We start from the raw sequence: 55,939 nt of genomic DNA, 5'->3' as shown, positions 1-55,939 counted from the left end.
TTGGTGGTGCTCACTGGTGATTCCTCCTGGGATGACCAGGAGAAGACGCGGCCCTGCCCGGCGCTCTGTGGGAGCGGACGCCGGGCAGGGCGCAACAGCTTGAGTGGTGACCGAACTTCCTACCCCGAATGACCGGGGCGAGGTTCAGAGGGTCTGCGGATGACGGATACCGCACTCTCAGCGCTGTGGCGCTCCCCTGTCGGAATATGAAATTGGTTCGGCCACAGGGTACCCCGTGGCCGAACATGATCGATCAGGACCGGAATCTAGCGCTCCGAGGCGGCGAGCTGGCCGCACGCGCCGTCGATCTCCTGGCCGCGGGTGTCCCGTACGGTCACCGGCACGCCGTGGCGGGCGATCGCGTCGACGAAGGCCCTCTCGTCCTCGGGCCGCGAGGCGGTCCACTTGGAGCCGGGCGTCGGGTTCAGCGGGATCAGGTTGACGTGGACGCGCTTGCCCTTGAGCAGGCGGCCCAGGAGGTCGCCGCGCCAGGCCTGGTCGTTGATGTCGCGGATCAGCGCGTACTCGATCGAGACGCGGCGGCCGGACTTCTCGGCGTACTCCCAGGCGGCGTCGAGGACCTCGCGGACCTTCCAGCGGGTGTTCACCGGGACCAGGGTGTCGCGCAGCTCGTCGTCGGGCGCGTGCAGCGAGACGGCGAGGCGGCACTTGAAGCCCTCGTCGGCGAAGCGCAGCATGGCCGGGACCAGGCCGACGGTGGAGACGGTGATCCCGCGCTGGGACAGGCCCAGACCGTCGGGCTCGGGGTCGGTGAGACGTCGGATGGCACCGACGACGCGGTTGTAGTTCGCGAGGGGCTCGCCCATGCCCATGAAGACGATGTTCGACAGCCGGGCCGGGCCGCCCGGGACCTCGCCGTCGCGCAGGGCGCGCATGCCGTCGACGATCTGGTGCACGATCTCGGCGGTGGACAGGTTGCGGTCCAGACCGGCCTGGCCGGTGGCGCAGAACGGGCAGTTCATGCCGCAGCCGGCCTGCGAGGAGATGCACATGGTGACCCGGTCGGGGTAGCGCATCAGCACGGACTCGACGAGCGTGCCGTCATGCAGCTTCCACAGGGTCTTGCGGGTGGTGTCGTCGTCGCAGGAGATGTGCCGGACGACGTTCATCAGCTCGGGCAGCAGCTCCTGCTGGAGCTTCTCGCGGGAGGCGGCCGGGATGTCGGTCCACTCGGCGGGGTCGTGCGCGTACCGGGCGAAGTAGTGCTGGGAGAGCTGCTTGGCCCGGAAGGGCTTCTCACCGATGGCGGCGACCGCCTCGCGGCGCTCGGCGGGGGTCATGTCGGCGAGGTGCCGCGGAGGCTTCTTGGCTCCACGGGGCGCGACGAAGGTGAGCTCTCCCGGAACGGGGCGGGCCATGATCGGATACTCCTCGATGGGGCGAGGTCCGGGCGCGCGACTCCGCCGGTGCGGAGCGGACCGCGGCTCGACAGGAGCCGGGAGACCTCTCACGGGCCGTCCCCGCAGACGCGGAACGGCAAAGGCGCGCCACTCGCGAGTGACGCGCCTTTTAGGATAACCCGCTCCGCGGGGGCCGACCGAGGTCGGCAGCGTCCGCGGTCGGCCGGAGACGGCCGAGGCCTTCGGTTGCGGCCCGGATTTCAGCCGGTGCCCACGAACGCCGCCAGCAGCAGCCACACCACCGGGGCCGTCGGCAGCAGGGAGTCGAGGCGGTCCATGATCCCGCCGTGCCCCGGGAGCAGGGTGCCCATGTCCTTGATGCCGAGGTCCCGCTTGATCATCGACTCGCCCAGGTCGCCCAGCGTGGCGCTGACCGCGACCGCGAGGCCCAGCAGCAGGCCCTGCCACCAGGCACCGCCGTCGATCAGGAACTCCATGCACAGGGCGCCCGCCGCCATGGCGAAGGCCACCGCGCCGAAGAGCCCCTCGCGGGTCTTGCCGGGGCTGATGCGCGGCGCGAGCTTCGTCTTGCCGAAGCGCCAGCCCACCGCGTAGGCCCCGGTGTCGCTGACCACGGTCAGTACGAGGAAGGTCACCACGCGCTGCGGTCCGTCGTCGGCGGTCAGCAGCATCGTGACGAAGGTGGCGAGGAACGGCACGTAGAACGCCGCGAAGACACCCGCGGTGACGTCCTTGAGGTAGTCCTCGGGCGGCTCGGTCATCCGCCATACGAGCACCGCGAGGGCGGTGAGGGCCATCGCGACCCAGGCCCCCTCGGCACCGCGGACGTATCCGGCGATGACCATGGCCGCGCCGCCCACCGCGAGCGGGACGAGAGGGGCCTTGATGCCCTTCTTCTCCTGCAGCCGGGAGGTGAGCTCCCACAGACCCACGACGACCGCGACGACGACGACGCCGACGAAGACCGCCTTGACGATGAACAGCGAAGCGAAGATCACCGCGCCGAGGCCGACGCCGACCCCTATGGCGGCGCGCAGGTCCCGCCCCGCGCGCTTCTTCTGCGGCGGGGGCGAGGGGTTCTGCGGTGCCTGCGAAGGCGGGGGCGGGGGGCTGGGCATGGGCTCCTGCGGCGGCGTCTCGTCGCGGAAGAGGGGGCCGCCGTCCGCGGCGGCCCCCCGATCGCGTGCTTCCCGGTCGTCGAAGTCACGGCCGGCGGCATCGGGCACGATGGGCATGGGCCGAGTGTGCGGGCCCACCTGCGCATCGTATGCGGGACCCGCCGGAACCGGCTCCGGCTGCCAGGAAGAGTCGTTCATCAGACTTCGAGGAGCTCGGCTTCCTTGTGCTTGAGGAGCTCGTCCACCTGCGCGACGTACTTCGCGGTGGTGTCGTCGAGCTCCTTCTCCGCGCGGCGCACCTCGTCCTCGCCGGCTTCCTTGTCCTTGACGAGCTTGTCGAGGGCGTCCTTCGCCTTGCGGCGCACGGAGCGGATCGAGACCTTGGAGTCCTCGGCCTTGTTCTTGGCGACCTTGATGTACTCCTTGCGGCGGTCCTGCGTCAGCTCGGGGAAGGTCACCCGGATGATGTTGCCGTCGTTGCTCGGGTTGACACCGAGGTCGGAGTCGCGGATGGCCTGCTCGATGTTGCGCAGCGCGCTCTTGTCGAACGGGGTCACGATCGCCATGCGCGGCTCGGGCACCGAGAAGGAGGCGAGCTGGTTGATGGGCGTGATGGCGCCGTAGTAGTCCGCCACGATCTTGTTGAACATCGCCGGGTGCGCACGGCCGGTGCGAATCGCGGCGAAGTCCTCCTTGGCGACGACGACGGCCTTCTCCATCTTCTCCTCGGCCTCGAGGAGGATTTCTTCGATCACCACGTGCTCCTGCATGTCTTGATTGGATGGTTCAGGCGGGCGGGACGGGCGGGACCCGGCAGGGCCCGGCCCGGCGGCGGACTGCTCAGGCCCGGGTTCCCTGGTCGCTGACAAGCGTGCCGATCTTCTCACCCTTGACGGCGCGCGCGATATTGCCCTCGGCGAGCAGTTCGAAGACGAGGATGGGCAGCTTGTTGTCGCGGCACAGCGTGATCGCCGTGGCGTCGGCGACCTTGAGGTCGCGGGAGAGGACCTCGCCGTACTCCAGTGCGTCGAACTTCACCGCGTCCGGGTTCTTCTTGGGGTCGGAGTCGTAGACCCCGTCGACGCCGTTCTTGCCCATGAGCAGGGCCTCGGCGTCGATCTCCAGGGCGCGCTGGGCGGCCGTGGTGTCGGTGGAGAAGTACGGCATGCCCATGCCGGCGCCGAAGATTACGACGCGACCCTTCTCCAGGTGGCGCACGGCGCGCAGCGGGATGTACGGCTCCGCGACCTGGCCCATGGTGATGGCGGTCTGTACGCGGGAGTCGATGCCCTCCTTCTCCAGGAAGTCCTGGAGGGCGAGGCAGTTCATGACCGTGCCGAGCATGCCCATGTAGTCGGACCGCGCCCGGTCCATGCCGCGCTGCTGGAGCTCGGCGCCGCGGAAGAAGTTGCCGCCGCCGATCACGACGGCGATCTCCGCGCCGTCGCGGACCACCGCGGCGATCTCACGCGCGATGGCGTGGACGACGTCGGGGTCGACGCCGAGTCCTCCGCCACCGGAGAAGGCTTCGCCGGACAGCTTCAGCATGAAGCGGCGACCCTTCTTCTCCTGGTCGCTCTTGTCGTCGGATGCGGTGTGGGGGTCCACGCCCTGATTCATGGAGATCTCCTCGTGCACATACGAAGAAGGCCATTGCCGGTGGGTCCTTGCGGTTCCCTCTACGGCAATGGCCTCCTCGTCAGATCTGCGGTCGTCCTGCGCGAACGCGGACGACTGCCTCAGACCCTACCGGGGTCCGGTGTCCGTCGCGTACGGACGGACTCAGATGCCGACCTTGATGCGGGTGAAGCGCTTCAGGGTGACACCGGCCTCGTCCAGAACCTTCTGCACGGACTTCTTGTTGTCCAGGGCGTAGGCCTGGCCGAGCAGCGTGGCGTCCTTGAAGAAGCCGTTGACGCGACCCTCGACGATCTTCGCGATGGCAGCCTCGGGCTTGCCCTCCGCGCGGGTGACCTCTTCGGCGATGCGGCGCTCGGACTCGACCTTGTCGGCCGGGACGTCCTCGGCGGACAGCCACTGCGGGGCGAACGCGGCGATGTGCTGCGCGACGCCGCGGGCGACCTCGGCGTTCTCCTTGTCGAGCTCGACCAGGACGCCGATCTGGAACGGCAGGTCGGGCATCGTGCGGTGCATGTACGCCGACACGTAACCGCCGGTGAACTGCGCGAAGCGGTCCAGGACGATCTTCTCGCCGAGGTTGGCGTTGGCCTCGTCGACGAAAGCGGTGACGGTCTTGCCGGGCTCGATCTCGGAGGCGAGCAGCGCCTCGATGTCGGCCGGGGAGGTGGCGGCGACGTGCGCGGCCAGCTGGTTGGCGACGGCCAGGAACTTCTCGCCCTTGGCGACGAAGTCGGTCTCGCACTTCAGCTCGACGATGACACCGGAGGTGTTGTCGTCGGCGATGAGGGAGACGACCGCACCGTTCTCGGCGGAACGGCCCTCGCGCTTGGCGACGCCCTTCTGACCCTTGATGCGGAGGGCTTCCTGGGCCTTGTCGACGTCACCGTCGGCGTCCACGAGCGCGTTCTTGCAGTCCAGCATGCCGGCGCCGGTGAGCTCGCGGAGCTTCTTGACGTCAGCGGCGGTGTAGTTCGCCATGAGTCTGTGATTCTCTCTCGAAGTCGTAGATCTACGGGTGAACGGCGGAGGCGCCGCGCTTTTGGCGCGGCTCCCCCGCCGTCATCGTCCGTGCTGCGAGTGCCCGGCGCGTGAACGCCGGGCGCTCTCAGAGGGTCAGGCCTGCTCGGCGTCGGCGGCCGGGGCCTCGACAGCGGCCTCGGCCGGAGCGGCCTCGGCGTCGTCGGCCTTCTTGTCGCCCTCGAGCAGGTCGCGCTCCCACTCGGCGAGCGGCTCGGCGGCGGCCTTCTCGCCCGGCTTCGAGTCACCGGTCGCAGCGCCGGAGCGGGCGATGAGGCCCTCGGCGACGGCGTCGGCGATCACGCGGGTGAGCAGGGTGACGGAGCGGATCGCGTCGTCGTTGCCCGGGATCTTGTAGTCGACCTCGTCGGGGTCGCAGTTGGTGTCGAGGATCGCGACGACCGGGATGTGGAGCTTGCGCGCCTCACCGACGGCGATGTGCTCCTTCTTGGTGTCGACGATCCAGACGGCGCTGGGGACCTTCGACATCTCGCGGATACCACCGAGGGTCTTCTCCAGCTTGGCCTTCTCGCGGGAGAGGACCAGGAGCTCCTTCTTGGTGAGACCCGAGGCGGCGACGTCCTCGAAGTCGATCGCCTCAAGCTCCTTCAGACGCTGGAGGCGCTTGTAGACGGTGGAGAAGTTGGTGAGCATGCCACCGAGCCAGCGCTGGTTGACGTACGGCATGCCAACGCGCGTCGCCTGCTCGGCGATGGCCTCCTGGGCCTGCTTCTTGGTACCGACGAACATGATGGAGCCACCGTGCGCGACGGTCTCCTTCACGAACTCGTAGGCGCGGTCGATGTACGACAGCGACTGCAGCAGGTCGATGATGTAGATGCCGTTGCGCTCCGTGAAGATGAAGCGCTTCATCTTCGGGTTCCAACGACGGGTCTGGTGACCGAAGTGGACGCCGCTTTCCAGCAGCTCCCGCATCGTGACGACGGCCATGGCCATCTCCTTGGTTTCTCGGTTTGGTTCCTGACGCCCCGCCGCGCCCTGCCCCGCTGAGGGACCGAGAGACGCTGTCACCTGGCCGTTTCAGGCCGGTGCTGGGGCGTGCGAAGTCGACCCGGTGACCCGGATCGCCACAAGAAGTGTACGGGACCCGGCGGTATGCCGGGTGACGCCGTTGTCCACACCGCCCGGACCGTCCACAGGCCGGCGCACGCCCTTCGGCGGCTGCGGGACCCTCCGGTCATGACGACACTGCTGATCAGCCTGCTCCTGGCCCTGGCGCAAGCCGCCGTTCCCGGGGTCCGCCCGCTGCCCGGACCGCTGTCGGTCGTCCGCTGGTGGGACCCGCCGCCGACGCCGTACGCGGCCGGGCACCGGGGCGTGGACCTGGCGGCCGACGCGGGCACGGAGGTCCGGGCGGTCGCCGCGGGCCGGGTGCACTTCGCCGGCCCGGTCGCGGGTCGGGGAGTCCTCTCCCTGACCCTCCCGAACGGCCTGCGCACGACCTACGAACCGGTCCGCGCGCTGGTCTCCGAAGGCGAGGCGGTCACTGCCGGCCAGGTGGTCGCGGTCCTCACGGAGGGTTCCCACTGCCCGGCCCCGTGCCTCCACTGGGGCCTGCTGAGGGGCGAGGAGTACCTCAACCCCCTCACCCTCCTCCCCCGCACCACACCCCGCCTGCTGCCGACATCCGAGGCACGGGGCGGCCCGTGAGCCGCACCGGCCCGCCTGCCGGAGCACCAGCCCCTCCGGCGTTTGAGGAGCGGGGTCCGGGGCGGAGCCCCGAGGGCCTCAGCCCCGGACGCCCCGCAGGGCCATGGCCACGGCCGTCTCCGTGACGACCGCGGGGTCCTCGGCGGCCCCGAGCTCGATCCTCCGCACGGCCGCGTCCACGACACCCTGCAACAGCATCGCCGCGAGTTTCGGCTCACGCTGCCCGAGGGCAGCCAGGGCCTCGACGATCATCGCGACGAGCCCTCCGTGGGCCGCGCGGATCTTCTCCCGCGCCCCGGCGTCCAGCTCGCTCGCGGAGATGGCCACCACGGCCCGGTGCCGCCGGTCCCCCACCAGCCCCAGCTGGCTCCGGACATAGGCCTCGATCTTCGCTTCCGGCGCCTGCGCGGCCTCCATCGCCGCCTCGATCTCGGCGGCCCACACGGGGAAGTCCACCGCGCACAGCTCTTCGACCACGGCCGCGCGGGAGCGGAAGTACTCGTACACGGACGACCGGGCGAGCCCGGTCCGTTCCGCGAGGGCGGGGAAGGTCAGCGCCTCCGTACCGCCTTCGGACAGCAGGGTTCGCGCGGCGTCCAGAAGGGCGCCGCGCTGCATCGACCGGTGCTCGGCCACGGAGGCCGCTCGAATCCTGGGCACACGTCCACTCTACGGAGGTACCGCAAGCTCACCGCCCCACGTCCGCCAACTTCGCCCGGAGTTGCAGCACCGACTTGGTGTGGATCTGGCTGACGCGGCTCTCGGTGACGCCCAGCACGTTGCCGATCTCGGCCAGCGTGAGCCCCTCGTAGTAGTAGAGGGTCACCACGGTCTTCTCGCGCTCGGGCAGCGTGTTGATGGCGCGCGCCAGCAAGCGCCTGAGTTCGCGGTCCTCCGCCACCTCCACCGGGTTGTCGGCGGCGGTGTCCTCCAGGGTGTCCATGAGCGAGAGCCGGTCGCCGCCCTCTCCGCCCACGTGCAGGAGTTCCTCCAGGGCGACCACGTTCGCCAGCGACAGCTGGCTGAACACGGCGTGGAGGTCATCCACCCCGATCCCCATCTCCCCCGCCACTTCGCTCTCGGTGGGAGTACGCCGCAACTGGGCTTCCAGCGTGGCGTAGGCGCGCTCCACGGCCCGCGCCTTCTGCCGCACCGAGCGCGGGATCCAGTCCAGCGCCCGCAACTCGTCGATCATCGCGCCGCGGATACGGGTGATCGCGTAGGTCTCGAACTTGATCGACCGGTCGACGTCGAACTTCTCGATGGCGTCGATCAGCCCGAAGACCCCGGAGGAGACGAAGTCGGCCTGTTCCACATTGGGCGGAAGACCCACGCTCACCCGGCCGGCGACGTACTTGACCAGCGGGGAGTAGTGCAGGATCAGCTGTTCCCGCAGCCGCTCGTCGCCCGAGGCCTTGTACGAGCGCCACAGCACCTCCAGGGACGAGGGCGCGGTGGACCGCTCGCTGCCGCGGGCAGCGGGGGGCACCGCAGCGCGGTCAGACCCTGAGGTGTGCTGGGGCATGCTTCGCCTTTGCCGGAGCGGGATTCCTTGGGAGCGTAGCGTGACGGAAGTGTCGCGGTGCGCGAAGAGTACGGGATCGCGCGGGGGCGCAGGCGCGATCCGACTCGCGCGGGCGGCCCGGGACCGGCGCCTGGCGCTCGGTCCCGACAGCCGGCATCGGGAAGACCGCGTCTCTCATCGCTTTCACTCTTTCACCGGAACGCCCCAGGTCAACCACCGCCTCGCCGGACATCCCCGGTTTGTGTGCCTCCCCCAGCCGTTTGTCTGCTCAACTGCCAGTCATCGCCCTGCCGTTCGACGAACCCCAGAGAGTGAAGTTCGTACAGTCTGCCGATGACTTCATCGGCGCCGGTGCCGGAGGCAAGTGCCAACTCCGCCACCCGCACGGGACGGCCGGCCGGGAGTGCTTCGAGCACCCTGGCGGTGTCGCGGTCGAGGAGGTCCCGGGCGAGCAGCGGCCCGCGCCTCTCGGGAGCCAACTCGCCCATGGCGCCGACCAGCTCGACCACCTCGGCCGCGTCTGTGACCAGCTCGGCCCCGCCCCGCAACAGCTCGTGCACCCCGGCGGAGAGCCCGCTGGTGGCGGGCCCGGGGACACCCATCGTGAACCGGCCGAGCTTCTGGGCCTGCCGGGCGGTGACCAGGGAGCCGCTGCGATGGGCCGCCTCCACCACGACCGTGCCCCGGGTGAGGGCGGCGATGACCCGGTTGCGCAGGACGAAGCGGCTGGGGGTGGGGTGGCTGCCCGGTGGCAGTTCCCCGAGGACCAGCCCCTGGCCGGCGATCCGGCCGAGCAACTCGGCGTGTCCGCGCGGATAGGCGACGTCCGCCCCGCAGGCGAGCACCGCCGCGGTGGCGCCGCCCGGGGCGAGGGCCCCGCGGTGGGCGGCGCCGTCGATCCCGTACGCGGCTCCGGAGACCACGACCCAGCCGCGCTCGGCGAGCCCGGCGGCCAACGTCTGGGCCATGTGCGCGCCGTACGGGGTGCACGCCCGGGCGCCGACCACGGCGACGGAGCGCAGCGCCCAGGTCCGCAGGTTCGGCCGGCCCCGCAGCCACAGCCCGACGGGGCGGGCGTCGCCGAGGTCGTCGAGCTGGCTGGGCCATTCCGCCGACCCGGGACACACGAACCGGCCCCCGGATGCGGCGGCCGCCGCCAGGTCCTTGCGGGGGTCGGCCAGCGCCGCCCGCCTGCGGTACCCGGCGAGCCGCTCGGCCCCCGCCCCGGCAGGCGCCCGGACCCCGCCTTCGCCCTCTCCCTCGCTCCCGGTGAGCATCCGCATCAGCCGCACGGCCCCGTACTGGCGCAGCCACCGCCCCGCGATCTCGTCCCCCGGCTCCACGACCCGCGTCAACGCGGCCCTGGCCAGCACCTCCGGTCCGGCCGCGTCGGCCGGGGCCCGGCTCCGGCCGACGCGACCACCCGGCCCGCCACCCGGCTCCGCGTCCCCCGTCCCGGTCATGACCCGGCTCCCACGGTCGCGGCGGCACCCCGGGCGATGCCGGTCCTCAGCTCCAGGGCGACCGTCACGTCCAGCGCGTCCGGTCGGTCACGCCCTCGCAGGTCGGCGACCGTCCAGGCGACCCGCAGCACCCGGTCCAGGCCGCGGGCGGTGAGCAGGCCGCGCTCCATGTCCCGCTCGGCCTGGGCCAGCGCCCCCGGGCCCGCCCGCCACCGGGTGCGCAGTTCCTGGCCGGGCACCTCGGAGTTGAGCCGCCACGGGGTGTCGGCGAGCCGGGCCGCCGCACGGTCCCTGGCCTCCCGCACCCGGTCGGTGACCTTGGCGGTGGATTCCCCCCGGCGGCCCTGCCCCAGCAGATCGGACCGGGTCACGGGCTCGACTTCCACCCGCAGGTCCACCCGGTCGAGCAGCGGCCCGGACAGCCTGCCCTGATAGCGCCTGATCACCGAGGGCGGGCACTCGCACCCCGTCCCCTGGAGGGTGTGGCGCCCGCACGGGCACGGATTCGCGGCGAGCACCATGAGGAAACGGGCCGGGAGCCGGACCACCCCGGCCGCGCGGGCGATGACCACATGGCCCGATTCGAGGGGCTGGCGCAGCGCGTCCAGTGCCCGGCCGTGGAACTCCGCGGCCTCGTCGAGGAAGAGCACGCCGCGGTGGGCCAGGGAGACCGCCCCCGGCCTCGGTACTCCGTTCCCGCCGCCGACCAGCGACTGCATGGTCGCCGAATGGTGGGGTGCGCAGTAGGGCGCCCTGGCGACCAGCGGTTCTCCGGGTGGCAGGATGCCCGCCACCGAGTGGACCGCCGTCACCTCCACCGACTCCTGACGGGTCAGCGGGGGCAGGATCCAGGGCAGCCGCTCGGCCAGCATCGTCTTGCCCGCTCCGGGCGGCCCGCTGAGGAAGAGGTGGTGGCCTCCGGTGGCCGCCACCTCCAGGGCGCGGCGGGCGGCGTGCTGACCGGCCACGTCCGCGAGGTCGGGGAAGTCCGGCGCGTCTCCCGCGCCGGAACGGCCCTGGCCGCCGAGTCCCGCCCCCAGCCCCGCCCCCGGCACCAGCAGACCCGCCAGCATCGGGTCGGGCCTGCCTGAGGCGGCCGTCGTGTCCGGGGCGTCCTCCTCGGGGACGGGCGCGTCCGTCAGGACCGCGATCAGCTGGCGCAGGCTGCGGACCCCGAGCACCGAGACCTCCGGTACGAGCGCGGCCTCGGCGGCGCACTGCTGCGGAACCACCACCTGCCGGTACCCGGCCTCCGACGCGGCCAGGACGGCCGGCAGGATCCCCCGGACCGGGCGCACCCGGCCGTCCAGCCCCAGCTCCCCGATGAGTACGAGATCGGCGATCGCGCCGGGGTCGACCACCTCGGCCGCCCCCAGGACCGCCGCGGCCACGGCCAGGTCGAAACCGGCGCCGCTCTTGGGCACGGAGGCCGGGCTGAGGCCCACCGTGAGCTTCTTCTGCGGCCAGGCCGCACCCGAATTGACCACGGCGGCACGCACCCGGTCCCGGCTCTCGACCAGGGTCTTGTCGGGCAGCCCCACCAGGGTGAAGGCCGCGACCCCGGGCTCCAGGCCGGCCTGGACCTCCACCACCACGCCGTCGACGCCGACCAGGGCCACCGAACAGGCTCGTGCGAATCCCATCAGGCCACCCCCCTGACGTGCTCCACCACGGGCGCGCCGCGCCGCGGCAGCAGGACTCCCACCAGGTCGATGCGCACCCCGCCCGGGGGCGGTCCCCCGTGGTCGGCGAGCCACCGGCCGGCGAGCCTGCGCAGCCGCTCGGCCTTGCCGGGCCGCAGGGCGGCCATGGGATGCTCGAAGTCGCCCTCCCGACGGGTCTTGACCTCGCACACGACGAAGGCGTCCCCGTCCCGCGCGACGATGTCGATCTCCCCGCTGCGGCACCGCCAGTTCCGTGCGATCACGGTCATCCCGGCCTCGATCAGCCGCCGTGCCGCCAGCTCCTCGCCGTACCGCCCCAATGCCTGCTGTGCCACGCCCTTCGCGTTCATCCGGCACCACCTCCGGCACCGACGGTCCCGCACCCCCGCCCACCTTGTGGATCTTGGTGGACAACCCGGCCGTTGTGGACAATCCCGTCACCCACACGAAGGACGAGCCCCGGTCGACACCGTGGGCCCGGCACGATCCGAAGGGGACCGACTAGCTGCCGGGCAGTTCGAGGTCGCTCTTGTTGAGCTCCTCGATGTTCACGTCCTTGAAGGTCAGCACGCGGACCTGCTTCACGAAGCGGGCCGGCCGGTACATGTCCCAGACCCAGGCATCCGCCATCGAAACCTCGAAGAAGACCTCCCCCTGCACCGAGTGCACCTGCATCTCGTAGTCGTTGGTGAGGTAGAAACGGCGCTCGGTCTCGATCACGTACTTGAACAGCCCGACGACGTCGCGGTACTCCCGATAGAGCTTCAGCTCCATCTCGGTCTCGTACTTTTCGAGGTCCTCGGCACTCATGGCATGTTCCCCTTCAGCCGTGCGTCCCCCTATTGTGCGCCAGACCCACGCGCCCCTAAACGATTTCCGGGGGCAGGACCACCGGCGCACCCGGAGGACCGTCGTCGAGCAGAGTCTTCAGCAGCTCGGCGAGTCTGGTCGGGTACACCGTCTCATGCGCCGCGATCAGTTCCTCGTAGGTCCACCACCTGGCTCCGGCGACGCTGCGCCGCTCCAGCTCGGTGAGCCCGCCCATCACGGTCTCCGTCTGGTCGGTACGGGCCAGGAAGTACCACTCGTCCTGTTCCCAGCGCCGCCCGTCGAAGGGGAAGGAGCAGTACCGGTGCCACAGCACCGGCCCGAGTTCGACCTCCGTGATCCCCGTCTCCTCCGCCAGTTCCCGCAGCGCGGCCTGCTCCCGGCTCTCGGCTCCCTCCAGCCCGCCACCCGGGGTGAACCACCAGGTGTCGCCGGGGTCGGCGGGCTCGAAGCCGTGCAGCAGCAGGATCCGGTCCGCCGGGTCCAGCAGGATCACCCGGGACACCTGCCGCGGGCCGGCGGTCCCGGCGGCCGGTTCAGCGGGCACCGGCCCGCTCCTGCCGTCGCCCGCGCCCCAGGATCCGGGCGACGGGCCCGTACGCGGCCCCCAGCACCACCAGGACGGCCCCGGCGGCCACCGCCGCCAGCTGGAGCAGCAGCGGCCCGTGCCCGGAGGTTCCGCCGGGCAGGGACTCGTACGTCTTCGGCCGCTCCAGCATCGACATGGCGGGCCAGGCCAGGGCGTCGACGCGGGCGCTGACGGCCTCCCGGGGCACGGTGCCCCGTCCGGCCTCCTGAAGGTGCGCCCGCGAGTCCAGCGAGGCGCCGCGGCGGTCGCCCATGAGGAAGAGGTTCCCCTCCGGGACCGTCACCTCGAAGGGGGTCCCCGTGGGGGCGCTCTGCCCGGGAGGCATCTCCAGGCCCGTGGAGGGTTTGGTGTCGTCGATGTACGGCTCGTCGAGAGGCGTGCCGTTCACGGTCAGCTCGCCGTGGGCGCCGCAGCACTTCACGGTGTCGCCGCCGATGCCGACGACCCGCTTGACCATGGGCGAATCGCTCCACGTGGAATCGGTGAAGATGACGACGTCGCCGCGGCGCACCTCGCCGTCGTCGATGCGCTGCGCCAGCACCCGGTCGCCGGGCTTCACGGTCGGCATCATCGAGTCGGTCGGCACCGTGTAGGGCCGGTAGACGACCGCACCCCAGACGAAACCGCCGAGGAAGAGCGCAAAGCCGATGGCCACGGCGATCCCCGACAACACATTGCCGAGGCCGCCGCGGCCATCCCTGCCGGCGCCTGTTGAACGGGTATCGCCCGAACGCGTACCGCTTGCCTGCGTGCCGCCCATTGCAGCGCCCCCACACTTCGGAGATCGTCGACCTGGGCGGAACCCTACCCGGCAGTACGCCCGCTGGTCAGCCTCCTGCGGCGCCACATGACGAGCGGCACGGCGCCGGTCAGCCCGAGCGCGGCCGGACCGAGCCCGACGGGAGCCAGACCGGAGGCCCCGAGACCGAGCGCGTTCGCCGCGGCCTGGTTGTTGATGCCGGGCTGGTCGAAGGTGTCCGGGACGGGCAGGGTGGACCAGCGGTTGAGCGGCCACGCGACGACCACGGCCCGCCCGACGACCTTGTCGACCGGCACGAAGCCCTGGGTGGAGTCCTGCATGTGGTAGCGGGAGTCCTGGGAGTTCTGCCGGTGGTCGCCCATCACCCAGATCTTGCCCTTGGGCACGGTGATCGGACCGAACGGCATGTCGTCGCACGGGGTGTTGCCGGGGAAGATGTACGGCTCGTCGAGCGGCTTGCCGTTGACGACGACCGGTCCCCCCTTCTTGCACTCGACCGTGTCCCCGCCGATGGCGATGGTCCGCTTGATCAGGTCCTTCTCGTCCGCGGACGGCATCAGACCGATCTTGCTGAGGACCGTCTGTACGAAGTTGGGCTCCGGAGTGGGCTCCCCGGACAGCCAGTTCAAGGGATCGTGGAAGACGACGACCTCGCCGCGCTCGGGCTCGGAGCCGAACCACGGGGTCAGCTTGTCCACCAGGACCCGGTCGCCCCGCTGCAGCGTGTTCTGCATGGAGTCGGAAGGGATCGAGAACGCCTGGACCAGGAAGGTCTTGATCAGCAGGGCCAGCAGCAGGGCGATGCCCACGAGGAGCGGGAGCTCCTTCCAGAAGGAGCGGTGCGCCTGAGCCGTGGCTTCGCCCTCCCCCTCCTCGGCCTCGCGCGCGACGGCGTCGTCATCCGGCCGTTCCTCACCCTCGTCGCGCCCGGACCGTGCGCCTACCGCCACGTCCCCCACATCCACTCCTCAATTCGAGATCGCCGCCCGCTCCGAATCGGACACGGGCCCTCCCCTCCCCTAACGAGCGGGAGTTCCCCAAGGGTCGGGAGACCCAGGACACACTATGCGAACGGCGAGGCCCGACGGCGCCGACGGCGCGGGCGCGCCTCGCGCCTCGCCTGATCGGGCACCATGCGGAAGGTCGCGGGGGTCTCGAAGCTGGTCCAGTGCCCGTAGGGCCAGGCGATCACCACGGCCTCGCCCACCACGCCTTCCTCGTCGATCGTGCCCTGGAAGGCCTCGTCGAGGTGGTAGCGGGAGTCCGCCGAGTTCGCCCGGTGGTCGCCCATCACGAAGAGCCGGCCCGCCGGCACCTGTACCTCGAACGGGATGTCGGAGGGGGCATTGCCCGGGCTCACGTACGGCTCGTCGAGCGGCTGGCCGTTGACGGTGACCCGGCCCTTGGCGTCGCAGCACTTGACGGTGTCCCCGCCGACGCCGATCACGCGCTTGATCAGGTCCTGCTCGTCGGCCGAGGGCAGCAGGCCGATGAAGGTCAGGGTCTGTTTGATCTGTTTGACCCCGATCGGGTCGGGGGCCGGCCGGGCCGCCTCGCCCCGGAGCCAGCCGCCCGGGTCCTTGAATACGACGATGTCGCCGCGCTCCACCTTGGAGCCGAACCACGGGGTCAGCTTGTCCACCAGGACCCGGTCGCCGATCCGGATGGTCTGCTCCATCGAGCCCGACGGAATGAAGAAGGCCTGTACGAAGAAGGTCTTGAGGAGCATGGCGATGCACAGCGCCACCACCACCAGCAGCGGCACCTCACCGGCCCGGCGCGTGCGGCGGCGCCGTTTCACCCGGCGGGCCAGCCGCCGCCGCTCGGCCCGGCTGCCCGGCTCGGGCGCCGGTTCGTTCCGAGGCCGCCCGCGGCTACCCATGGCCGCCGCCGGCGGAACCCCAGCGCGACACCGGCAGGCCGATCCAGTCGACCCTCCCGATCACCTTGTCCACCGGCACCATTCCCCCGCCCGGCTCCCCCAGGTGGTCCCGGGAGTCCCGGGACTGGGAACGGTGATCGCCCATCACCCACAGCGTCCCGAGCGGCACGACGATCCGGAACGGCACCTTCGAGGGCGTGTCGCCGGGGAAGAGGTACGGCTCCTGGACCGGCACGCCGTTGACCTCGATCCGCCCGCCGGCGTCGCAGCACACCACGTCGTCGCCGCCGACGCCCACGACCCGCTTCACGAAGTCGGTGTCCGAGGGCTCCGCGAGCCCCAGAGCGGAGGCCGCTCCGTGCAGGGCCTCGCCCACCGGATTGCCCTCGGGGCGTTCCCGTACGAAGGAGCCCGTGCCGTCGAAGACCACGAGGTCGCCGCGGCGCGGCTGGTCGCCGAAACGGTACGCCAGCTTGTTGACCAGCACCCGGTCGCCGACCTGGAGCGTCGGCTCCATCGAGCGGCTCGGGATCAGGAAGGGCTGGACCACGAAATTGCTGACGAGAAGCAGGAGGACGGTGCAGACCACCCCGAGCACTCCGGCCCGCCGCCAGGTCAGCGGCCGCACGACCGCTGACAACGCAAAACGCGGCCGCCCCTCCCCCTTGCCGGGGGAGGAGTGGCCGCGCTGCGTGTGAGGTGCTTCGGTGTCCATCGGGGGCGAGCCTATCCGCCCTGCCCCGGACACCGGAGGGGACCTCAGTTGTCGCGCTTCTCCTTGATCTTCGCGGCCTTGCCGCGGAGCTCACGGAGGTAGTACAGCTTGGCGCGGCGCACGTCACCGCGGGTGACGAGCTCGATCTTCTCGAAGATCGGGGAGTGGACCGGGAAGGTACGCTCCACGCCGACGCTGAAGGAGACCTTGCGAACGGTGAAGGTCTCGGAGACACCGGCGCCCTGGCGACGGATGACTACGCCCTTGAACTGCTGGATACGGGAGCGGTTGCCCTCGATAACGCGGACGTGCACGTTGATCGTGTCACCCGGGCGGAAGGCCGGGACGTCCGAGCGGAGCGCGGCGGCGTTGACGCCATCGAGCAGGTGAGACATGTTCTTCGTCTGCTTTCTTCGCATGACGCCACAGGTCGCCAGTGCGGGTTTCCGTAGAGAATTCGGGAGCCGTGCCACCCGTCGGACGACGATCCCCCTGTGGCAGGGGCGCCCGCGAGCACACAGCAGCCGCCTATTCTTCCACGGCCTGGGACCTACGCCAAAATCGGCCGTCGGCTGAGGGCTGCCAGCCCAGGATGGAGAGGATCTCCCGGTCCTTCTTGTCGAAGGCGGACGCCTCACAGCGCTCGATCAGGTCGGGGCGGTTGGCCGCGGTCCGACGGAAGGCCTCGTCCCGGCGCCAGCGGGCGATCTTCCCGTGGTGGCCGCTGAGCAGCACCTCGGGGATGTCCCGGCCGCGCCACACCGGGGGCTTGGTGTAGACGGGCCCCTCCAGCAGGTTCGCCATCTCGCCGGGCGCGAAGGAGTCGTCCCGGTGCGATTCGGCGTTGCCGAGCACTCCGGGCAGCAGTCGGGCCACCGCCTCGGTGACGACCAGCACCGCGGCCTCGCCGCCCGCCAGGACGTAGTCGCCGATGGAGACCTCGTACACCGGCATGCGCGTGGCGTACTCGTCCATGACCCGGCGGTCGATGCCCTCGTAGCGGGCCGGCGTGAAGATCAGCCAGGGCCGCTCGGAGAGCTCGACGGCGAGCTCCTGGGTGAAGGGGCGGCCGCTCGGCGTGGGGACGACCATGACGGGCCCGTGGGCGCCCGCCTCGTAGCCGTCGGCGAGCGCCTCGTCCAGGGCCTCGCCCCACGGCCCGGTCTTCATTACCATGCCGGGACCGCCGCCGTAGGGGGTGTCGTCGACCGTGTTGTGCCGGTCGTACGTCCAGTCCCGCAGGTCGTGGACGTGCACGTCGAGCTGGCCGCGGGCGCGCGCCTTGCCCACGAGGGAGACGTTCAGCGGTTCCAGGTACTCGGGGAAGATCGTGACGACGTCGAGACGCATCAGGCGTCGCCCTCCGCGTCACGGGCGGAGGCGATCTCGGCGCGGTCGTCGATCAGCCCGGGCGGCGGGGTGATGACGCAGCGCTGCTCCTCCAGGTCGATCTCGGCGACGATCTCCTCGACGAAGGGGATCATCACCTCGGTGCCGTCGGGGCGCTCGACGATGAAGAGGTCCTGCGACGGCAGGTGGGAGATCTCGGTGATCCGGCCGATCTCGGTGCCGTCCTCGAGTACGACGTCCAGGTCCATGAGCTGATGGTCGTAGTACTCGTCCTCCTCCTCGGGGAGTTCGGCCGGGTCGACGTCCGCGATCAGCAGGGTGTTGCGCAGCCCCTCGGCGCCGGTGCGGTCCTTGACGCCCGCGAAGCGGAGCAGGAGCCGGCCGCTGTGGACCCGGCCCGTCTCGATGGTCAGCGGACCCGCCGACGCCGGTTCGGTCCGGAGCACGGCGCCGGGCGAGAGCCGCAGCTCCGGCTCGTCCGTGCGCACCTCGACGGTGACCTCACCCTTGATCCCGTGGGCGCGGCCGACCCGCGCGACTACCAGCTCCACCTGAGAAACTCTCCTGTTCGGACGACAACGGGCCGGGGCGGACACGTATGCCCTCCCCGGCCCGTGCCGGTGATTCAACTGCTCAGCGGACCTGGTCCACGTCGACGAGGTCGACGCGGATCCCCCGGCCGCCGATGGCGCCCACGACGGTGCGCAGCGCACGTGCGGTGCGGCCGTTGCGGCCGATCACCTTCCCGAGGTCGTCCGGGTGGACCCGGACCTCGAGCACCTGCCCGCGGCGCAGGTTGCGCGAGGCGACCTGCACTTCATCGGGGTTGTCCACAATGCCCTTTACGAGGTGCTCAAGAGCCTCCTCGAGCATGATCAGGCCTCGGTCGACTCGGCGGCGGCCTCAGCCTCGTCCGCCTTCTTGTCGGCCTTCTTGGCCTTCTGGGTGATGGCCTCGCCCTTGGCGTCGCCACCCTCGAGGGCCTTGGCGAACTCGTCGAAGGAACGACGCTTGTCTTCCTTCGTCGCCGGCTGGAGCAGCGGCGCGGGGGCGGGGAGGCCCTTGTGGGCCTGCCAGTCACCGGTCAGCTTCAGGATGGCGAGCACAGCCTCGGTGGGCTGGGCACCGACGGAGAGCCAGTACTGCGCACGCTCGGCGTTGACCTCGATGCGCGACGGGTTGTAGGTCGGCTGGTAGATACCGATCTCTTCGATCGCGCGACCGTCCCGACGGGTACGGGCGTCCGCGACGACGATGCGGTAGTGCGGCTGGCGAATCTTGCCGAGGCGCTTGAGCTTGATCTTGACTGCCACTGGAGTGGTGTCTCCTGAACTTGACGTGGTTGGGCACATGAGATGCCACGTGGGGTTGCGGTACTCGGGTGCCCGATGGACGCGTCAGCCGGAGGAGAGAGGGGTCCTATGCGACTGTCGAGTACAGCTAGCCATTGTGCCATACGCCTGCGGCGCGCTCGGCAGTGAGGGGCGATCCGGCTCTCGCCGGCAACCGCCCCGTCCACGTGCGGGCGCGACCTGCCGCGGGCACGACCGGCCGCCGTGCGGAGCACCGCCCGCTTGCGGTGCGGCGGGCCGCCGGCCGGTGCGGCGCACCCGCGGTGCGGCGGGGCGGGCGGCCACCCGTGTGCCCGACGCGGTCGGCGCCCCGGTCGTACGCCCTCAGGAGGCGGCCGAGAGGGCGACCTCGGGGATGCGGAAGGGCTTCATGCAGCCTCCGCACACGATCGGGGCCTGAGCCAGGACCGAGGGCACCACCCGGACGTTGCGCCCGCAGTCGCAGACCGCCTTGACACGGACGCCGCCGCCGGAGGAGCCGTGGCGGGCGGCCGGGCCGCGGAAGCTGCGCTTGGTGTCGGCGGCGGTGGCGGCGGTGTGCGCCTTGAGGGCGCGCTGCAGCCGCTCCATCGTCGGGCGGTAGCGCTTCTTCGCCTCGGCGTTGAGCGTGACCAGCGAGAAGCCGCTGCTCGCATGCGGCTCGTCGGAGTGGTCCAACCCCATCTCCTCGGCGATCGCGAGGAATCTGCGGTTGTGGTAGCGGCCGGCGCGGGAGGTGTCGCGGACCCCGCGGGCGGCGGCGATGCCGTGGACTGCCTCGTGCAGCAGTCGCTCGAAGGAGAGCTCGGCGCCGCAGGCGGACGAGGACTCTCCGATCAGGGACTCGGGCGCGGCAAGGTCAGGCAGCTCGGGGTGGTACCGCTGAATGTCGGCCCACGCCTGCGCCAGCTCTGCGGCGAGAACAGGTGGTGTCGTGCTCACGTCGTGACAACGAGCCGGGGGGCCCGGGTGTTCCGATTCCGGGCCATTCCAAATTTTTTGCACGTACCAGTCAGTTCAGTCTCATGCGTCCCGACGAGGACGGGTGCGCCGATGTCAGGAGGAGTCGGTACGTAACGTCGACCGGCACACATCAGCCCCGGCGTGCGGAACAGGCCGCGCGCCGGGGCTGAGGAACCGTCAGTACGAGCGGGCGACGATCGCGAGGGTACCGGGGGCGTCGTCGGCCTGCGGGACCGACCCGTCCTCGGCGATCAGGCAGCGTACGGAGACGGCCTGCTCGGCCAGCTTCGCCTCGCCCTCCGGACCGAGGTCGGCCCACGGGATGCGCGCCCAGCCGCCCGCGATGGCGGCCTCGGCGGCCTCCTCGATGGTCGCGACGTCGGAGGTGCGGGACTCGCGGCGCTCGCGGGACTCGCGCAGCAGCTGCGCCTGGTCCTCGTCCAGCACCTTGGGCAGCAGGTCGAGCAGCTCGGCGATCTGCACCGGCTCCTTGCCGCCCGGGATGCGGCGGGCCAGCATCGCGGTGCCGTTCTCCAGGTCGCGCGGGCCGATCTCGATGCGGACCGGTACGCCCTTGAGCTCCCAGTCCACCGCGCGGCGGCCGAACGGGGTGTCGACGCGGTCGTCGACGTGCACGCGCAGACCCGCGGCCTTGAGCTGGTCGCCCAGCTCGCGGACCTTCGCCACGGCCTCGTCGCCCTTGATCGCCATGACGACGACCTGGACGTGGGCCAGGCGCGGCGGGACCCGCAGGCCGTTGTCGTCGCCGTGCGACATGATCAGGCCGCCGACCATGCGGGTCGAGACGCCCCACGAGGTCTGCCAGACCAGCTCCTGCCGGCCCTCCTTCGACAGGTACTGCGTGTTGAAGGCCTTGGCGAAGTTGGTGCCGAGCTCGTGGCTCGTGCCCATCTGCAGGGCCTTGCCGTCGCCCATCATGCCCTCGAGGGTGAGGGTGTTGATGGCTCCGGCGAAGCGCTCCTTGGCGGTCTTGCGGCCGAGGACCACGTCGATGCCGAGGACGTTCTTCATGAAGTCGCCGTAGACGTCCGTGTGGATCCGGGCGGCGTAGTCGCGGGCGTCCTCGTAGGTGGCGTGGGCGGTGTGGCCCTCCTGCCAGAGGAACTCGCTCGTCCGGAGGAACACGCGCGGGCGCAGCTCCCAGCGGACCACGTTGGCCCACTGGTTGATCAGCAGGGGCAGGTCGCGGTAGCTCTGGACCCACTTGGAGAAGTAGTCGTTGATGATCGTCTCGGAGGTGGGCCGGACGACGACCGGCTCTTCGAGCTCCTTGCCGCCGCCGTGCGTGACGACGGCCAGCTCGGGGGCGAAGCCCTCGACGTGCTCGGCTTCCTTCGTCAGGTACGACTGCGGGATGAACATCGGGAAGTAGGCGTTCTGGGCGCCCGCTTCCTTGATGCGCGCGTCCATCTCCTGCTGCATCCGCTCCCACAGCCCGTAGCCGTACGGTCGGATGACCATCGTGCCGCGCACCGGGCCGTTGTCGGCCAGCTCGGCCTTGTTGATCAGATCCTGGTACCAGCGGGGGAAATCCTCCGCCTGCGGGGTGAGAACGGGTGCCTTTGCCATGGCGCGAATGGTACGGCGCCTCGCGCGTCGAGCGTGAATCGGGTGACCCGCTCCTCTGGACGCGGGGGCGAATGGGGAGTTCTCTGGCAACGGGGGCAAGGGGGCGAGACGGAATCAGGAGCGCTCTTTCGATGACACCGACGCCGACGGCGACGCTCGTCGCCCGGGACTGGGCGGAGATCCAGGAACGGATGCTGGTACCGCTGTACGAAGCGGTCTACGACCGGCTGGAGGTCGGGCCGGGCGACCGGCTGCTGGGCCTCGACTGCGGGGCCGGTCTGCCCCTGCTGCTGGCGGCCGGACGGGGCGCCTGCGCCACCGGCGTGGAGGCGGATCCGGCGCGGCGCGCGCTGGCGCGTGAGCGGCTGCTGGAAGTGCTCGCCGCTCCGCCCTCGCGGCCCGCGGCGGACCGCCCCTACGACGCCCTGCTGGCCTTCTCGCCCACCCGGGCGGCTCTGGCCTCGGCCCTGCCCCTGGTCCGGCGCGGCGGGGCGGTGGTGCTGGCCGGTTGGGGTCCCGCGGAGCGCTGCACGGTGCCCTCGGTCCTCGGCCGCGGGCCGGTGCCGCGGGACCTGGACGCGCTGGCGGAGGGGGCCGGGCTGCGGCCGGACGGCTCGGGGCGGGTGTTCTGCCCGTTCGGGTACGCGGACGTGGACAGCGCGGTACGGGGGCTGGTGTCGACCGGGCTCTACGACGCGGCCGCGGATCCCGCGCTGGCGGAGAAGGAGCTGGCCGAGGCGCTTCACCCGTTCGAGCGGTCCGACGGCGCCGTATGGCTGCCGAACATCTTCCGGTACGTGATCGCCCGGGTGGCGTAACGGCCGCCCGTCAGTCGGTGGAGTGCGTCTTCGTCAGCCGCGGGATGCCCGCGGCGGCGTAGGCGGCCGGCTCGTCCAGGGTCTCGTTGGCGAGGAGTGCCTCCGCCAGCGCGTCGAGCTTCGAGCGGTGCTCGCGCAGCAGGCGGCAGGCCTCCACGTAGCACTCGTCGACGATCCGGCGCATCTCGTGGTCCACGGCGTCGAGGGTGGCGGGGGCGGCGGTCAGGCCGTACGGGCTCTGCGCGTCGGAGGGGATCGCGGTGAGCCGGCCGATGCGCTCGCTCATGCCCCAGCGGCCGACCATGCCGCGCACGATGTTGGTGACCTGCTCCAGGTCGTTCTCCGCGCCCGTGGTGATCACGTCGTAGACGGTCTGCTCGGCGGCCATGCCGCCCAGCGCCCCGATGATGCGGCCGCGGAGGTACTCCTCCGTGTACGCGTACCGGTCGGCGTCGGGGACCGAGAGGGTGACGCCGAGCGCCCTGCCTCGGGGGACGATGGTGATCTTGCGGACGGGGTCGGCGCCCGGCTGGAGCATGCCGAGGAGGGCGTGTCCGCTCTCGTGGTAGGCCGTCCGGCGGCGTTCCTCCTCCGGCATGACCAGCGGCCGCTCCGCGCCCAGCTGCACCTTCTCCAGGGCGTCCGACAGGTCGGACTGGGTGACCTGCTGCTGCCGGCGCTTCACCGCGAGCAGGGCGGCCTCGTTGGCCAGGTTCGCCAGCTCGGCGCCGGTCATTCCGGGGGTGGTCGTGGCGACCTGGGCCAGGTCGACCCCGTCTGCAAGGGGGATGTCGCGGGTGTGGATGCGCAGGATGGCCTCGCGGCCGGCCCGGTCCGGCGGGGAGACGACGACGGTGCGGTCGAAGCGGCCGGGGCGGGTCAGCGCCGGGTCCAGCACGTCCGCGCGGTTGGTGGCGGCGAGCACGACGACGCCCTCCGAGCCCGAGAAGCCGTCCATCTCGGTGAGGATCTGGTTCAGGGTCTGCTCGCGTTCGTCGTGGCCGCCCATGGCCGCGCCCCCGCCGCGGACCCGCCCGATGGTGTCGATCTCGTCGATGAAGATGATCGCGGGGGCCACCTTGCGCGCCTCGGCGAACAGTTCCCGCACCCGGGAGGCGCCGACACCGACGATCATCTCGATGAACTCGGAGGCGGAGGCGGAGAAGAACGGCACCCCGGCCTCGCCCGCGACCGCCCGCGCGAGCAGGGTCTTGCCCGTGCCCGGCGGGCCCGCCAGGAGGACCCCGCCGGGCATCCGGGCGCCCAGCCTGCGGTAGGCCTGCGGGTTCTTGAGGAAGTCCACGACGTCGTCGAGCTCTCCCTGGACCTCGTCGATGCCGGCCACGTCGTCGAAGGTGGTGCGCGGGGCGCCCTCCTGGAGTTCCACCGGCTTGGGCGGGGCCTTGCGGCCCAGCCCGCCCATGCCGCCCATCCCCGCGCCCATGCGCCGGGCGATGAACACCCACAGGAGGACCAGCAGCAGCATCGGGGCGAGGGAGAGCAGCAGGTTGGCGAGGAAGCTGCGCTGTTCGACGACCGGGCGGGCCGTCACGTTCACGTTCTGCTTGGTGAGGTTCGCCCACAGGTCGTCGTCGGCGAAGGCCGGGCGCTGGGTGACGAACTTGGTGTAGTCGCCCTTGTCCCCGTCTGGCAGTGGCTGCTCGGCCTTCAGCTGGCCCTGGATCGCGTCGCCCTTGGAGTAGATCTTCGAGACGTTGCCGCTCGCGACCTGCTTGCTGAACTCGGTGTACGAGATGGTCGGCTCGTCGACCTCGTTGAAGAACGACAGCACCAGGTTGGCGATCAGGTACACGATCAGCGCGACGAGGATGAGCAAGCGCCAGCCGCCCGGCAGCTTCTTCTTGGGGGGAGGCGTGGGCGGTGCGCCCTCCGAGCGCCAGGGTGTATCGGCCCGGTCTCGGGGCGGTACGGGAGTGGGGCTGGGCACGGGGGCCTCCTTCTGCCGTCCCCCCGGCCGACGATAAGGGATAAACCGGACCGTCGCCCCGGCAGAAACGGAAGGGCCCCGACCGTGCGAACACGGCCGGGGCCCACCTCACGAAGTGCTACTTCATGAACTTCTTGAACTCGTCCGGGAGGTCGAATTCCTGACCGGACTGGCCCCCGGTGGGAAGCCCGAAGGGGTTGCCGCCGGCCGCGGGCTCGATCGCCTGCGAGCCCTGCTCGCGGCGGGCGGCCGCGGCGGCCTCCTCTTCGCGGCGCTTCATCGGGTTGCCGCTCTTGCGCTTGCCCTTGGCCTGCTTGACCTGCTTCTTCTGCCGGCCGGGGCCGCCGCCCATCCCGGGGATGCCGGGCATGCCCGGCAGGCCGCCGCCCTGGGCCATGCGGGACATCATCTTGCGGGCGTCGAAGAAGCGCTCGACGAGCGACTTGACGGCGCTGACCTCGGTGCCGGAACCCTTGGCGATACGGGCGCGGCGCGAGCCGTTGATGATCGTCGGGTCCTGGCGCTCGGCCGGGGTCATCGACTTGATGATCGCGGCGGTGCGGTCCACGTCGCGCTCGTCGATGTTGTTGATCTGGTCCTTGATCTGCCCCATGCCGGGCAGCATGCCGAGCAGCTTGGAGATGGAGCCCATCTTGCGGACCTGCTCCATCTGGGCCAGGAAGTCGTCGAGCGTGAACTCCTTGGGGCCCTTGGCGAGCTTGGCCGCCATCTTCTCGGCCTCGGCCTGCGAGAAGGTCTTCTCGGCCTGCTCGATGAGGGTGAGCATGTCACCCATGTCGAGGATCCGGCCCGCCATGCGGTCCGGGTGGAAGGCGTCGAACTCGTCGAGCTTCTCGCCGTTCGAGGCGAACATGATCTGCTTGCCGGTGACGTGCGCGATGGAGAGCGCGGCACCACCGCGGGCGTCGCCGTCGAGCTTGGAGAGCACCACGCCGTCGAAGCCGACGCCGTCGCGGAAGGCCTCGGCGGTGTTGACCGCGTCCTGACCGATCATCGCGTCGACGACGAAGAGGATCTCGTCGGGGCTGACGGCGTCGCGGATGTCCGCGGCCTGCTGCATCAGCTCCTGGTCGATGCCGAGGCGGCCGGCGGTGTCGACGATCACGATGTCGTACTGCTTGGTGCGCGCGTACTCGACGGAGTCCTTGGCCACCTGGACCGGGTCGCCGACGCCGTTGCCGGGCTGGGGACCGTAGAACGCCACGCCGGCGCGGTCGGCGACGACCGAGAGCTGGTTGACGGCGTTGGGGCGCTGGAGGTCGCAGGCGACGAGGAGCGGGGTGTGGCCCTGCCCCTTGAGCCAGAGGCCGAGCTTTCCGGCGAGGGTGGTCTTACCGGCACCCTGGAGACCGGCCAGCATGATCACGGTGGGCGCGGTCTTGGCGAAGCGGAGCCGCCGGGTCTCGCCGCCGAGGATCGTGACGAGCTCGTCGTTGACGATCTTCAGGACCTGCTGACCGGGGTTCAGCGCCTTGCTGACCTCTTCGCCGCGGGCGCGTTCCTTGACGTTCGCGATGAAGGAACGGACGACCGGGAGGGCGACGTCGGCCTCGAGGAGGGCGATACGGATGTCCCGGGCCGCGGAGTCGATGTCAGCCTCGGACAGCCGGCCTTTGCCGCGCAGGCCCTTGAAGGTATTCGCCAAGCGGTCGGAGAGCGTATCGAACACGGTGGTCGCGATTCCTCGGGTCGGGGGCGGTGTGGTGTCCCCCAGGGTATCGGGCCGTGCCAAGTGGTGGACCCGGCGGTCTGAACCGGGGCTCCGCCCCGCACCCCGCGCCTCAAGCGCCGGCGGGGCTGGATGTGGCTGCTGCCGCCTGTCGAGTGCGGCTGGAAGACCCGGGGCTCCGCCCCGGCGAACGGTGGAAGGGCGGGTAGGGGACCAACCCCGCGCAGCGGCTGCCCGGGCCTACGCCAGGGCCGACTCCACCAGCCCGGCAAGGGCGGTCGCCTCCCCCGCGTCCAGGGGTTTGCCCTCCGGGGTGGTGACGTACAGGGTGTCCACCGCGTTCGCGCCCAGCGTCGACACGTGCGCACTGCGCACCCGCACGCCGCGGGATTCCAGAGCCCGCCCGATCCGGTGCAGCAGCCCCACCGCGTCCGGCGCGCGGACCTCCAGGACGGTGGCCAGCGAGGAGACGTCCGCGACGACCGTGACCCGGGGCGGCGGGGGCACGACCCCGCGCCTCCGCGGGTACGCCGCCTCGCGGTCGGCCAGCTTCGCCGGCACGTTCAGCGAGCCGTCCAGCGCGCGGACCAGGTCGGTCCGCAGCCTGGCCACCTGCGGCAGCGCGCCGTACTCCGCCGCCACCCGCCACCGCAGCACCAGGACCTCGCCCAGCCGGTCCGGGAGCTCCGTGGAGCGCAGGTCGGCCGCCCGCACCGTGAGCCGGTGCAGCGCCAGCACCCCGGCCACGGCCGGCAGGACCCCCGGCTGGTCGGGGACGGCCACGACCAGTTCCACGCCGACGGCGTCCTCCTCGTGGCGGGCCTGGAGCGCCAGCACGGGCTCCCCCGTGCGCAGGGCCTCCACCGCGAGGCGTTCCTGTTCCGCGGTCGGGATCTCCGGCTCCCCCGCCGCCGGGGCGGTGCCGCGCAGGACGGCGGCGGCCCGTGCGACGAGGTCGGCCACGAGGGAACCGCGCCAGGCGCTCCACGCGGCCGGGCCGGTGGCGAGGGCGTCGGCCTCCGTGAGGGCGTGCAGTATCTCCAGCGTGCCCACCGACCCGACGGCCTCGGCGACCGTGCGGACGGTCGCGGGGTCGTCCAGGTCCCGCCGGGTCGCGGTGTCGATCAGCAGCAGGTGGTGGCGTACGAGCGTGCCCAGGACGGCGACGTCCCGCTCGTCGAAGCCGACCCGGGTGGCGACGTCGCGGGCGATGGTCTCGCCGGCCACCGAGTGGTCACCGGGCCAGCCCTTGCCGATGTCGTGCAGGAGGGCGGCCATGAGGAGCAGGTCGGGGCGGCCGACCCGGCGGGTGAGGGCCGAGGCGCGCACCGCCGTCTCGATGAGGTGCCGGTCCACCGTCCAGGTGTGGACGGGGTTGCGCTGGGGGCGGCAGCGCACCCGCTCCCAGTCCGGGAGCAGCCGGCCGATCAGGCCCTCCGCTTCCAGGGCCTCCCAGACGGCCACGGTCGGCTCCCCCGCGCCCAGCAGCGTCACCAGCTGCTCGCGGGCCTCGGCCGGCCACGGCACCGGGAGCGGTTTCGCCTGCGCGGCGAGCCTCCGTACGGCGTGCGGCGAGACGGGAAGGCCCGCCTGCGCGGCGGCCGCGGCGAAGCGGATCGGCAGCACCGGGTCGCGGTCGGGGCGCGCGGCCAGGGCCAGTACGGCCTCTCCGTCGGACTCCACGACCCCGTCGGCCAGCGGTGCCCGCGCCGCCGCCGGGGCGCCCCGGGTGCCGAGCAGTCCGCGGAGCCTGGGGCGGGCGGAGCGCGCCCGCAGCACCCGGCCGACCTCGCGCCAGGTCACGTCACCGGCGTACGAGACCACGCGCGCGGCCTCGTACACCTCGCGGAGCAGCGCGTCGGCGTCGAGGAGCCCGAGCCGGCCCGCGACCTGGTCCTGTTCCTGGAGGGAGAGCCGGTCGGTGGCGCGGCCGGTGACGAGGTGGAGTGCGTCGCGGGCGTCGAGGAGCCTGCGGCGGGCCTGGGCGAGGCCTTCTCGCGGGGCGTCGGCCAGCCAGGACGCGGCGACGGCCCGGAGCGCGGTGATGTCGCGCAGGCCTCCCCGGGCCTCCTTGAGGTCGGGTTCGAGGAGGAAGCGCAGCTCGCCGGAGCGCTCGGCGCGGTCGCGGCACAGGGAGTGGAGTTGCGGGAGCCTCTTGGCGGCCTGGTTGCGCCAGTCGGCCAGGACGGAGGTGCGCAGGCCCGCGAGGAGGCCCGCGTCGCCCGCGACGGAGCGGGCGTCGAGCAGCCCGAGGTGCACCTTGAGGTCCTCGGCGGCCGTCTTGCGGGCCTCGGCGGGGGTCCGTACGGAGTGGTCGAGGGCGAGGCCGAGGTCCCACACGGGGTACCAGAGCCGGTCGGCGAGCGCGCCCAGCGCCCGCGGTTCGGCCTTGCCGTCGTGCAGCAGCACCAGGTCGAGGTCGCTGCGCGGGGAGAGTTCGGCCCTGCCGTAGCCGCCGACGGCCACCAGGGAGGCGCCCCGGACGCCCGTCTCCCGTGCGGCGGTGGTGAACAGGGCGCTCAGCCATTCGTCGGTCAGCCCGGCCAGCGCGGAACGCCGCGAGGGCCCGGACCGCGACTCCTCCTGGAGGAGTCGCAGCCGGGCCGCGGCGTATCCGCCGGGTCCCGAGTCGGCCGTGTGGTCCGTGGATTCTTCGACGCTCGTCACCCGGGAGCTCCCGTCACGTAGGACCTGTCCAGTCGGTCATGCCGGGCTCGCGTGCCCTGGTGCGCACGCTCGCCGCGTTGTCGTCGGTCACCGACGCTCCGCGTCGATTCCCTCCTCCGTCTTGCGAGCGCACGCACCAGGCCCCGCTCGCTTATCCGGCCTGACCGACCGGACGGGTCCTACAGCGCGTCAGCGCCGCGCTCGCCGGTGCGGACCCGTACGACCGAGTCCACGGGGACGCTCCACACCTTGCCGTCGCCGATCTTTCCGGTGGCGGCCGCGCTCACGATGACGCGGATCAGCTCCTCGGCGTCGGAGTCGTCGACCAGCACCTCGATGCGGATCTTGGGGACGAGGTCGACCTGGTACTCGGCGCCGCGGTAGACCTCGGTGTGGCCGCGCTGGCGGCCGTAGCCGCTGGCCTCGGTGACGGTGAGGCCCTGGACTCCGAAGGTCTGGAGGGCTTCCTTGATCTCGTCCAGCTTGTGCGGCTTGACGATCGCGGTGATCAGCTTCATGCATCGACCTTCTTGCTGGCGGCGGAGTGGGTGGGGGCGGCGGCGGTGCTGCGCGAGGCCGCGCCGCCGCCGGCTCCGCTGAAGTCGTAGGCGGTCTCGGCGTGTTCGACCTGGTCGATGCCGGCGACCTCGTCGTCCTCGGGGACCCGCATTCCGATGGTCTTGTCGAGGAGGAAGGCGAGCAGCGCGGACGCCACCAGAGAGTAGGCGAGGACGGAGAAGACTCCGATGGCCTGCTTGCCGAGCTGTTCGAGGCCGCCGCCGTAGAAGAGGCCGGCCGCGTCGGACTGGACCCCGCCGGTGGCGAAGAAGCCCACGAGGAGCGAGCCGACGACACCGCCGACGAGGTGGACGCCGACCACGTCGAGGGAGTCGTCGTAGCCGAACTTGTACTTGAGGCCGACGGCCATGGCGCAGAGCAGGCCGGCGATGGCGCCGATGGCGATCGCGCCGAGCGGGGAGCAGGAACCGCCGGAGGGCGTGATGGCGACGAGGCCGGCGACCGCGCCGGATGCGGCGCCGAGGGTGGTGAAGGAGCCGTGGCGCAGCTTCTCGTATCCGAGCCAGGCGAGCATGGCGGCGGCGGTGGCGACCTGGGTGTTGACGAACATGACCGCGCCGACGCCGTCGTCGTTGCCGAGCCAGGATCCGGCGTTGAAGCCGAACCAGCCGAACCACAGCAGACCGGCGCCGAGCATCACGAGCGGGAGGCTGTGGGGGCGCATCGGGTCCTTCTTGAAGCCGACGCGCTTGCCGATGACCAGGATCACGCCGAGGGCGGCGGCGCCGGCGTTGATGTGGACGGCGGTGCCGCCCGCGAAGTCGATGACGCCGAGCTCGAAGAGCCAGCCGCCGGCGCCCCACACCCAGTGGGCCACGGGGAAGTACACGACGGTGACCCACAGGGCGGTGAACAGGACCCAGGCGCTGAACTTCACCCGGTCGGCGAGGGCGCCGCTGATCAGGGCGGGGGTGATCACGGCGAACATCAGCTGGAAGACGGCGAAGACGTAGACCGGGATGGTGTACCCGTCCCACAGCTCGGTGATCCCGATGCCGCTGAGGCCGACGTAGTCGGAGTTCCAGCCGATGAGGGAGCCGGAGTCGGTGCCGAAGGCGAGGCTGAAGCCGTAGAGCACCCACAGGATCGTGACGATCCCGAGGCTGATGAAACTCATCATCAGCATGTTGAGGCTGCTCTTGACGCGGACCATGCCTCCGTAGAAGAAGGCGAGTCCCGGGGTCATCAGCATGACCAGGGCGGAGCAGATGAGCATGAACCCGGTGTTCGCGGAAGACAGCGTGGGCGCGTCTGCCGCGAGGGTCGTGATGGCTGATGCCATCGGCGTCTCCTCGTCGTCGGTACGTTCGCGTGCGGGCGATCGTGAAAACCTGAGCGGCGGCAAAAGGAACTGGCCGGTTATTGGCCATGAGATTCGCGCAGGCCGGTTTCCGGCGGCGCCGCTCGGTGTTTCGTGCCGATGACGAAGCGGTCGGACGTGTTACGCGTCCATGAACGAGTGGTTCTTCACAACCGGCCGCGGCAGTGACCCGGACGTCCTGGCTGGGGGAGCCTGATCGGGCTTCACGGGGTGACTGCCGCGGCCGGAGCCTTGAGGGTGGCCGCTCGGGCCGTCAGACGGCCTCCGCGGCTTCGGGGAGGCGCGAGGCGAGGTGGTCGGTGAGCCGGACGATCTCGGCGACGTCCCCGTATTCACGGGCGGCGGTGTCGACGGTCTTGCGAAGCCGGGTGTTCACCCGTTCGGACCGCACCTTTCCCGCCACGTCCAGGGCCCGGTCGACGAGGACCGCGGCCTGCTCGGGCTCGCGCTGGAGCAGGTGCACGGTGGCCATGCCGATGAGGTTGAGGGCGTAGGAACGCTGGTGCTCCTCGTCCTTCTCGAAGAGTTCGACGGCCCGTTCCATGACGGGTTCGGCGAGGGAGGCGTACATGGGGCTGCGCCCGGCGACGTAGGCCAGGTCACGGTACGAGTGGGAGTTCTCGCCGTTCAGTTCGGCCTCGGAGAAGAAGCGGATCCAGTCGGGTTCGGGCTCGCCGCCCGCGAAGCCGACGTCGCCGAAGGTGTCCTCGGCCATCCGCACGGCCCGCTTGCAGCGGCTGGGCTGACCCATGTTGGCGTAGGCGCGGGCCTCCATCGCATACAGCATGGCCTGGGTGCGCGGGCCGGCGCAGTCGCGGCTGCCGTACTGCGCGAGGTGGATGAGTTCCAGGGCGTCCTCGGGGCGGCCCAGGTGGATCATCTGGCGGCTCATGCCGGAGAGGATGTACGAGCCCAGCGGCTTGTCCCCGGCCTCCTTCGCGGCGTGCAGCGCGAGGACGAAGTACTTCTGGGCGGTGGGGTGCAGGCCGATGTCGTAGCTCATCCAGCCGGCCAGTTCGGCGAGTTCCGCGGCGACCTTGAAGAGCCGCTTCATGACGGGCGCCGGGTGCCTCTCCTGGAGCAGGTCGGTGACCTCGTGGAGCTGGCCGACGACGGCCTTGCGGCGCAGCCCGCCCCCGCACTGGGCGTCCCACTGGCGGAACATGACGGTGGTCGCGTCGAGCAGGTCGAGTTCCGGTTCGGAGAGCCGGGGCGGGCGGTGGCCGCCCGGTGCGCCCGCCGGCCCCGCTTCCCGTGATCCCGGGTCGGCGACCGGGACCGGTACGAGCCAGCGCTGCATGGGCTCGATGAGGGCGGGGCCGGCGGAGAGGGCGAGCGAGGTCCCGAGGAAGCCGCGGCGGGCCAGCATCAGGTCGCTGCGGGAGAACTCGCCGAGCAGTTCGACGGTCTGCGGGCCGGCCCAGGGCAGGTCGACCCCGGAGACGGAGGGGGTCTGGTGGGCGGTGCGCAGGCCGAGCTGCTCGATGGCGACGACGGAGCCGAAGCGCTCGGAGAACAGCTCGGAGAGGATCCTGGGGACGGGCTCGCGGGGCTGTTCACCGTCGAGCCAGCGGCGCACCCGGGAGGTGTCCGTGCTGATGTGGTGGGCGCCCATCTGGCGGGCCCGGCGGTTGACCTGGCGGGCGAGCTCGCCCTTGGACCAGCCGCTGCGGACGAACCACGACGTCAGCTGTTCGTTGCGCGCGGCAGCGTCGTCCGTCGTTCCGCTTGCGCTGTTGCCGCTCACTGGAACGCCCCCATCCGCTCAGCCTCTTCCTCACGAAACCCTGGCCGTGGCGCCGGGCGCCACCATGGACCTTCACAGGTCCTCCACACATTGCCTCCGGCATACCCACGGATGGGCCCGCCTTCGGGGTTCGTGCACCGAAAGTAATCCTACGATCACCCCTTCGGCGAGGTCGATTCCAGAAACGCCACCATTCGCCACCCCTTCGAATGAACTCGCCACCGGCCAGGCGCGATTCACTTGACACCGAGGTGAAAACGGTCCGGTTGGACTGGAGTGCGCTCGGGGCGCGCGCGGCGAGGAGTGCGCCGGGCGACAGCGGACCGCACCCCGCGGCAGCAGGTCCCACCGGCCTCGTAACCACCGGCGCGTCCGACCCGTTGGAGGGGGCATGGGCATGGGCTTCACGATCGGCGGCAGCCGCGGCACCAAGGAATTCCGTTCGGGCGCCCGGCGCCGCGGCCGGACCTCGGAGTGCACGGCGGTGGCCGAGTACACCGGACTGTGGGGCTGGGACGTGGTTCCCGGCGCGCGAGCCGCGGCACCCGCCCGCGACTGTTCCTGCGGGGACGGGCGGTGTGCGGCACCCGGGGCACACCCCCTGCCCTTCGCCCCCACGGTCAAGGCCGGGGCCACCCTGGACGAGGTCACCGAGGCCTGGAGCGAGTACCCGGGCGCGGCGGTACTCCTCCCGGTGGGCCGCTCCTTCGACGTGATCGAGGTCTCCGGGGAGGCGGGGCGGCGCGCGCTGGTGCGGCTGGAGCGGATGGGCCTGCCGCTCGGCCCGGTGGTCTCGACCCCGGACGGCCGGGCCCAGTTCTTCGTGGCGCCGGGCGCGGCGGCCGAGCTGCCGCAGCTGCTGTACCGGATGGGCTGGGACGACGCCGACCTGGACCTGAAGGCCCTGGGCGAGGGGGCCTTCGTGACGGTCCCGCCCTCGGACCGGGCCGGCCTCGGCCAGGTCAGCTGGCTGCGCCCGCCCGCCCTCGACAACGCCGGCGGCCCGCCCCAGGCCCGCCTCCTGCTCGGCACCCTCGCCTACACCTGCCACCGCTTCCGCGGCTAGGGCCTGTCGTCAGGTGCCCGTCCGCCCCGCGGACGTCCGCCCCCTCCGCATACGGCAGTGCCCCCGCGTTCCGGTGGGACGCGGGGGCACTGGTGTGCGTACGGGCTGTGCTCAGTCGCCGATCAGGGCGTCCACGAACGCCTCCGGCTCGAAGGGGGCCAGGTCGTCCGCGCCCTCGCCGAGGCCGACGAGCTTGACCGGGACGCCCAGCTCCCGCTGGACGGCGACGACGATGCCGCCCTTGGCGGTGCCGTCGAGCTTGGTCAGCACGATGCCGGTGATGTCCACGACCTCGGCGAAGACCCGGGCCTGGGTCAGGCCGTTCTGGCCGGTGGTGGCGTCCAGGACCAGCAGGACCTCGTCCAGCGGGCCGTGCTTCTCCACGACGCGCTTGACCTTGCCGAGCTCGTCCATCAGGCCGGTCTTGGTGTGCAGCCGGCCCGCGGTGTCGATGAGCACCACGTCGGCGCCCTCGGCGATGCCCTCCTTGACCGCGTCGTAGGCGATCGAGGCCGGGTCGCCGCCCTCGGGGCCGCGTACGGTCCGCGCGCCGACGCGGTCGCCCCAGGTCTGGAGCTGGTCGGCGGCGGCCGCGCGGAAGGTGTCGGCCGCGCCGAGCACCACGCTGCGGCCGTCGGCGACCAGTACCCGGGCGAGCTTGCCGGTGGTGGTGGTCTTGCCGGTGCCGTTGACACCGACGACCATGATCACGCCGGGGGTGTCCTCGCCGCTCTCCGTCTTCACGACGCGGTCGAAGTCGGTGCCGACCAGGGTCAGCAGCTCCTCCTTGAGCAGGGCGCGCAGGTCGGCCGGGGTGCGCGTGCCGAGCACCTTGACCCGCTCGCGGAGCCGGTCGACGAGCTCCTGGGTCGGGACGACACCGACGTCGGCGACGAGCAGGGTCTCCTCGACCTCCTCCCAGGTGTCCTCGTCGAGGTGCTCGCGGGAGAGCAGCGTGAGCAGCCCCTTCCCGAGGGAGTTCTGCGACCGGGCGAGCCGGGCGCGCAGCCGGACGAGGCGGCCGGCGGTGGGCTCGGGCACCTCGATCGCGGGCGCGGCCGGAGTCTCGGGCTCCACGACGGGGACTTCCGCGACCGGCACCTCTGCGGGAGCCTCCGCCTCCGCCTCCGGGAGGACGACCTCCTCGATGGTGCGGCGCGGTTCTTCCGCCGTCTCTACGGCGTCCTCCCCCACCTGCGGTTCGGCAGGCGGGGCAGTGATGGTCGGCGTGCTCGGCGGCGCCGGGGGCAGCTGCTTCTTCTTGCGGCTGCTGACCACGAGCCCGCTGATCGCGCCGACCGCGACCAGGGCGATGACTACGGCAAGGATGAGGATGTCCATAACGCGTTCAGTATGCGTGACACCCCGGCCCCGACCCTGTTTCCGCAGGTGAGCCGCGCGGGCTCGGCCGGTGGAAGCCCCCGAGGGCCGTAAGCCCCTTTTCCGTGCGTTCTACGGCAAACGTATGATGATGGGCCAATCCCCCCACCTTTCACGGAGCACCCATGCCTGCCGACGCCCCGACCGGCGCATCCGACGGCGCGATGGAGACACGCGGCCTGGAGCCCATTCCGGACGGCGAACGCGGCGGCAGGGTCCGCGAGCTCGTGCCCACCTGGGTCGCCGCCAACATCAGCGTGCTGCTGCTGACCATGGGCGCCGGGCTGGTGATCTCCAACGGGCTGAACATCTGGCAGGTGCTCGTCGTCGCGGTCGCCGCGCCGGTGCTCTCGTACGGGATCGTCGGCCTGATCTCCATCGCCGGAAAGCGCGGCGGCGCCCCGGGCATGGCCTTGTCGCGGGCCGTGTTCGGGCAGCGCGGCAACCTCTTCCCGGGCGCGCTGATCTGGGTGGCCCGGTGGGGCTGGGAGACGATCAACGCGGTCAGCGGGGCCTACGCCGTCCTGACCGTGCTCGACCTGCTCTTCGGCATCAAGAGCAACACCACCCTCATCGTCGTCACCCTGCTCTTCTTCGTGAGCTGCACCTTCGTGATCTCGGGTCTCGGGATCAACGCGTTGCGCGTGTGCTCGAAGTGGTCGACGTACCTCTTCGGCGCCTTCAGCGTGCTCGTGCTCGGCTACCTGGTCGCCACCACCGACTGGTCCGCGGTCTTCGCCAGGCCCGCGGGCTCCACGGCGATGATGATCGCGGGCATCGGCACCATCGCGGCCGGCGGCATCAGCTGGGTCCCCTCCGGCCCGGACTTCACCCGCTACCTCCCCCGTACGGCCTCCTCCGGGGCCATGGTGGGTGCGACGATCGGCGGCGCCGGCGTCGTCGTGCTCCCCATGGTGCTCATGGGCGCGGTGATGGCGGTCGGCACCCCGGACCTGGCCGGCGCGCAGGACCCGGTCTCCTTCATCGGCGCGCTGCTGCCGACCTGGATCGCGGTCCCGTACCTGCTCATCGCGCTCGTCGGCATGCTGCTGATCAACTCGATGTCCATGTACTCGGCCGGTTTCACCGCGCAGACCCTCGGCATCAGGGTGCCGCGCGCCTGGGCGGTCAGCGTCAACGCCTTCATCAGCCTGGTGTTCGGTTTCCTGCTGATGGTGGTCGCGACCGGCTTCTTCGGCTCCTTCATCTCGTTCCTGACGCTGCTGGCCGTGGCCTTCTCCGCCTGGATCGGCGTCTTCGGCGTGGACATGCTGCGCCGCAAGGGCTACGACGGCCGCGCACTGCTGGACACCACCCCGAGCAGCGCCTACTGGTACAAGGGCGGTTTCGCCTGGCAGGCGATGACCGCGTGGGCCGCGGCCCTGGTCGTGGGCCTGCTGTTCACCAAGGTGGACTGGTTCAGCGGGCCCCTCGCCGGCACCTGGCCCGGGCGGAACGGGCTCGGCTGGGCGGTCGGGATCCTGACCTCGGGGCTGCTGTACGCCGTACTGCCGCGCACTCCCGCCCCGGCCGCGCCGGCCCCCGCCGAGGAGCGGGAGCTCGCCGGATCCCTGTCCAACTGACGCCACGTCAGCTAACGTCCCCCTTCGCCCGCCCACCCACCTCCGGCGAAGGGGGACTTCTCCATGCCCATCACCGTGGCCCGGTTCAACCTCGTCGACCCGAACGGCACCCCGGAGTCCCTCTCCGCCCGCTACAAGGCGGCGCTGGAGATGGCCCGGTACGCCGACGACCTCGGGATCGACACCATCCAGACCGAGGAGCACCACGGCACCGGCAACAACTGGCTGCCCTCTCCCTTCGCCTTCGCGGGCGCGGTGTTCGGGGCCACCCGCCGGATCGCCGTCACCGTTTCGGCGATCATCGGGCCGCTGTACGACCCGCTCAAGGTGGCCGAGGACATCGCCGTGCTGGACCTGCTGAGCGGCGGCCGCCTGGTCACGGTCGCGGGGATCGGCTACCGGCCGGAGGAGTACGAGCAGCACGGCGTGGAGTGGGGCCGGCGCGGGAAGCTCCAGGACGAGCTGCTGGAGACCCTGCTGAAGGCGTGGACGGGCGAGCCCTTCGAGTTCCGCGGCCGCACGGTCCGGGTCACCCCCAGGCCCTTCACCCAACCGCACCCGATGCTGCTGGTCGGCGGGAGTTCCGAGGCGGCCGCGCGGCGCGCCGCCCGGCTGGGGCTGCCGTTCTTCCCGAGCGCGCACCTGCCGGAGCTGGAGGCGTACTACAACGCGAAGCTCGCCGAGTACGGCACGGAGGGCTTCTGCATGATGCCGGCGGCGCAGACCCCGCTGCTGCACATCGCGGAGGACCCCGACCGGGTCTGGGCGGAGCACGGCGAGCGCTTCCTGCACGAGGCGGGCATGTACGCGTCCTGGCAGTCCAAGGACATCCGCAGCGCCGTACGGTCGGGCGCGCGCTCGGTGGCGGAACTGCGGGCGGAGGGCGTGTACCGGATCCTCACCCCGGACGAGGCGGTCGCGTACGCCCGGGGAGCCGGCGAGGCCGGGAACCTGGTGCTGCACCCGCTGTGCGGCGGGATGCCGATCGACGAGGGCTGGCGCAGCCTGCACCTGCTGTGCGAACAGGTACTGCCCCGGCTCAAGGACTGAGCCGGGGCAGTATCGAGGAGACGGGGCGTTGGCGGGGGATGGTTACCCCATCTCCTCCAGCGCCTTGCCCTTGGTCTCCGGCACCCATTTGAGGACGAAGGGGATCGAGAGCAAGGCGAAGCCGGTGTAGATCATGTAGGCGCCGGACAGGTTCCAGTCCGACAGCGTCGGGAACGAGACGGTGATGACCCAGTTGGCGATCCACTGGGCGGCGGCCGCGACGCCGAGGGCCGCGGCCCGGATGTGGCCCGGGAACATCTCGCCGAGGAGCACCCAGACCACCACGCCCCAGGACAGGGCGAAGAAGAGGACGAAGCAGTTGGCGGCGACCAGGGCCACGATGCCCTGGGCGTGCGGCAGGGAGATGTCGTCGCCCGTACCGGACTTGTACGAGAACGCCCACGCGGCCATGCCCAGCGAGATCGCCATGCCGGCCGAGCCGATGAGGGCCAGCGGCTTGCGGCCGATGCGGTCCACGAGCGCCATCGCGATGACCGTACCGACGATGTTCACCACGGAGGTCTCGAAGGAGTACAGGAACGAGGCGCTCGGGTCGATGCCGACGGACTGCCACAGCAGGGAGCTGTAGTAGAAGATCACGTTGATGCCGACGAGCTGCTGGAAGACGGACAGGCCGATGCCGACCCAGACGATGGGCAGGAAGCCGAACCGGCCGCCGAGCAGGTCCTTGAAGGTGGACTTGTGCTCGGACCTCATGGTGTGCTCGATGTCGGCGATGCGCCCGTCGAGGTCGACGCGCTTGCCCTCCACCTCGGCGAGCACCTTCCTGGCCTCGGCGTTGCGGCCGACGGAGACGAGGTAGCGGGGGGATTCGGGGATCACGAAGGACAGCAGCCCGTAGACGACGGCCGGGACGACCATCACCCCGAGCATCCACTGCCAGGCCTCCAGGCCCGCGATTTCGCCGCGCTGCTCCCCGTCGGCGAGGTTGAGGATGCCCCAGTTGACGAGCTGGGAGACGGCGATGCCGATGACGATGGCGGCCTGCTGGAAGGAGGCGAGTCGGCCGCGGTAGGCGGGCGGGGACACCTCGGCGATGTAGGCGGGGCCGATGACGGAGGCCATGCCGATGCCGAAGCCGCCGATCACGCGCCACATGGCGAGGTCCCAGAGGGCGAACGGGAGGGCCGAGCCGAGGGCGCTCGCGGTGAAGAGCACGGCGGCGATCTGCATGCAGCGGATACGGCCGATCCGGTCGGCGATGCGGCCGGCCGTGGCGGCGCCGAGCGCGCAGCCGATCAGCGCGGCGGCGATCACCTGGGCGAGCGCCTCGGAGCCGATGTCGAAGCGTTCCCGGATGGCGACGACGGCGCCGTTGATGACGGAGCTGTCGTAGCCGAAGAGGAAGCCGCCCATCGCCGCGGCGGCGGCGATGAAGATGACGCGGCCGAGGTGCTCGGGCCGCGGCGCGGCCGATCCGCCCGACGCCGGTTCCTGCGCTGTGCTGGTCAAGGTGTGCTCCGTGGGGGTTTTGTCCGTTCTCCTAGTGGCGCACAGTTCAAGATCGGGCACCACCCGAAGGCGGGAGACAGCGGAGCGAGCTTATGTGTTCAATTCCTGAAGTCAATACCGGGGGTCGAGCGTATGCGGCAGCGATCCCAGGGGGGCGAGATTCACTTCTTGAATGAAGCGGCTGTCAGCGAAGTCTCTGGCTGATGACCTTGGAGACCCCGTCACCCTGCATCGAGACGCCGTAGAGCGCGTCGGCGACCTCCATCGTCCGCTTCTGATGCGTGATCACGATCAGCTGCGAGCTCTCCTGGAGCTCCTCCATGATCCGGATCAGCCGCTGCAGGTTGGTGTCGTCCAGGGCGGCCTCCACCTCGTCCATCACGTAGAACGGACTGGGCCGCGCCTTGAAGATGGAGACCAGCAGGGCGACGGCCGTCAGCGAGCGCTCGCCGCCCGAGAGCAGCGACAGCCGCTTGACCTTCTTGCCCGGCGGACGGGCCTCCACGTCGACGCCGGTGGCCAGCATGTTGTCGGGATCCGTGAGGATCAGCCGGCCCTCGCCGCCGGGGAACAGCCGCGAGAACACCCCCTCGAACTCGCGGGCCGTGTCGCGGTACGCCTCCGTGAACACCTGCTCGACCCGCGCGTCGACCTCCTTCACCACTTGAAGGAGGTCGGCCCGTGTCTTGCGCAGGTCCTCCAGCTGGGTGCTGAGGAACTGGTGTCGCTCCTCCAGCGCGGCGAACTCCTCCAGGGCCAGCGGGTTGACCTTGCCGAGCTGCTGATAGGCCCGCTCGGCGGACTTGAGCCGCTTCTCCTGCTGCGCCCGTACGAAGGGGCCGGGCAGGTTGCGGGGGTCCTCCGGATCCTCCGGCAGGGTCTCGCCGTCGGCGGGCGGGGACGGGGGCACCGGCTGGTCCGGCCCGTACTCGGCGACGAGTCCGGCGGTCTCCAGGCCGAACTCCTCCAGCGCCCTGCCTTCCAGGGCCTCGATGCGCAGCCGCTTCTCGGCGCCGAGCACCTCGCCGCGGTGTACGGAGTCGGTGAGTTTGTCGAGCTCGCCCTTGAGGTCGCGGCCGTGGTTGCGGGCGTCGGCGAGCTCCCGCTCCCGCAGGCCCTTTGCGTGTTCGGCCGCGGTGCGCTCCTCCTCGGCCCGGCGCAGCGACACCTCCACGTGGGCGAGCAGCTGCCGGGAACCGTCGGCCACGGCGCGGGCCGCCCGTGCCTCGTACGCCAGGCGGGCGCGGCGCCGCTCGGCGCGCGCCCGGGCCTCGTCCTCGGCCCTGGCGGCGCGGTCCAGCGAATCGGCCCGTCCGGCCAGCCCCTTGACCCGCTCCTCGTGGGTCCTGAGCTGGAGCCTGGCCTCCATTTCGGTCTGCCGGGCGTTGGCCCCGTCGGCGGCGAGCCGGTCCCTCCGGGAGGTGTCCGGCTCCTCCTCCACAGGGATCTCCTCGGCCGTCGCCAGCCGTTCGGCGCACTCCTCCACCTCGGCCAGGGCCTGCTCCAGCGCGTCCTGCGCCTTCGCGGCGGCGGCGGTGGCGCGTTCGGCTTCGCCCGCGGCGCCCTTCGCCTGTCCGGCGAGGCGCCCGAGCTGCTGCGCGACCCCGGCGCGGGCCTGTTCGGCGGCCCGCCGCCGCTGGGCGAGCTCCTCGACCAGGGCGGCCGCGTCCCGGCGGCGGGCCTGGGCGGCCTCCCTGGCCTCGGCGAGCTCCCGGCACCGCTCGTCCAGCCGGGCCAGCTCCTGCGCGGCCTCGTCGACGGCGGCCTGCACCTCGATGAGGCTGGGCGCACCCGCGGAGCCGCCGTGGGCGAGGTGCGCGCCGAGCACGTCGCCGTCCGCGGTCACGGCCACCGCGTCGGGGTTCCGTACGACGAACGCCTCGGCTTCGTCGAGCGTGCCGACGACGACGTGGTCCCGCAGCACCCACCCGACGGCCCGCCGCACTTCGGCGTCCCCGCCGATCAGCTCCGCGGCGGGCACGGCCCCGCCGCCCCCACCGCCGCCGGGCCCCGGCGCGGCAAGGGGCGCGGCTTCGCCGAGGGGCGGCGCGGCAAGGGGCGCGGCCTCACCGAGTGGCGGCGCAACCGGGGGCACGGCTTCGCCGCCGGGGCTCGGCCCCGTACCCCGCTCCTCAAACGCGGGAGGGGCTGGGTGGTGCACGGCGGCTGGAGCCGCGGGCGCGGGCAGAGCCCGGTCCCGCCCATCCAGCCCCTCCGGCGTTTGAGGAGCGGGTCCGGGCAGAGCCCGGTTGCGGGAAGGGGTGGGGTGGGGGAAAGAGCCCTCGTCTCCAGCCTCGGCCGACGGCTGGTCGGGGCCCGAGCCCTGGCCCGGGAGGGCAGCCGGGACGGCAGCCGAAGGGATCCCGGACCGGCCCGGGAAGGTGGCTGGGGCGGCAGCCGAAGGGACCCCGGACCGGCCCGGGAAGGCGGCTGGGGCGGCGGCCGAAAGGGGCCCGGACCGGCCCGCGAGCGCGGCCGGAGCGGCAGCCGAAGGGGCTCCGCCTTGGCCCGGGAGGGCAGCCGGAGCCGCGGCGGCCGCGCCCCCTCCCGGGAGGGTGGTCGGTGGGGTGATCAGGAGCGTCGCGCGGCCCGCGTCCGCCTCGCGCAGGTGCCGGATGGCCTCCGCCGCCGCCCCCGGCGAGGCCACCGCCAGCGCATCCGCCGCCGAGCCCAACGCGGCGGCCACCGCGGCTTCGTGCCCCGGGGCCACGGAGAGCCGCTCGGCGACCGGGCCCAGCAGCCCGGCCAGCCGCTCGCGCGCCGCGAGCAGCGCGCCCGTACCGTCCTTGCGGCGCAGCCCCAGCGCCAGCGCGTCGCGCCGCGCCGACACCGCCGCCCGCGAACGTTCCGCCTCGGACAGGGCGTCCCGCGCCGCGGACAGCCCCGCCTCCGCTGCCGTCAGCTCCGCCCGGGCCGCCTCGTGCTCGGCGTCCAGCGAGGGTTCGTCGAGCCCTCCGACCTCCTCCGCCAGGGCCTCGTACTCCGCCTGCGCGGCACCCGCCCGGCGCTCCGCCTCGTCGCGCGCCGCGACCAGCCGGTCGATCTCGGCCTGCGCCGCCCCCGCCCGGGAGCGTGCGGCTCCGAGCCGGCCCGTCAGCCGGGCCAGCCCCTCGCGCCGGTCCGCGATGGCCCTGGCCGCGTCCCGCAGTCGCCGTTCCTCCTCGGCCAGGGCCCGCTCCAGCTCGCCCCGGTGCTCGGCGGTGTCCTCCAGCGCACGCGAGGCCGCCTCCAGAGCCGCCGTCAGTTCCGCCTCCTGCTCGCGGATCCGCGCGGCCTCCCGCCGCATGTCCTCGGGGTCGCGGCCGCGCCGCTCCTCCTCGGCCGGAGCCGTCGCGCTCTTGACCCGCGCGTCGGCCAGGGAAGCGGTCCCGCGTACCCGCTCGGCCAGTTGGGACAGTTCGTACCAGGTCTGCTGGGCCCGCCGGAGCCTGGGGGCCAGCTCCCCCACCGCCGCCTCCAGTTCGGCCTCCCGGCGCAGCGCGCCCGCGAGCTGCGCCTCTGCGGCCTCCTTGCGTTCCTTCAGGGCCGCCTCGTCCGCGAGCTCCTCGTCGAGCGCCCGCCGCAGCGTGACCAGGTCGTCGGCGAGCAGCCGCAGCCGGGCGTCACGCAGGTCGGCCTGGATCACGGCGGCCCGCCGCGCCACGGCCGCCTGCCGTCCCAGCGGCTTGAGCTGCCGCCGCAGCTCGTCGCCGAGGTCCTGCACGCGCGCGAGATTGGCCTGCATCGCGTCCAGCTTCCGCAGCGCCTTCTCCTTGCGCTTGCGGTGCTTGAGGACTCCGGCCGCCTCCTCGATGAAGGCGCGGCGTCCCATGGGGTCGGCGTGCAGTACGGAGTCCAGCTGCCCCTGGCCGACGATGACGTGCATCTCGCGGCCGATGCCGGAGTCGGAGAGCAGCTCCTGGATGTCGAGCAGGCGGCAGGTGTCCCCGTTGATCTGGTACTCGCTGCTGCCGCCGCGGAACATGATCCGGGTGATGGTGACTTCGGCGTAGTCGATGGGCAGCGCGCCGTCGGAGTTGTCGATGGTCAGGGACACCTCGGCGCGCCCGAGGGGCGGCCGGCCCGTGGTCCCGGCGAAGATGACGTCTTCCATCTTCCCGCCGCGCAGGGACTTGGCCCCTTGTTCGCCCATGACCCAGGACAGCGCGTCCACCACATTGGACTTGCCCGAGCCGTTCGGACCCACGACACAGGTGATGCCGGGTTCGAAGCGCAGGGTCGTGGCGGATGCAAAGGATTTGAAGCCACGCAGGGTCAGGGACTTGAGGTGCACGCCGCCGGACTCTACCTTTCGCGTTCTGTTTCACCCATGAAGGTGCAGGGCACAACTGACGTTAAAGGAATTGCCCAGCCTGGCCCGACGCCTCGCGGCGCGGTGCCGAAAGAAGGCGGTGCCGAAAGGAAGAAGGGACGCCGGAGCGTCCCTTGCAGATCATGCCGGGCTCGGAGTCGAGCGACGAGTAGCGCGGATCAGGTGAGCGCAGGCTCCGCCTGGGGTACGTCGATGTCGATGCGGTCCAGCAGCGAATCTCCGTCGTGCTGGGCGGCGGCCGCGTTCAGCGCGTCATTTTCGGACTGAATCCGTACGAGCTCGGACTCGAGGTCCTGGACGCGCTGCTGAAGCCGTCGCATCTCGGCGAGGAGTCGCGGGTCGGAACCGCCGACGTAACCGAGAAGCGCCTTTGCCATGATGGATGGTCCTCCACACTGAGTGACCGACCGAAGCGGTGTGGGTCGTGAGGGAATCGCACCCGCGGATGTCCGACAGCGACTGACAGTCACTGCGCTTAATACTGCCAACACTGCCAAACAGCTCAGGTGCGCGGGGCTTCCAGCGTCTCACCAAAAAGTTTGACGGTCAACACGATCACGCCCCGTATCGGCGGGCAGCCCGGCCCGCGCAAGGGGCGTGGAGATCATCCTCGTCTCCGAGCCTTCCACGGATCACGGGCTTCGGCAACGTCTCGGCGAGGAACGCGCAGTTCCGACCGTATGCGGTCGCTCCTCGGGTGTGATCAGTACATGATCAGTCGATCGGTCAACGGATCGCGAATCCGTCGTAGCCACCGCGCGGTGTGCCCCAGATCTCTGTCACTCCGTCCACCTGCCCGGGCGTGTCGGCGGAGCGGAGCCAGTCGAGCAGCCGGTGGCAATTCTCACGTTGACCCTCGGCCACCACCTGCACTCGCCCGTCGTCGAGGTTGAGCGCGAAGCCTACGAGCCCGCCGATCCCCAGAGCGTTCTCCCTGGTGAACCAGCGGAAGCCCACTCCCTGTACACGGCCGCGCACCCAGGCGGTCAGGCGGACATCTTCATTCATGCGTGAACGCTAACCGGGCAAACGATTTTGGAGCACATCGCCCCCCTTGTCCCATGGCGTACAGTCGCGCACCAATGAGCTCACCCGTTCGGGCGAGCAAACAGCGATCGTGATCTTACAAGGAAGGCCCGACGCCGATGGGACGCCACGCTCTCCCCTCCGCACCGCGCCCCGGTGGCGCGCGCCGCACCGCCCTGCGCACCGGTCTTCTGGGTGTCGCGGTGGCAGTGACCCTCGGCACGACGGCGATCACGACCGGCATGGTGCCGGTCGGCGGTTCCTTCCCTTACGTGGGGGTCAGCGCCACCGCGGACGCCGGCGAGGGGCAGGCCCAGGCGAAGGCCTCGCCGAGCCCCGACCGGTCGGCCCAGCCGCTGGGCGGCCTCGCCCACCTGCCCGGCCGCGCCCCGCAGCCCCAGAGCCCCTCCCCCACCGGGAGCGCCTCGGTCTCGCCCTCCGCCCCGGCCTCCCCCTCGGCCTCGACCTCGGCCTCGACCTCACCGTCGCCGTCGGTGTCGAGGAGCCCGAGCCCGTCCGGCTCCCCCTCGCCGAGCGGCACACCGAGCGCCGCGCCTTCCACCAAGCCCGTCGCCAAGCCCGCCGCCAAGCCCGCCGCGAAGCCCACGACCGAGCCCGCCGCCGAGCCGGCGCCCGCCACCAAGTCCCCGGAGAAGACCGCCGCCCCGGCACCGGCCACCCCGACGGACGGGCACTCCGCCGAGGAGGCCGCCGTACTGGCCCTGGTGAACCAGGAGCGAGCCATGGCGGGATGCGGCCCGGTGCGGGCCAACCCGCCGCTGGCGACGCTCGCGGAGGCGTTCAGCAAGGACATGGCCACGCGCGCCTTCTTCGACCACACGGACCCCGATGGGCTCAGCCCCTGGGACCGGGCCGCCAAGGCGGGCGTCGGGGGCCTCGGCGGCGAGAACATAGCCCGCGGCCAGGGCGACGCCGAGTCCGTGATGAAGGCCTGGATGAACAGCCCCGGCCACAAGGCGAACATCCTGAACTGCGAGTTCCGCACCCTGGGCGTCGGCGCGTACTTCGCCGCCGGCGGCCCCTGGTGGACCCAGGACTTCGGCTTCTAGTCCGGCCGTTCAGCCGGACCCTTCAGCCGGACCTTTCAGCGGTCAGAGCGCGGCGAGTGCCGCGCGGCCCGCCACCACGACGCGGGCGTGCTCGGCCACGCGACGGCCCAGGTGCTCGGCGGTGGCGATGTCGGCCTTGTGGACGGCGTCCGCACCCTCGTCGGAGTTGGACTGGGCCGCCGCGCCGGAGAAGAAGCCGAGGCGGTTGAGGTCGTTCTCGGAGGCGGTGCTGGTGTTCCAGCCCGGCTTCAGGCCCAGGTTGACCCAGCTCATGCCGTGCTGTGCGGCGAGGATCTGGAAGAACTGCAGGGTGTGCAGCTTGTCGCCGCTCTTGGAGCCGGAGTTGGTGAACCCGGCGGCCACCTTGTCCTGCCAGGCGTCGCCGAACCAGCGCTTCGAGGTGGCCTCGGCGAAGACGTGGAAGGCGCCGGAGGCGGTGCCCATGTAGGTCGGCGAGCCGAAGACGATCGCGTCGGACGCGTCGAGCAGCGCCCACTGGGCGTCGTCGATCTCGTCCACCTTGATCAGGTGGACGGTGGCCCCGGCCTCGGCGGCGCCGCTGCGCACGGCCTCGGCCACGACCGCGGTGTGGCCGTAACCCGAGTGGTAGGCGATCGAGACGACGGGGGCGTGCGTGATACCGGACAAGGTGATCTCTCCCTCGGGAAGCGTTCTCGTCGGACCACGAGGTGTGGTGCGACGAGAAGAAGCAAAGCACTAACTTTCAGAAAGCGCAACCTAATGGTTAGCGCTGTGGAGGAGTACGCTATTCCTCATGGACACACCTGCCGTCTGTACCGAAGCCGCCGGGACCGAGCCACCGTTCGACGTCTTCGCGCGCGCCTGCCCCTCCCGCGAGACCCTGGAACACGTCACCGGCCGCTGGGGCAGCCTGACCCTGGGCGCGCTGCGCGAGGGCCCGTGCCGCTTCAACGAGCTGCGCCGACGGGTGGAGGGGGTCAGCGAGAAGATGCTCTCCCAGACGCTGCACGCGCTGGAGCGCGACGGCGTCGTCCACCGCGAGGCGCAGCCGACCAACCCGCCCCGCGTCGACTACCGGCTGACCCCGCTCGGCACCGAGGTCGCCGACCGGCTGCTCTCCCTCATCCACTTCCTGGAGGGGAACATGACCCAGGTGCTGTCCGCCCGGCAGTCCTACGACGAAACGCGCGGCGGCCGCTGACAGCGCGGGCAGAAGTAGCTCGACCGGTTCATCCACGGCCGGCGCCGCATCGGCGTACCGCAGCGGCGGCAGGGCTCGTCCTCGCGCCCGTAGGCGTCGAGCGAGCGGTCGAAGTACCCCGACTCGCCGTTCACGTTGACGTAGAGGCTGTCGAAGCTGGTGCCGCCGACCGCGAGGGCGGCGTTCATGACATCGCGTACGTGACCGAGGAGTTCCGCGCTCCGGGGGCGCGTGAGGTTCGCGGTGGGGCGCTCGTAGTGCAGCTTGGCGCGCCACAGCGCCTCGTCGGCGTAGATGTTGCCGACCCCGCTGATCAGCGACTGGTCCAGCAGCGCCCGCTTGACGGTGGTCCGCTTGGCCCGCAGCGCGAGATGGTAGGCACCCTCGTCGAACAGCGGGTCCAAGGGGTCCCGGGCGATGTGCGCGATGACGTCGGGCAGCCCGTCGGGCGTGTTCTCGTGCAGTGAGAGCCCGCCGAAGGTCCGCTGGTCGACGAAGCGCAGCTCCGTCCCGCGGTCGTCCTCGAACCGGACCCTGATCCGCAGGTGCTTCTCGTCGGGGGCGTCCAACGGCTGCACGAGCAGCTGCCCGCTCATGCCGAGGTGCCCGAGAACCGACTGGTGGCCGCCCTCCAGGGGCAGCCACAGGTACTTCCCGCGCCGCTGCGGCACGCCGATCGTCTCCCCGCGCAGCCTCGCCGCGAAGTCGGCCCCGCCACCCGCGTGGCGCCGTACGGCCCTCGGGTGCAGGACCTCGACGGCCTCCACGGTCCGCCCGGCCACCCAGCGCTCCAGGCCCCGCCGCACGACTTCGACCTCGGGCAGCTCGGGCACGGTGTTCCTCCGGGGTTATCGGATCGGGCTCTCTCCCGTGAGCGTACCGACCAGTGCGGAAGGCCCCGGAAACGGGTCCGCCCCGCCGCCTGCTGCGCAGGTGACGGGGCGGGGGAAGCCCGAAGGCCAAGGAAGGGTCAGGCACCCGGCGCCGGTTCGGCGGGCTTCGGCGCCCCGCCGTCCGCGGCCTCGGCCGGAGCCGTGGCTTCGGCCGGAGCGGCTGCGGCAGCGGCCTCGGCCGCGATCCGCTCGTCCGCGGCGGCACGGATCCCGCGCCACGCGGACTCCGCCGCCTGCTGTTCCGCTTCCTTCTTGCTGCGGCCGGTGCCGGTGCCGTACGAGACACCACCGACGCGGGCGGCAGCGGTGAAGGTCTTCTCGTGGTCCGGACCGGTCTCCGTGACCAGGTATTCCGGTACGCCAAGACCTTCGGCGGCCGTGAGCTCCTGGAGGCTGGTCTTCCAGTCCAGGCCGGCGCCGAGGTTCGAGGACTTCTCGATGAGCGGGTCGAAGAGCCGGTGCACCAGCTCCGAGGCCGCGTCGAGGCCCTGGTCGAGATAGACCGCGCCGATCACCGCTTCAAGGGTGTCGGCGAGGATGGAGGCCTTGTCCCGGCCTCCCGTGCCCTCTTCGCCCCGGCCGAGCCGGATGAAGGAGCCGAGATCGAGGCCGCGTCCGACCTCCGCAAGTGCGCGCGAGTTGACCACCGCGGCCCGGAGCTTGGCCAGCTGGCCCTCGGGGAGATCGGGGTGGGTCGTGTACAGCGTGTCCGTGACCACCAGGCCCAGCACGGAGTCCCCGAGGAACTCCAGGCGTTCGTTGGTGGGCAGACCGCCGTTCTCGTACGCGTACGAACGGTGGGTCAGTGCACGCACCAGAAGGGCGGACTCGAGTCGATACCCGAGCCGCCCTTCCAGAAGCGTGTGGGACGAGGCCGCGTTGTTACTGTCTGCCTGCTTCTCAGCGTTGGACAGCTCAGACATTGCGCCTCTCACCAGCCGCTCAGACCTCGAGGACCTGGCGCTTGTTGTAGGTGCCGCAGCTCGGGCACGCAATGTGCTGGAGCTTCGGCTCCTGGCAACGCTCACACGAAACCAGGGTGGGGACCGCAGCCTTCCACTGCGACCGGCGGTGGCGCGTGTTGCTGCGCGACATCTTCCGCTTCGGAACAGCCACGGCTACTTCTCCTGCTTCTCGGCGGCGCCCTGAACTCCGTCAGAGGCAGTGCCGCTCATGTTGTCCTTCTCGTCGTCCTGATCGGTCACGACGAGTCCTTGCAAAGCCGCCCAACGGATGTCGACGGCGTCATGGTGGTGGTCCGGGTCCTCGTTCAGGCTGAGCCCGCAATCGGGGCACAGTCCGAGACAGTCCTCCCGGCACACCGGCTGCATGGGCAGTGCGAGCACCACCACATCCCGCAGCACGGGTTCGAGGTCGAACAAGCCGTCCTCAAGGTAGAGCGTGTCCTCGTCGTCCTCGGCGTCGTCGGCCGGCTCCGCCTTGGGGCGGCCCCGGTCGTCGGCGTCAGGGTACGAGAACATCTCCTGGAAGTCCGCCTTGAGCTCGCGCTCCACGGACTCCAGACACCTTACGCACTCACCTACGGCCGATGCACGAGCGGTGCCTGTGACAAGCACCCCTTCCATGACCGACTCGAGACGGAGGTTGATCTTGACCGGGGCACCTTCCGGCACTCCGATGACGCCGGTGAGACCGAAGTCCGCCGGTGCCTCGATCTCACGGGACAGCCGCTGCATGGCACCAGGACGCCGACCCAACTCGTGCGTGTCGAACACGAGGGGGTTGCGGTGGTCGAGGCGGGTGTTCAGGGCCGTTCCTGCTTTCACAGATCGCTGAAGATCAAGATTTCCGCCGCTTGAGGGCAGCATGGATCGCGGTGCATACGCGCGACCGAACAGCCAGGATACCCGCCGCTTCGCCCTGAGCCCAATCCGGGTCTAGCGCCCCTGTTCGTACTGGCGCAGCTGGTCCAGGTTGATCATGCTCGTGTCGAAGAAGCTGGTCTCGTCGAGCGCGGGCTGCCCGGGGGCCTGCGGCTGCTCTTCGTAGTGCGCGGCGTACGGGTCGGGCTGCTGGACCTGGTGGTAGCCGGCGTACGGGTCCTGCTGCTGACCGGCGTAGGGCGCCCCGTAGGCCACGCCCGCGCCGTCGGTGCCGGTGTAGGGGTCCGGGTACGCGTACGCGTCCTGCTGCCCCGCGTACGAGCCCGTGTAGGCCGCCCCGGCGGAGTCGGCCCCCCGGCCGGAGTACATGTCGTACACGGGTTCCGCCTGCGCCGGGATCTGCGGGGCCACGGGCGCCGCCGGTTCGGCCAGGCCCGCCAGGAAGTCCGCGTCGCTCGCCGAGCGGGAGGCCTGGCCGCCCGCGGCCTCCTGGGCGGCCATGTGCGCGCCCAGGTCGTCCGTGGGCACCCGCCCCAGCAGCTTCTGCCGGCCGCGGCCCACGGCCTCCAGGGTCTTGGACAGCACCGCCTCGAAGGTCGCCAGCTTGGTGTCCACGTACGCGTCCGCCTGCCGGCGCTGCGTTTCGGGGTCGTGGCTGCGCTCGGGCGCCTCGGCGTCGTCGTAGCCGTGCTCGTCGAGACCGGGGCCGCGGCCCAGCAGCTTCTCCCGGCCGCGGTCCACCGAGCCGATGGTCTTGGTCAGCACGACCTCGAAGTTCGCGAGCTTGCTGTCGACGTAGTCGTCGGCCTCGGCTCGGATCTCCTCGGCCTCGCGGCGGGCCTCCTCCAGGATCCGGTCCGCCTCGGCCTGGGAGCGCCGCGCGATCTCGGTGTCGGAGATCAGCGAACCGCGCTGGTTGTGGGCGGACTCGATGATCCGCTCCGCCTCCCGGCGGGCCTCCTCGACCATCTGCTCCCGGCCGCCGATGAGTTCCCGGGCCTGCGCGAGCGATCCGGGAAGCGCCTGGCGGACCTCTTCGAGCTGGGCGAGCAGCTCGGCGCGGTTGATCACGCACGAGGCCGACATGGGCATGGACCGGGCGCCGCCGACGGCCGCGACGATCTCGTCGAGCTTCTTCTGCACGTCCATGGGGGCTCGCACTCTCTCGGCCTCGGGCGGTTCCTGAGACGGACGGCACGACTGTAAGGCCAGCGGGTGGACGTCCGACACCGCCTGACGTCAGGTCAGGCGGCGGGCCCCGGGATCAGCGCTCGCGCAGCCGTTCCATCAGCGCCGCGTGCACGTGCGCGGGCAGCAGGTGGGCGACGTCGCCGCCCCAGGCCGCGACCTCCTTGACCAGCGAGGAGGACAGGAAGCTGTAGGTGGGGTTGGTCGGCACGAACAGCGTCTCGACACCCGAGAGACCCATGTTCATCTGGGCCATCTGGAGCTCGTAGTCGAAGTCGCTGACGGCGCGCAGACCCTTGACGATGGCCGGGATGTCCCGCTGCTTGCAGAAGTCGACGAGCAGCCCGTGGAAGGACTCGACCTCGACGTTGCCGTAGTCCGCCACCGCCTCGCGGATCAGCTCGATCCGCTCCTCGACGGTGAACAGGCCCTTCTTCGACTGGTTGATCATCACGGCGACGTGCACGACGTCGTAGAGCCTGGAGGCGCGTCCGATGATGTCGAGGTGTCCGTTGGTGATGGGGTCGAAGGACCCGGGACAGACGGCGCGGCGCAACTGAACTCCCTCGTTCATGAGTCTTCGCTGGTGAAGGCGGCGCGACCGTACCAAAGGGTGCCCTCGCCGTACTTCCGTGACCGCAGCGGCTCGAAGCCCTCGGGCCACGGGAAGGCGCCGCTCCTCGTGCTGCGCTCCACGGTGACGAGCGCATCGTCCGTGATCCAGCCATTGGACCGGAGTGTGAGGAGGATCTCCCGCAGTTCCGCGTGGTCCACGGCGTACGGCGGGTCCAGGAAGACGATGTCGTACGGGTCCCCGGGCGCGGCTCCCGCGATGACCTGCTCGGCCTTGCCCGCCCGGAACTCGGCGCCGGGCAGGCCCAGCGCCCTGATGTTGTCCCGGATCGCCTTGGCGGCCTTGGCGTCGGCCTCGACCAGCAGGGCGTGGGCGGCGCCGCGCGAGAGGGCCTCCAGGCCCACGGCCCCGGAGCCGCCGTACAGGTCGAGCACCCGGGCCCCTTCGACTCCGTGCAGCGACTCCCAGGTGGAGAAGAGCCCTTCGCGCATCCGGTCCGAGGTCGGCCGGGTGCCGGTGCCGGGGGGCACGGTCAGCCGTCGCCCGCCGGCGCTGCCGGCGATCACGCGGGTCATCTGGGGGTCCTTCGATCTTCGGGGACAACGGGCACCCCCATTGTCAGCCCTTCTCCAGGTACTGCTCCCGCTCGGTGTCCAGGAGTGCGTCCAGGGCGGTGCGCAGGCCCGGCAGCCGCTCCAGCTCCGGATCGGCGGCGACCACGCGGCCAGCCTCTTCGCGGGCCTGGGCGATGACCTCCTCGTCCTCGATGACGGACAGCACCCGCAGCGAGGAGCGCACCCCGGACTGGGCCTGGCCGAGGACGTCGCCCTCGCGGCGCGCCTCCAGGTCGATCCGGGAGAGTTCGAAGCCGTCCAGGGTCGCGGCGACGGCGGCCAGCCGGGCGCGGGCGGGGCTCGCCTCGTGCATCTCGCTGACCAGCAGGCACAGCCCCGGTGCGGAGCCGCGGCCGACGCGGCCGCGCAGCTGGTGGAGCTGGGAGACGCCGAAGCGGTCCGCGTCCATGATCACCATGACGGTGGAGTTCGGGACGTTCACCCCGACCTCGATCACGGTCGTGGCGACCAGCACCTTGACCTCGCCGGCGGCGAACCGGCGCATCACGTCGTCCTTGTCGGCCGGATCCATGCGGCCGTGCAGCACCTCCACCGACAGCCCCGCGAGCGGGCCCCGCGTGAGCTGCTCGGCGATGTCCAGGACGGCGAGCGGCGGCCGCTTCTCGGCCTCGTCCTGCGCGGAGCCCTTCTTCTTCGGTTCCTCCTCGTCTCCGATGCGGGGGCAGACCACATACGCCTGGTGGCCGTTCTCCACCTCCTCGCGGACCCGTTCCCAGGCGCGTGCGAGGAAGTGCGGCTTGTCCTTCGCGGGGACCACGTGCGTGGCGATCGGGGAGCGGCCGGCGGGCAGCTGGTCGAGGACGGAGGTCTCCAGATCGCCGAAGACGGTCATCGCGACGGTGCGCGGGATCGGGGTCGCGGTCATGACGAGCAGGTGCGGCGGCTGCTTCCCCTTGGACCGCAGGGCGTCGCGCTGTTCGACGCCGAACCGGTGCTGTTCGTCGACGACGACCAGTCCCAGGTCGTGGAACTGCACCTTGTCCTCGATCAGCGCGTGCGTGCCGATCACGATCCCGGCATCGCCGGTGACCAGGTCGAGCAGTGCCTGGCGCCGTGCGGGCATCCCCATCGACCCGGTGAGCAGCACCACCTTGGTCCCCTGGTCCGAGCCGCCGAGCATCCCTCCCTCGGCCAGCTCGCCCATCATCTCGGTGACGGAGCGGTGGTGCTGCTGGGCGAGCACCTCGGTGGGCGCGAGCATGGCGGCCTGCCCCCCGGAGTCCACGACGGCGAGCATGGCCCGCAGGGCCACCATCGTCTTGCCCGAACCGACCTCGCCCTGGAGGAGGCGGTGCATGGGGTGTTCGGTGGCCAGGTCGTCGAAGATCTCCTTGGAGACGGTCTGCTGGCCCTCGGTGAGGGTGAACGGGAGCTTGGCGTCGAAGGAGTCGAGCAGGCCGCCCGGGCTGGGGCGGCGGGGGACGGCCGGGAGCTGGGCGTCGGCGTGCCGGCGGCGGGCCAGGGCGACCTGGAGGACGAAGGCCTCGTCCCACTTCAGCCGCTGACGGGCGTCCTCCACGTCGGCCTTGGAGGCCGGTCGGTGGATCTTCAGCAGGGCCTCGGTGAGCGGGACCAGCCCCCGGCCGTCGCGCAGGGCGGCCGGCAGCGGGTCCACGACCTCCTGGGCCCTGGGCAGCACGGCGTCCACGCACTTGGCGATCTTCCAGGACTCCAGCTTGGCGCAGGCCGGGTAGATCGGGATGAGCTGATTGGCGAAGGCCGCCGCCGCGTCCCGGTCGGAGGCGTCCGCGCCGAGCGGCTCGTACGCGGGGTGGGCGAGCTGGAGCTTGCGGTTGAACATCGACACCTTGCCCGCGAACATCGCGCGGCTGCCGGGCAGCAGTTCCTTGTGCGGCTTGTGGACCCCGGCTCCGAAGAAGACCAGCTGGAGCCGGCCGTTGCCGTCGGTGATGGTGACTTCGAGGCGCTTCCCGCCGCCGCGGCTGCCCTGGTAGGTCAGCAGCCGGGCGTCGGCGACCTGGGCGACGACGGTGACGTGCTCGTCGATCTGGTCGGCGAGGTCGGCCAGCGAGGTCAGCTCACCGCGCTCGGCGTACCGCCGCGGGTAGTGGTGGAGCAGGTCCAGGGCCGTGTGCAGGCCGAGCTGCTCGGCCAGCACCTTGGCGGTGGCGGGGCCGAGCGTCTTCTTGAGGTCTTCGTCGAGCGCGGGCACGTGTTCATTGCACACCATCGCGCTGACAAGCCCGCTATTCCACCCCGATGAGCAGCGGCGCCGAGTAGCGGCCGCCCCGGTAGGTGACGGTGTCCACGGCCAGGTGCCCCTGCTGTACGTACGCCTCCAGGCGCTCGGCGAGGGCGTCCGGCACCTCGGGGCCCAGGACCAGGGTGACGAGTTCGCCGCCGGAGCCGAGCATCCGGTCCAGGACGGCTTCGGCGGTCTCGGGCAGGCCTCCGCCGATCACCGCGACGTCGCCGTCGATGAGGCCGAGCACGTCTCCGGCCTGGCAGATGCCGGCCGAGGTGAAGGACTGGCGTTCGGCGACGGCCAGTTCCCCGTAGCGGGTGGCGCCGGCGGCCGCCGTCATGGCGACCACGTCCTCGTCGAAGGTGCCGTCCCCGTCGTGCACGGCGAGGGCGGCCAGGCTCTGGACGGCGGAGCGGGTGGGGATCACCGCGACCCGAACGCCCTCGGCCCGGGCCTGGTCGGCCGCCGCGGCCGCCGCCGCCCGCAGCTCGGCGCTGCCCGGCAGCAGGACCACCTCGCGGGCGTGCGCGCGCCGCACGGCGTCGAGGAGTCCGGCGATGTCCGGGACCTCCCCGGCGCGGGCGAGCAGGGTGGTCGCGCCGGCCTCCTCGCACAGCACGGCCAGGCCTTCGCCCGGGACCACGGCGACCACGGCCCGCTGGACGCGTTCGCCGCGCGCCCTGCGCCGTTCGTCGCCGAAGTGCGTGATCCGTATCCGGTACGGGCGGCCGGCGACGACGCCGGCCTCGACGGCCGCGCCGGGGTCGTCGACGTGGACGTGGACGTTCCACAGCCCCTCGCCGCCGACCACCACCAGCGAGTCGCCCAGCCCGTCGAGCCGTGCGCGCAGCTCCTCCACCGCCGCTTCGGGCGCCTCCAGCAGGTAGACCACCTCGTAGGCGGGCCCGGCCTCCTGCTCGCAGGGCTCGGACGGCTCCGGTACGGCCACGGTCCGGCCGCGGACCTCCTCGGGGGCCGGCTCCTGCCCGGACAGCGCCTGCCACAGGGCCCCGAGTACGGCGACCAGCCCGCAGCCCCCCGCGTCGACCACCCCGGCCCGGCCCAGCGCGGCCAGCTGCCCGGGGGTCTCCGCGAGTGCGGCGCGGGCCGCTCCGTACGCCGCCCCGGCCACGTCCGCCGCGGTCCCGGCGGCGGCCCCGGCGGCCTCGCCGGCCCGTGCCGCCGCCGCGGCGACGGTGAGCATGGTGCCCTCCACGGGGTGGGCGACGGCCTGGTACGCCTCCTCCGCGGCCCGGGTCAGCGCCCGGGCCAGCAGCCGGCCGGGGGCCCGGTCCCCGGGCTCGCCGCCCAGGACGTCGGCCACGCCCCTCAGCAGCTGCGCCAGGATGGTCCCGGAGTTGCCGCGGGCGCCTATGAGCGCGCCGTGCGCGTAGGCCCGTACGGCCTGGGCCAGGGAGGCGGGCTCCGTGTCCTGCGTCACTTCGGTGACGGCGCGGGCGCCGGATTCGGCGGTGAGGTAGAGGTTGGTGCCGGTGTCCGCGTCGGCCACCGGGTAGACGTTGATCGCGTCGATGTCCTCGCGGGCCCGGCCCAGTGCGGTCAGGGCCAGCGAGCTCCAGGTGCGCACCGCTTCGGCGTCGAGCTCGTCGGCGTGCTGCGGCTGCGGCTCGTGCGGCACCGGGCGTTCCTCCTTGTGCGGGCCAGGGTTCACCGCAGGGTAACGCCGGACTGCCGGGGCGGCGGGACCCCGGGGCGGGAGCGGCGGCAGCCGTGGTAGTTTTCTTGGACGGGAGCAGTCGTTGTATGCTGCTCCGGTTGCCCGATGAGAGTCGGGCCATTCTTCCGGCAAACCACTTCAGACCTCTGATCCGGTGCGCCGGATTTCACTGTAATTGCATCTGAAGTTTTGGAGTGACCTGTGGCTGCCAACTGCGACGTTTGCGCCAAGGGGCCGAGCTTCGGCAACAACATCTCCCACTCGCACCGCCGCACCTCGCGTCGCTGGAACCCGAACATCCAGCGCGTCCGTGCCGTGGTCAATGGGACGCCGAAGCGCCTCAACGCCTGCACCTCGTGCATCAAGGCCGGCAAGGTCTCGCGCTGACGCCTCCCGTCGTAGCGCAGCCCTACCGGTTGCCACAAAAGGCCGGTTCACCTCTGGTGAACCGGCCTTTTGTCTTGCCCTGACCCCGTCGTGGGGGGGGGGCGGGCGGCGGGGCCGCCACCCCCCCCGGCG

General features: G+C 71.6%; 54 protein-coding genes and 1 riboswitch (1 of these 55 running past the window's edge). Of the genes, 8 read left to right on the top strand and 46 right to left on the bottom strand.

Annotated features, from left to right (window positions below; all coding sequences use genetic code 11):
* From ACIQ5Y_RS19820 to rpsB, 7 genes are all read right to left on the bottom strand, one after another.
* Positions 1-14: the 5' end (the start) of a thiamine ABC transporter substrate binding subunit gene (locus ACIQ5Y_RS19820; protein ID WP_403881656.1), read on the bottom strand. It extends 1,087 nt beyond the left edge of the window; only the first 14 of its 1,101 coding nucleotides appear in the window; the start codon lies at positions 12-14; its stop codon lies off the left edge, out of view.
* A gap of 84 nt (positions 15-98) precedes the next feature.
* Positions 99-208: riboswitch (TPP riboswitch) on the bottom strand.
* Positions 209-266: 58 nt separating this feature from the next.
* The gene (gene rlmN, locus ACIQ5Y_RS19815) at positions 267-1,379 is read right to left on the bottom strand and encodes a 23S rRNA (adenine(2503)-C(2))-methyltransferase RlmN (protein ID WP_403881653.1); all 1,113 of its coding nucleotides are present in this window, start codon (positions 1,377-1,379) and stop codon (positions 267-269) included.
* A gap of 242 nt (positions 1,380-1,621) precedes the next feature.
* Positions 1,622-2,698, bottom strand: coding sequence for a phosphatidate cytidylyltransferase (locus ACIQ5Y_RS19810; RefSeq protein ID WP_403881650.1), 1,077 nt, complete (start codon positions 2,696-2,698; stop codon positions 1,622-1,624).
* Positions 2,698-3,255, bottom strand: a complete 558-nt coding sequence (frr, locus tag ACIQ5Y_RS19805) for a ribosome recycling factor (protein WP_393829986.1) — start codon at positions 3,253-3,255, stop codon at positions 2,698-2,700. Before frr ends, ACIQ5Y_RS19810 begins: the two co-directional genes overlap by 1 nt.
* Positions 3,256-3,340: 85 nt before the next feature.
* A complete protein-coding gene (gene pyrH / locus ACIQ5Y_RS19800; RefSeq protein ID WP_403881647.1) occupies positions 3,341-4,120 on the bottom strand; it encodes a UMP kinase in 780 nt (259 codons plus the stop codon).
* 162 nt (positions 4,121-4,282) lie between these two features.
* Positions 4,283-5,119 carry a translation elongation factor Ts gene (gene tsf / locus ACIQ5Y_RS19795; protein ID WP_365174642.1) on the bottom strand — a complete coding sequence of 279 codons (837 nt, stop codon included), beginning with the start codon at positions 5,117-5,119 and terminating at the stop codon, positions 4,283-4,285.
* Positions 5,120-5,254: 135 nt separating this feature from the next.
* On the bottom strand, positions 5,255-6,109 hold the full coding sequence (rpsB, locus tag ACIQ5Y_RS19790) for a 30S ribosomal protein S2 (protein WP_403881644.1): 855 nt from the start codon (positions 6,107-6,109) through the stop codon (positions 5,255-5,257).
* 249 nt (positions 6,110-6,358) lie between these two features.
* On the opposite strand from rpsB, the gene ACIQ5Y_RS19785 reads away from it, so the two are divergent.
* Positions 6,359-6,829 carry a M23 family metallopeptidase gene (locus ACIQ5Y_RS19785; RefSeq protein ID WP_403881641.1) on the top strand — a complete coding sequence of 157 codons (471 nt, stop codon included), beginning with the start codon at positions 6,359-6,361 and terminating at the stop codon, positions 6,827-6,829.
* Positions 6,830-6,907: 78 nt separating this feature from the next.
* On the opposite strand, the gene ACIQ5Y_RS19780 is transcribed toward ACIQ5Y_RS19785, so the two are convergent.
* The 18 genes from ACIQ5Y_RS19780 to proS form a co-directional block, all read right to left on the bottom strand.
* A complete protein-coding gene (locus ACIQ5Y_RS19780; protein WP_403881836.1) occupies positions 6,908-7,447 on the bottom strand; it encodes a TetR/AcrR family transcriptional regulator in 540 nt (179 codons plus the stop codon).
* Positions 7,448-7,517: 70 nt separating this feature from the next.
* Positions 7,518-8,354, bottom strand: coding sequence for an RNA polymerase sigma factor WhiG (gene whiG / locus ACIQ5Y_RS19775; RefSeq protein WP_403881638.1), 837 nt, complete (start codon positions 8,352-8,354; stop codon positions 7,518-7,520).
* Positions 8,355-8,563: 209 nt separating this feature from the next.
* On the bottom strand, positions 8,564-9,817 hold the full coding sequence (gene dprA / locus ACIQ5Y_RS19770) for a DNA-processing protein DprA (protein ID WP_403881635.1): 1,254 nt from the start codon (positions 9,815-9,817) through the stop codon (positions 8,564-8,566).
* Positions 9,814-11,460 (bottom strand): YifB family Mg chelatase-like AAA ATPase, encoded by a 1,647-nt coding sequence (locus ACIQ5Y_RS19765; RefSeq protein ID WP_403881632.1) that lies wholly within the window; start codon positions 11,458-11,460, stop codon positions 9,814-9,816. The genes dprA and ACIQ5Y_RS19765 overlap by 4 nt, the downstream gene beginning before the upstream one ends.
* Positions 11,460-11,831, bottom strand: coding sequence for a YraN family protein (locus ACIQ5Y_RS19760; RefSeq protein ID WP_403881629.1), 372 nt, complete (start codon positions 11,829-11,831; stop codon positions 11,460-11,462). Before ACIQ5Y_RS19760 ends, ACIQ5Y_RS19765 begins: the two co-directional genes overlap by 1 nt.
* A gap of 151 nt (positions 11,832-11,982) precedes the next feature.
* Positions 11,983-12,291, bottom strand: coding sequence for a DUF2469 domain-containing protein (locus ACIQ5Y_RS19755; protein ID WP_005311352.1), 309 nt, complete (start codon positions 12,289-12,291; stop codon positions 11,983-11,985).
* Positions 12,292-12,346: 55 nt separating this feature from the next.
* Positions 12,347-12,856, bottom strand: coding sequence for an NUDIX hydrolase (locus ACIQ5Y_RS19750; protein WP_403881626.1), 510 nt, complete (start codon positions 12,854-12,856; stop codon positions 12,347-12,349).
* Positions 12,846-13,658 carry a signal peptidase I gene (gene lepB / locus ACIQ5Y_RS19745; protein ID WP_403881623.1) on the bottom strand — a complete coding sequence of 271 codons (813 nt, stop codon included), beginning with the start codon at positions 13,656-13,658 and terminating at the stop codon, positions 12,846-12,848. Before lepB (ACIQ5Y_RS19745) ends, ACIQ5Y_RS19750 begins: the two co-directional genes overlap by 11 nt.
* Before the next feature lie 44 nt (positions 13,659-13,702).
* A complete protein-coding gene (lepB, locus tag ACIQ5Y_RS19740; RefSeq protein ID WP_403881621.1) occupies positions 13,703-14,608 on the bottom strand; it encodes a signal peptidase I in 906 nt (301 codons plus the stop codon).
* 113 nt (positions 14,609-14,721) lie between these two features.
* The gene (gene lepB, locus ACIQ5Y_RS19735) at positions 14,722-15,540 is read right to left on the bottom strand and encodes a signal peptidase I (RefSeq protein ID WP_403881618.1); all 819 of its coding nucleotides are present in this window, start codon (positions 15,538-15,540) and stop codon (positions 14,722-14,724) included.
* Positions 15,533-16,255, bottom strand: a complete 723-nt coding sequence (lepB, locus tag ACIQ5Y_RS19730; protein ID WP_403881615.1) for a signal peptidase I — start codon at positions 16,253-16,255, stop codon at positions 15,533-15,535. Before lepB (ACIQ5Y_RS19730) ends, lepB (ACIQ5Y_RS19735) begins: the two co-directional genes overlap by 8 nt.
* A 44-nt stretch (positions 16,256-16,299) precedes the next feature.
* Complete coding sequence (rplS, locus tag ACIQ5Y_RS19725) at positions 16,300-16,650, bottom strand: 50S ribosomal protein L19 (RefSeq protein ID WP_073911044.1); 351 nt, start codon at positions 16,648-16,650, stop codon at positions 16,300-16,302.
* A 133-nt stretch (positions 16,651-16,783) separates the two neighbouring features.
* Positions 16,784-17,605 (bottom strand): tRNA (guanosine(37)-N1)-methyltransferase TrmD, encoded by an 822-nt coding sequence (gene trmD / locus ACIQ5Y_RS19720; protein ID WP_403881612.1) that lies wholly within the window; start codon positions 17,603-17,605, stop codon positions 16,784-16,786.
* Complete coding sequence (gene rimM / locus ACIQ5Y_RS19715) at positions 17,605-18,156, bottom strand: ribosome maturation factor RimM (protein WP_403881609.1); 552 nt, start codon at positions 18,154-18,156, stop codon at positions 17,605-17,607. The genes trmD and rimM overlap by 1 nt, the downstream gene beginning before the upstream one ends.
* An 82-nt stretch (positions 18,157-18,238) precedes the next feature.
* Positions 18,239-18,478, bottom strand: a complete 240-nt coding sequence (locus tag ACIQ5Y_RS19710) for an RNA-binding protein (RefSeq protein WP_030011889.1) — start codon at positions 18,476-18,478, stop codon at positions 18,239-18,241.
* 2 nt (positions 18,479-18,480) lie between these two features.
* A complete protein-coding gene (gene rpsP / locus ACIQ5Y_RS19705; protein ID WP_403881606.1) occupies positions 18,481-18,918 on the bottom strand; it encodes a 30S ribosomal protein S16 in 438 nt (145 codons plus the stop codon).
* A 363-nt stretch (positions 18,919-19,281) separates the two neighbouring features.
* Positions 19,282-19,878: a hypothetical protein gene (locus tag ACIQ5Y_RS19700; protein ID WP_384580084.1), complete on the bottom strand. Its 597-nt coding sequence runs from the start codon at positions 19,876-19,878 to the stop codon at positions 19,282-19,284.
* 198 nt (positions 19,879-20,076) lie between these two features.
* On the bottom strand, positions 20,077-21,489 hold the full coding sequence (proS, locus tag ACIQ5Y_RS19695; RefSeq protein WP_403881603.1) for a proline--tRNA ligase: 1,413 nt from the start codon (positions 21,487-21,489) through the stop codon (positions 20,077-20,079).
* 131 nt (positions 21,490-21,620) lie between these two features.
* On the opposite strand from proS, the gene ACIQ5Y_RS19690 reads away from it, so the two are divergent.
* Positions 21,621-22,307, top strand: coding sequence for a methyltransferase type 11 (locus ACIQ5Y_RS19690; protein WP_403881601.1), 687 nt, complete (start codon positions 21,621-21,623; stop codon positions 22,305-22,307).
* A 10-nt stretch (positions 22,308-22,317) separates the two neighbouring features.
* On the opposite strand, the gene ftsH is transcribed toward ACIQ5Y_RS19690, so the two are convergent.
* From ftsH to ACIQ5Y_RS19660, 6 genes are all read right to left on the bottom strand, one after another.
* A complete protein-coding gene (ftsH, locus tag ACIQ5Y_RS19685; RefSeq protein ID WP_403881599.1) occupies positions 22,318-24,255 on the bottom strand; it encodes an ATP-dependent zinc metalloprotease FtsH in 1,938 nt (645 codons plus the stop codon).
* A gap of 118 nt (positions 24,256-24,373) precedes the next feature.
* On the bottom strand, positions 24,374-25,945 hold the full coding sequence (gene ffh, locus ACIQ5Y_RS19680) for a signal recognition particle protein (RefSeq protein WP_403881596.1): 1,572 nt from the start codon (positions 25,943-25,945) through the stop codon (positions 24,374-24,376).
* Positions 25,946-26,185: 240 nt separating this feature from the next.
* Positions 26,186-28,612 (bottom strand): [protein-PII] uridylyltransferase, encoded by a 2,427-nt coding sequence (locus ACIQ5Y_RS19675; protein WP_403881594.1) that lies wholly within the window; start codon positions 28,610-28,612, stop codon positions 26,186-26,188.
* Positions 28,613-28,791: 179 nt separating this feature from the next.
* Entirely contained in the window at positions 28,792-29,130 is a 339-nt protein-coding gene (locus ACIQ5Y_RS19670) for a P-II family nitrogen regulator (RefSeq protein WP_030708521.1), read from the bottom strand.
* Entirely contained in the window at positions 29,127-30,473 is a 1,347-nt protein-coding gene (locus ACIQ5Y_RS19665) for an ammonium transporter (protein WP_403881589.1), read from the bottom strand. The genes ACIQ5Y_RS19670 and ACIQ5Y_RS19665 overlap by 4 nt, the downstream gene beginning before the upstream one ends.
* 292 nt (positions 30,474-30,765) lie before the next feature.
* Positions 30,766-32,259 (bottom strand): hypothetical protein, encoded by a 1,494-nt coding sequence (locus tag ACIQ5Y_RS19660; protein WP_403881587.1) that lies wholly within the window; start codon positions 32,257-32,259, stop codon positions 30,766-30,768.
* 397 nt (positions 32,260-32,656) lie between these two features.
* On the opposite strand from ACIQ5Y_RS19660, the gene ACIQ5Y_RS19655 reads away from it, so the two are divergent.
* A complete protein-coding gene (locus tag ACIQ5Y_RS19655; RefSeq protein WP_403881584.1) occupies positions 32,657-33,325 on the top strand; it encodes a bifunctional DNA primase/polymerase in 669 nt (222 codons plus the stop codon).
* 111 nt (positions 33,326-33,436) lie between these two features.
* Here the strand turns inward: ACIQ5Y_RS19655 and ftsY are convergent, their stop codons facing one another.
* Complete coding sequence (gene ftsY / locus ACIQ5Y_RS19650) at positions 33,437-34,666, bottom strand: signal recognition particle-docking protein FtsY (RefSeq protein WP_403881581.1); 1,230 nt, start codon at positions 34,664-34,666, stop codon at positions 33,437-33,439.
* 164 nt (positions 34,667-34,830) lie between these two features.
* Here ftsY and ACIQ5Y_RS19645 point away from each other — a divergent pair, with 164 nt between their 5' ends.
* Together ACIQ5Y_RS19645 and ACIQ5Y_RS19640 are read left to right on the top strand one after the other, a co-directional pair.
* Complete coding sequence (locus ACIQ5Y_RS19645) at positions 34,831-36,288, top strand: purine-cytosine permease family protein (protein WP_403881578.1); 1,458 nt, start codon at positions 34,831-34,833, stop codon at positions 36,286-36,288.
* Positions 36,289-36,351: 63 nt separating this feature from the next.
* Complete coding sequence (locus ACIQ5Y_RS19640) at positions 36,352-37,338, top strand: LLM class flavin-dependent oxidoreductase (RefSeq protein ID WP_403881575.1); 987 nt, start codon at positions 36,352-36,354, stop codon at positions 37,336-37,338.
* A 42-nt stretch (positions 37,339-37,380) separates the two neighbouring features.
* On the opposite strand, the gene ACIQ5Y_RS19635 is transcribed toward ACIQ5Y_RS19640, so the two are convergent.
* The 4 genes from ACIQ5Y_RS19635 to ACIQ5Y_RS19620 all read right to left on the bottom strand — a co-directional run bounded on the left by ACIQ5Y_RS19635 (position 37,381) and on the right by ACIQ5Y_RS19620 (position 44,131).
* A complete protein-coding gene (locus tag ACIQ5Y_RS19635) occupies positions 37,381-38,811 on the bottom strand; it encodes a sugar porter family MFS transporter (RefSeq protein ID WP_403881572.1) in 1,431 nt (476 codons plus the stop codon).
* A gap of 184 nt (positions 38,812-38,995) precedes the next feature.
* Complete coding sequence (locus ACIQ5Y_RS19630) at positions 38,996-43,084, bottom strand: AAA family ATPase (RefSeq protein WP_403881569.1); 4,089 nt, start codon at positions 43,082-43,084, stop codon at positions 38,996-38,998.
* Between the two features lie 197 nt (positions 43,085-43,281).
* Positions 43,282-43,500: a hypothetical protein gene (locus ACIQ5Y_RS19625; RefSeq protein ID WP_030708500.1), complete on the bottom strand. Its 219-nt coding sequence runs from the start codon at positions 43,498-43,500 to the stop codon at positions 43,282-43,284.
* 349 nt (positions 43,501-43,849) lie between these two features.
* Positions 43,850-44,131 (bottom strand): acylphosphatase, encoded by a 282-nt coding sequence (locus ACIQ5Y_RS19620; protein WP_403881567.1) that lies wholly within the window; start codon positions 44,129-44,131, stop codon positions 43,850-43,852.
* A 137-nt stretch (positions 44,132-44,268) separates the two neighbouring features.
* On the opposite strand from ACIQ5Y_RS19620, the gene ACIQ5Y_RS19615 reads away from it, so the two are divergent.
* Positions 44,269-45,219, top strand: coding sequence for a CAP domain-containing protein (locus ACIQ5Y_RS19615; RefSeq protein WP_403881564.1), 951 nt, complete (start codon positions 44,269-44,271; stop codon positions 45,217-45,219).
* Positions 45,220-45,261: 42 nt separating this feature from the next.
* Here ACIQ5Y_RS19615 and ACIQ5Y_RS19610 read toward each other — a convergent pair whose 3' ends face one another.
* Positions 45,262-45,867 carry a flavodoxin family protein gene (locus ACIQ5Y_RS19610; RefSeq protein ID WP_403881561.1) on the bottom strand — a complete coding sequence of 202 codons (606 nt, stop codon included), beginning with the start codon at positions 45,865-45,867 and terminating at the stop codon, positions 45,262-45,264.
* A 127-nt stretch (positions 45,868-45,994) separates the two neighbouring features.
* Here ACIQ5Y_RS19610 and ACIQ5Y_RS19605 point away from each other — a divergent pair, with 127 nt between their 5' ends.
* On the top strand, positions 45,995-46,402 hold the full coding sequence (locus ACIQ5Y_RS19605) for a winged helix-turn-helix transcriptional regulator (protein ID WP_403881558.1): 408 nt from the start codon (positions 45,995-45,997) through the stop codon (positions 46,400-46,402).
* On the opposite strand, the gene mutM is transcribed toward ACIQ5Y_RS19605, so the two are convergent.
* The 9 genes from mutM to ACIQ5Y_RS19560 all read right to left on the bottom strand — a co-directional run bounded on the left by mutM (position 46,375) and on the right by ACIQ5Y_RS19560 (position 55,381).
* Entirely contained in the window at positions 46,375-47,235 is an 861-nt protein-coding gene (gene mutM, locus ACIQ5Y_RS19600) for a bifunctional DNA-formamidopyrimidine glycosylase/DNA-(apurinic or apyrimidinic site) lyase (RefSeq protein WP_403881555.1), read from the bottom strand. The two genes, ACIQ5Y_RS19605 and mutM, sit on opposite strands and share 28 nt — an antisense overlap.
* 137 nt (positions 47,236-47,372) lie before the next feature.
* Positions 47,373-48,218 carry a ribonuclease III gene (gene rnc, locus ACIQ5Y_RS19595; protein ID WP_403881552.1) on the bottom strand — a complete coding sequence of 282 codons (846 nt, stop codon included), beginning with the start codon at positions 48,216-48,218 and terminating at the stop codon, positions 47,373-47,375.
* Positions 48,219-48,237: 19 nt separating this feature from the next.
* Positions 48,238-48,411, bottom strand: coding sequence for a 50S ribosomal protein L32 (gene rpmF / locus ACIQ5Y_RS19590; protein ID WP_003965982.1), 174 nt, complete (start codon positions 48,409-48,411; stop codon positions 48,238-48,240).
* Positions 48,412-48,413: 2 nt separating this feature from the next.
* Positions 48,414-49,124 (bottom strand): YceD family protein, encoded by a 711-nt coding sequence (locus tag ACIQ5Y_RS19585; protein ID WP_403881549.1) that lies wholly within the window; start codon positions 49,122-49,124, stop codon positions 48,414-48,416.
* 69 nt (positions 49,125-49,193) lie between these two features.
* A complete protein-coding gene (locus ACIQ5Y_RS19580) occupies positions 49,194-50,288 on the bottom strand; it encodes a cell division initiation protein (RefSeq protein ID WP_403881546.1) in 1,095 nt (364 codons plus the stop codon).
* A gap of 115 nt (positions 50,289-50,403) precedes the next feature.
* Positions 50,404-50,883, bottom strand: coding sequence for a pantetheine-phosphate adenylyltransferase (coaD, locus tag ACIQ5Y_RS19575; RefSeq protein ID WP_384594215.1), 480 nt, complete (start codon positions 50,881-50,883; stop codon positions 50,404-50,406).
* A gap of 14 nt (positions 50,884-50,897) precedes the next feature.
* A complete protein-coding gene (gene rsmD / locus ACIQ5Y_RS19570; protein WP_403881543.1) occupies positions 50,898-51,476 on the bottom strand; it encodes a 16S rRNA (guanine(966)-N(2))-methyltransferase RsmD in 579 nt (192 codons plus the stop codon).
* Between the two features lie 43 nt (positions 51,477-51,519).
* Entirely contained in the window at positions 51,520-53,727 is a 2,208-nt protein-coding gene (recG, locus tag ACIQ5Y_RS19565; RefSeq protein ID WP_403881540.1) for an ATP-dependent DNA helicase RecG, read from the bottom strand.
* A 16-nt stretch (positions 53,728-53,743) separates the two neighbouring features.
* Positions 53,744-55,381, bottom strand: coding sequence for a DAK2 domain-containing protein (locus ACIQ5Y_RS19560; RefSeq protein WP_403881537.1), 1,638 nt, complete (start codon positions 55,379-55,381; stop codon positions 53,744-53,746).
* A 240-nt stretch (positions 55,382-55,621) separates the two neighbouring features.
* Here ACIQ5Y_RS19560 and rpmB point away from each other — a divergent pair, with 240 nt between their 5' ends.
* Positions 55,622-55,807: a 50S ribosomal protein L28 gene (rpmB, locus tag ACIQ5Y_RS19555; protein WP_007266795.1), complete on the top strand. Its 186-nt coding sequence runs from the start codon at positions 55,622-55,624 to the stop codon at positions 55,805-55,807.
* Positions 55,808-55,939 lie beyond the last annotated feature (132 nt).

Origin of the sequence: Streptomyces sp. NPDC096339 (assembly GCF_044762985.1) — a bacterium.
Classification (GTDB): Bacteria; Actinomycetota; Actinomycetes; order Streptomycetales; family Streptomycetaceae; genus Streptomyces.
Note: the sequence above shows the minus strand (reverse complement) of the source record. Positions and strands in the feature narration are given on the sequence as shown.

What these genes read in the sequence shown, in the direction of transcription:
- ACIQ5Y_RS19620 (WP_403881567.1), bottom strand. Translation starts at nt 44,131, where the DNA reads ATGAATGAAGATGTCCGCCTGACCGCCTGGGTGCGCGGCCGTGTACAG.
- ACIQ5Y_RS19655 (WP_403881584.1), top strand. Translation starts at nt 32,657, where the DNA reads ATGGGCTTCACGATCGGCGGCAGCCGCGGCACCAAGGAATTCCGTTCG.
- ACIQ5Y_RS19625 (WP_030708500.1), bottom strand. Translation starts at nt 43,500, where the DNA reads ATGGCAAAGGCGCTTCTCGGTTACGTCGGCGGTTCCGACCCGCGACTC.
- ACIQ5Y_RS19665 (WP_403881589.1), bottom strand. Translation starts at nt 30,473, where the DNA reads ATGGCATCAGCCATCACGACCCTCGCGGCAGACGCGCCCACGCTGTCT.
- ACIQ5Y_RS19645 (WP_403881578.1), top strand. Translation starts at nt 34,831, where the DNA reads ATGCCTGCCGACGCCCCGACCGGCGCATCCGACGGCGCGATGGAGACA.
- ACIQ5Y_RS19690 (WP_403881601.1), top strand. Translation starts at nt 21,621, where the DNA reads ATGACACCGACGCCGACGGCGACGCTCGTCGCCCGGGACTGGGCGGAG.
- ACIQ5Y_RS19785 (WP_403881641.1), top strand. Translation starts at nt 6,359, where the DNA reads ATGACGACACTGCTGATCAGCCTGCTCCTGGCCCTGGCGCAAGCCGCC.
- ACIQ5Y_RS19670 (WP_030708521.1), bottom strand. Translation starts at nt 29,130, where the DNA reads ATGAAGCTGATCACCGCGATCGTCAAGCCGCACAAGCTGGACGAGATC.
- proS (WP_403881603.1), bottom strand. Translation starts at nt 21,489, where the DNA reads ATGGCAAAGGCACCCGTTCTCACCCCGCAGGCGGAGGATTTCCCCCGC.
- ACIQ5Y_RS19780 (WP_403881836.1), bottom strand. Translation starts at nt 7,447, where the DNA reads ATGCAGCGCGGCGCCCTTCTGGACGCCGCGCGAACCCTGCTGTCCGAA.
- ACIQ5Y_RS19755 (WP_005311352.1), bottom strand. Translation starts at nt 12,291, where the DNA reads ATGAGTGCCGAGGACCTCGAAAAGTACGAGACCGAGATGGAGCTGAAG.
- ACIQ5Y_RS19640 (WP_403881575.1), top strand. Translation starts at nt 36,352, where the DNA reads ATGCCCATCACCGTGGCCCGGTTCAACCTCGTCGACCCGAACGGCACC.
- trmD (WP_403881612.1), bottom strand. Translation starts at nt 17,605, where the DNA reads ATGCGTCTCGACGTCGTCACGATCTTCCCCGAGTACCTGGAACCGCTG.
- recG (WP_403881540.1), bottom strand. Translation starts at nt 53,727, where the DNA reads ATGGTGTGCAATGAACACGTGCCCGCGCTCGACGAAGACCTCAAGAAG.
- tsf (WP_365174642.1), bottom strand. Translation starts at nt 5,119, where the DNA reads ATGGCGAACTACACCGCCGCTGACGTCAAGAAGCTCCGCGAGCTCACC.
- ACIQ5Y_RS19810 (WP_403881650.1), bottom strand. Translation starts at nt 2,698, where the DNA reads ATGAACGACTCTTCCTGGCAGCCGGAGCCGGTTCCGGCGGGTCCCGCA.
- rlmN (WP_403881653.1), bottom strand. Translation starts at nt 1,379, where the DNA reads ATGGCCCGCCCCGTTCCGGGAGAGCTCACCTTCGTCGCGCCCCGTGGA.
- ftsY (WP_403881581.1), bottom strand. Translation starts at nt 34,666, where the DNA reads ATGGACATCCTCATCCTTGCCGTAGTCATCGCCCTGGTCGCGGTCGGC.
- ACIQ5Y_RS19615 (WP_403881564.1), top strand. Translation starts at nt 44,269, where the DNA reads ATGGGACGCCACGCTCTCCCCTCCGCACCGCGCCCCGGTGGCGCGCGC.
- ACIQ5Y_RS19760 (WP_403881629.1), bottom strand. Translation starts at nt 11,831, where the DNA reads ATGAACGCGAAGGGCGTGGCACAGCAGGCATTGGGGCGGTACGGCGAG.
- rplS (WP_073911044.1), bottom strand. Translation starts at nt 16,650, where the DNA reads ATGTCTCACCTGCTCGATGGCGTCAACGCCGCCGCGCTCCGCTCGGAC.
- pyrH (WP_403881647.1), bottom strand. Translation starts at nt 4,120, where the DNA reads ATGAATCAGGGCGTGGACCCCCACACCGCATCCGACGACAAGAGCGAC.
- lepB (WP_403881618.1), bottom strand. Translation starts at nt 15,540, where the DNA reads ATGGGTAGCCGCGGGCGGCCTCGGAACGAACCGGCGCCCGAGCCGGGC.
- ACIQ5Y_RS19585 (WP_403881549.1), bottom strand. Translation starts at nt 49,124, where the DNA reads ATGCTGCCCTCAAGCGGCGGAAATCTTGATCTTCAGCGATCTGTGAAA.
- rsmD (WP_403881543.1), bottom strand. Translation starts at nt 51,476, where the DNA reads ATGACCCGCGTGATCGCCGGCAGCGCCGGCGGGCGACGGCTGACCGTG.
- ACIQ5Y_RS19605 (WP_403881558.1), top strand. Translation starts at nt 45,995, where the DNA reads ATGGACACACCTGCCGTCTGTACCGAAGCCGCCGGGACCGAGCCACCG.
- rnc (WP_403881552.1), bottom strand. Translation starts at nt 48,218, where the DNA reads ATGTCTGAGCTGTCCAACGCTGAGAAGCAGGCAGACAGTAACAACGCG.
- rpsB (WP_403881644.1), bottom strand. Translation starts at nt 6,109, where the DNA reads ATGGCCGTCGTCACGATGCGGGAGCTGCTGGAAAGCGGCGTCCACTTC.
- dprA (WP_403881635.1), bottom strand. Translation starts at nt 9,817, where the DNA reads ATGACCGGGACGGGGGACGCGGAGCCGGGTGGCGGGCCGGGTGGTCGC.
- lepB (WP_403881615.1), bottom strand. Translation starts at nt 16,255, where the DNA reads ATGGACACCGAAGCACCTCACACGCAGCGCGGCCACTCCTCCCCCGGC.
- ACIQ5Y_RS19580 (WP_403881546.1), bottom strand. Translation starts at nt 50,288, where the DNA reads ATGGACGTGCAGAAGAAGCTCGACGAGATCGTCGCGGCCGTCGGCGGC.
- lepB (WP_403881623.1), bottom strand. Translation starts at nt 13,658, where the DNA reads ATGGGCGGCACGCAGGCAAGCGGTACGCGTTCGGGCGATACCCGTTCA.
- ACIQ5Y_RS19710 (WP_030011889.1), bottom strand. Translation starts at nt 18,478, where the DNA reads ATGCTCGAGGAGGCTCTTGAGCACCTCGTAAAGGGCATTGTGGACAAC.
- whiG (WP_403881638.1), bottom strand. Translation starts at nt 8,354, where the DNA reads ATGCCCCAGCACACCTCAGGGTCTGACCGCGCTGCGGTGCCCCCCGCT.
- ACIQ5Y_RS19765 (WP_403881632.1), bottom strand. Translation starts at nt 11,460, where the DNA reads ATGGGATTCGCACGAGCCTGTTCGGTGGCCCTGGTCGGCGTCGACGGC.